General features: G+C 66.9%; 59 protein-coding genes and 1 pseudogene (1 of these 60 running past the window's edge). 30 read left to right on the plus strand and 30 right to left on the minus strand.

Annotation, left to right across the window (positions count from 1 at the left end; all coding sequences use genetic code 11):
- The coding region (locus tag WEG36_07345) for an FtsX-like permease family protein (GenBank protein ID MEX1257415.1) at positions 1–1663 on the plus strand (1663 nt) is incomplete at its 5' end.
- Positions 1664–1780: 117 nt separating this feature from the next.
- Here the strand turns inward: WEG36_07345 and WEG36_07350 are convergent.
- The 3 genes from WEG36_07350 to WEG36_07360 all read right to left on the minus strand — a co-directional run bounded on the left by WEG36_07350 (position 1781) and on the right by WEG36_07360 (position 3592).
- On the minus strand, positions 1781–2698 hold the full coding sequence (locus tag WEG36_07350) for a hypothetical protein (GenBank protein ID MEX1257416.1): 918 nt from the start codon (positions 2696–2698) through the stop codon (positions 1781–1783).
- 229 nt (positions 2699–2927) lie between these two features.
- Positions 2928–3134: a DUF2892 domain-containing protein gene (locus WEG36_07355; GenBank protein MEX1257417.1), complete on the minus strand. Its 207-nt coding sequence runs from the start codon at positions 3132–3134 to the stop codon at positions 2928–2930.
- Positions 3135–3226: 92 nt separating this feature from the next.
- Positions 3227–3592 carry an FtsX-like permease family protein gene (locus tag WEG36_07360; GenBank protein ID MEX1257418.1) on the minus strand — a complete coding sequence of 122 codons (366 nt, stop codon included), beginning with the start codon at positions 3590–3592 and terminating at the stop codon, positions 3227–3229.
- A 155-nt stretch (positions 3593–3747) separates the two neighbouring features.
- Here WEG36_07360 and WEG36_07365 point away from each other — a divergent pair, with 155 nt between their 5' ends.
- From WEG36_07365 to WEG36_07380, 4 genes are all read left to right on the plus strand, one after another.
- Entirely contained in the window at positions 3748–4167 is a 420-nt protein-coding gene (locus WEG36_07365) for a hypothetical protein (GenBank protein MEX1257419.1), read from the plus strand.
- Between the two features lie 159 nt (positions 4168–4326).
- Positions 4327–4593: a hypothetical protein gene (locus WEG36_07370; GenBank protein ID MEX1257420.1), complete on the plus strand. Its 267-nt coding sequence runs from the start codon at positions 4327–4329 to the stop codon at positions 4591–4593.
- The gene (locus WEG36_07375; GenBank protein ID MEX1257421.1) at positions 4584–4808 is read left to right on the plus strand and encodes a hypothetical protein; all 225 of its coding nucleotides are present in this window, start codon (positions 4584–4586) and stop codon (positions 4806–4808) included. Before WEG36_07370 ends, WEG36_07375 begins: the two co-directional genes overlap by 10 nt.
- Before the next feature lie 24 nt (positions 4809–4832).
- Positions 4833–5393 (plus strand): hypothetical protein, encoded by a 561-nt coding sequence (locus tag WEG36_07380; protein ID MEX1257422.1) that lies wholly within the window; start codon positions 4833–4835, stop codon positions 5391–5393.
- A gap of 43 nt (positions 5394–5436) precedes the next feature.
- Here the strand turns inward: WEG36_07380 and WEG36_07385 are convergent, their stop codons facing one another.
- The 5 genes from WEG36_07385 to WEG36_07405 all read right to left on the minus strand — a co-directional run bounded on the left by WEG36_07385 (position 5437) and on the right by WEG36_07405 (position 12224).
- Complete coding sequence (locus WEG36_07385) at positions 5437–8172, minus strand: ABC transporter permease (GenBank protein MEX1257423.1); 2736 nt, start codon at positions 8170–8172, stop codon at positions 5437–5439.
- On the minus strand, positions 8172–10874 hold the full coding sequence (locus tag WEG36_07390) for an ABC transporter permease (protein MEX1257424.1): 2703 nt from the start codon (positions 10872–10874) through the stop codon (positions 8172–8174). The genes WEG36_07385 and WEG36_07390 overlap by 1 nt, the downstream gene beginning before the upstream one ends.
- Positions 10874–11215: a PadR family transcriptional regulator gene (locus WEG36_07395; protein ID MEX1257425.1), complete on the minus strand. Its 342-nt coding sequence runs from the start codon at positions 11213–11215 to the stop codon at positions 10874–10876. Before WEG36_07395 ends, WEG36_07390 begins: the two co-directional genes overlap by 1 nt.
- Positions 11216–11312: 97 nt before the next feature.
- Positions 11313–11543 carry a hypothetical protein gene (locus tag WEG36_07400; GenBank protein MEX1257426.1) on the minus strand — a complete coding sequence of 77 codons (231 nt, stop codon included), beginning with the start codon at positions 11541–11543 and terminating at the stop codon, positions 11313–11315.
- A gap of 54 nt (positions 11544–11597) precedes the next feature.
- Entirely contained in the window at positions 11598–12224 is a 627-nt protein-coding gene (locus WEG36_07405) for a hypothetical protein (protein ID MEX1257427.1), read from the minus strand.
- A 390-nt stretch (positions 12225–12614) separates the two neighbouring features.
- On the opposite strand from WEG36_07405, the gene WEG36_07410 reads away from it, so the two are divergent.
- Positions 12615–13538: a hypothetical protein gene (locus tag WEG36_07410; protein MEX1257428.1), complete on the plus strand. Its 924-nt coding sequence runs from the start codon at positions 12615–12617 to the stop codon at positions 13536–13538.
- A gap of 404 nt (positions 13539–13942) precedes the next feature.
- Here the strand turns inward: WEG36_07410 and WEG36_07415 are convergent, their stop codons facing one another.
- The 8 genes from WEG36_07415 to WEG36_07450 form a co-directional block, all read right to left on the minus strand.
- The gene (locus tag WEG36_07415) at positions 13943–14155 is read right to left on the minus strand and encodes a hypothetical protein (protein ID MEX1257429.1); all 213 of its coding nucleotides are present in this window, start codon (positions 14153–14155) and stop codon (positions 13943–13945) included.
- A 1016-nt stretch (positions 14156–15171) separates the two neighbouring features.
- Positions 15172–15471, minus strand: a complete 300-nt coding sequence (locus WEG36_07420) for a hypothetical protein (GenBank protein MEX1257430.1) — start codon at positions 15469–15471, stop codon at positions 15172–15174.
- 395 nt (positions 15472–15866) lie between these two features.
- A complete protein-coding gene (locus tag WEG36_07425; GenBank protein ID MEX1257431.1) occupies positions 15867–16667 on the minus strand; it encodes a metal ABC transporter permease in 801 nt (266 codons plus the stop codon).
- Positions 16668–16696: 29 nt separating this feature from the next.
- Complete coding sequence (locus WEG36_07430; GenBank protein ID MEX1257432.1) at positions 16697–17620, minus strand: metal ABC transporter substrate-binding protein; 924 nt, start codon at positions 17618–17620, stop codon at positions 16697–16699.
- A gap of 17 nt (positions 17621–17637) precedes the next feature.
- Positions 17638–18843: a hypothetical protein gene (locus WEG36_07435; GenBank protein ID MEX1257433.1), complete on the minus strand. Its 1206-nt coding sequence runs from the start codon at positions 18841–18843 to the stop codon at positions 17638–17640.
- A gap of 203 nt (positions 18844–19046) precedes the next feature.
- Positions 19047–20192, minus strand: coding sequence for a mechanosensitive ion channel family protein (locus WEG36_07440; protein MEX1257434.1), 1146 nt, complete (start codon positions 20190–20192; stop codon positions 19047–19049).
- 85 nt (positions 20193–20277) lie between these two features.
- On the minus strand, positions 20278–21216 hold the full coding sequence (locus tag WEG36_07445; GenBank protein MEX1257435.1) for a hypothetical protein: 939 nt from the start codon (positions 21214–21216) through the stop codon (positions 20278–20280).
- 27 nt (positions 21217–21243) lie between these two features.
- Entirely contained in the window at positions 21244–22398 is a 1155-nt protein-coding gene (locus tag WEG36_07450) for a lipid A deacylase LpxR family protein (GenBank protein MEX1257436.1), read from the minus strand.
- 96 nt (positions 22399–22494) lie between these two features.
- On the opposite strand from WEG36_07450, the gene WEG36_07455 reads away from it, so the two are divergent.
- From WEG36_07455 to WEG36_07465, 3 genes are all read left to right on the plus strand, one after another.
- Positions 22495–23244 (plus strand): class I SAM-dependent methyltransferase, encoded by a 750-nt coding sequence (locus tag WEG36_07455; protein MEX1257437.1) that lies wholly within the window; start codon positions 22495–22497, stop codon positions 23242–23244.
- A 129-nt stretch (positions 23245–23373) separates the two neighbouring features.
- Positions 23374–23664 (plus strand): AbrB/MazE/SpoVT family DNA-binding domain-containing protein, encoded by a 291-nt coding sequence (locus tag WEG36_07460; protein ID MEX1257438.1) that lies wholly within the window; start codon positions 23374–23376, stop codon positions 23662–23664.
- A gap of 6 nt (positions 23665–23670) precedes the next feature.
- Positions 23671–24027: a DNA-binding protein gene (locus tag WEG36_07465; GenBank protein ID MEX1257439.1), complete on the plus strand. Its 357-nt coding sequence runs from the start codon at positions 23671–23673 to the stop codon at positions 24025–24027.
- Positions 24028–24258: 231 nt separating this feature from the next.
- Here the strand turns inward: WEG36_07465 and WEG36_07470 are convergent, their stop codons facing one another.
- From WEG36_07470 to WEG36_07485, 4 genes are all read right to left on the minus strand, one after another.
- The gene (locus tag WEG36_07470; protein ID MEX1257440.1) at positions 24259–25992 is read right to left on the minus strand and encodes an AAA family ATPase; all 1734 of its coding nucleotides are present in this window, start codon (positions 25990–25992) and stop codon (positions 24259–24261) included.
- 448 nt (positions 25993–26440) lie between these two features.
- Positions 26441–27094 (minus strand): BON domain-containing protein, encoded by a 654-nt coding sequence (locus tag WEG36_07475; GenBank protein ID MEX1257441.1) that lies wholly within the window; start codon positions 27092–27094, stop codon positions 26441–26443.
- 48 nt (positions 27095–27142) lie between these two features.
- On the minus strand, positions 27143–27607 hold the full coding sequence (locus WEG36_07480) for an Hsp20/alpha crystallin family protein (GenBank protein MEX1257442.1): 465 nt from the start codon (positions 27605–27607) through the stop codon (positions 27143–27145).
- 232 nt (positions 27608–27839) lie between these two features.
- The gene (locus WEG36_07485; GenBank protein MEX1257443.1) at positions 27840–27965 is read right to left on the minus strand and encodes a hypothetical protein; all 126 of its coding nucleotides are present in this window, start codon (positions 27963–27965) and stop codon (positions 27840–27842) included.
- 152 nt (positions 27966–28117) lie between these two features.
- Between WEG36_07485 and WEG36_07490 the strand changes: the two genes are divergently transcribed.
- Together WEG36_07490 and WEG36_07495 are read left to right on the plus strand one after the other, a co-directional pair.
- Positions 28118–29101, plus strand: coding sequence for a ribose-phosphate pyrophosphokinase (locus WEG36_07490; GenBank protein MEX1257444.1), 984 nt, complete (start codon positions 28118–28120; stop codon positions 29099–29101).
- A gap of 13 nt (positions 29102–29114) precedes the next feature.
- Positions 29115–29819 carry a phosphoribosyltransferase gene (locus tag WEG36_07495; GenBank protein MEX1257445.1) on the plus strand — a complete coding sequence of 235 codons (705 nt, stop codon included), beginning with the start codon at positions 29115–29117 and terminating at the stop codon, positions 29817–29819.
- On the opposite strand, the gene WEG36_07500 is transcribed toward WEG36_07495, so the two are convergent.
- Positions 29816–30439: a hypothetical protein gene (locus WEG36_07500; GenBank protein MEX1257446.1), complete on the minus strand. Its 624-nt coding sequence runs from the start codon at positions 30437–30439 to the stop codon at positions 29816–29818. The two genes, WEG36_07495 and WEG36_07500, sit on opposite strands and share 4 nt — an antisense overlap.
- A gap of 159 nt (positions 30440–30598) precedes the next feature.
- Between WEG36_07500 and WEG36_07505 the strand changes: the two genes are divergently transcribed.
- The gene (locus WEG36_07505; GenBank protein ID MEX1257447.1) at positions 30599–31612 is read left to right on the plus strand and encodes a hypothetical protein; all 1014 of its coding nucleotides are present in this window, start codon (positions 30599–30601) and stop codon (positions 31610–31612) included.
- A gap of 15 nt (positions 31613–31627) precedes the next feature.
- Here the strand turns inward: WEG36_07505 and WEG36_07510 are convergent, their stop codons facing one another.
- The gene (locus WEG36_07510; GenBank protein MEX1257448.1) at positions 31628–32737 is read right to left on the minus strand and encodes a CapA family protein; all 1110 of its coding nucleotides are present in this window, start codon (positions 32735–32737) and stop codon (positions 31628–31630) included.
- A gap of 779 nt (positions 32738–33516) precedes the next feature.
- Here WEG36_07510 and WEG36_07515 point away from each other — a divergent pair.
- Positions 33517–33768 (plus strand): hypothetical protein, encoded by a 252-nt coding sequence (locus WEG36_07515; GenBank protein ID MEX1257449.1) that lies wholly within the window; start codon positions 33517–33519, stop codon positions 33766–33768.
- A 108-nt stretch (positions 33769–33876) separates the two neighbouring features.
- On the opposite strand, the gene udp is transcribed toward WEG36_07515, so the two are convergent.
- A complete protein-coding gene (gene udp, locus WEG36_07520) occupies positions 33877–34656 on the minus strand; it encodes a uridine phosphorylase (GenBank protein ID MEX1257450.1) in 780 nt (259 codons plus the stop codon).
- A 235-nt stretch (positions 34657–34891) separates the two neighbouring features.
- Between udp and WEG36_07525 the strand changes: the two genes are divergently transcribed.
- Together WEG36_07525 and WEG36_07530 are read left to right on the plus strand one after the other, a co-directional pair.
- Positions 34892–36019 (plus strand): phosphopantetheine-binding protein, encoded by a 1128-nt coding sequence (locus WEG36_07525; GenBank protein MEX1257451.1) that lies wholly within the window; start codon positions 34892–34894, stop codon positions 36017–36019.
- Between the two features lie 808 nt (positions 36020–36827).
- The gene (locus WEG36_07530) at positions 36828–37028 is read left to right on the plus strand and encodes a hypothetical protein (protein MEX1257452.1); all 201 of its coding nucleotides are present in this window, start codon (positions 36828–36830) and stop codon (positions 37026–37028) included.
- On the opposite strand, the gene WEG36_07535 is transcribed toward WEG36_07530, so the two are convergent.
- Both WEG36_07535 and WEG36_07540 read right to left on the minus strand, forming a co-directional pair.
- The gene (locus WEG36_07535; GenBank protein ID MEX1257453.1) at positions 37012–37446 is read right to left on the minus strand and encodes an archease; all 435 of its coding nucleotides are present in this window, start codon (positions 37444–37446) and stop codon (positions 37012–37014) included. The genes WEG36_07530 and WEG36_07535 overlap by 17 nt on opposite strands.
- A gap of 25 nt (positions 37447–37471) precedes the next feature.
- A complete protein-coding gene (locus WEG36_07540) occupies positions 37472–38968 on the minus strand; it encodes an RtcB family protein (protein MEX1257454.1) in 1497 nt (498 codons plus the stop codon).
- Between the two features lie 433 nt (positions 38969–39401).
- On the opposite strand from WEG36_07540, the gene WEG36_07545 reads away from it, so the two are divergent.
- The 9 genes from WEG36_07545 to WEG36_07585 all read left to right on the plus strand — a co-directional run bounded on the left by WEG36_07545 (position 39402) and on the right by WEG36_07585 (position 46020).
- Positions 39402–39605, plus strand: a complete 204-nt coding sequence (locus tag WEG36_07545) for a dodecin family protein (GenBank protein ID MEX1257455.1) — start codon at positions 39402–39404, stop codon at positions 39603–39605.
- 5 nt (positions 39606–39610) lie between these two features.
- Positions 39611–41230, plus strand: a complete 1620-nt coding sequence (gene groL, locus WEG36_07550; GenBank protein ID MEX1257456.1) for a chaperonin GroEL — start codon at positions 39611–39613, stop codon at positions 41228–41230.
- Complete coding sequence (locus WEG36_07555; protein MEX1257457.1) at positions 41230–41538, plus strand: hypothetical protein; 309 nt, start codon at positions 41230–41232, stop codon at positions 41536–41538. The genes groL and WEG36_07555 overlap by 1 nt, the downstream gene beginning before the upstream one ends.
- 32 nt (positions 41539–41570) lie before the next feature.
- A complete protein-coding gene (locus WEG36_07560; GenBank protein MEX1257458.1) occupies positions 41571–42125 on the plus strand; it encodes a CBS domain-containing protein in 555 nt (184 codons plus the stop codon).
- Positions 42126–42175: 50 nt separating this feature from the next.
- On the plus strand, positions 42176–43921 hold the full coding sequence (gene polX / locus WEG36_07565; protein ID MEX1257459.1) for a DNA polymerase/3'-5' exonuclease PolX: 1746 nt from the start codon (positions 42176–42178) through the stop codon (positions 43919–43921).
- 13 nt (positions 43922–43934) lie between these two features.
- Positions 43935–44477 (plus strand): cold shock domain-containing protein, encoded by a 543-nt coding sequence (locus WEG36_07570; protein MEX1257460.1) that lies wholly within the window; start codon positions 43935–43937, stop codon positions 44475–44477.
- Between the two features lie 51 nt (positions 44478–44528).
- Positions 44529–44966, plus strand: a complete 438-nt coding sequence (locus WEG36_07575; protein ID MEX1257461.1) for a CBS domain-containing protein — start codon at positions 44529–44531, stop codon at positions 44964–44966.
- A gap of 149 nt (positions 44967–45115) precedes the next feature.
- Positions 45116–45241, plus strand: coding sequence for a hypothetical protein (locus WEG36_07580; protein ID MEX1257462.1), 126 nt, complete (start codon positions 45116–45118; stop codon positions 45239–45241).
- An 83-nt stretch (positions 45242–45324) separates the two neighbouring features.
- Positions 45325–46020 (plus strand): chitin deacetylase family protein, encoded by a 696-nt coding sequence (locus WEG36_07585; GenBank protein ID MEX1257463.1) that lies wholly within the window; start codon positions 45325–45327, stop codon positions 46018–46020.
- Positions 46021–46065: 45 nt separating this feature from the next.
- Here WEG36_07585 and WEG36_07590 read toward each other — a convergent pair whose 3' ends face one another.
- From WEG36_07590 to WEG36_07605, 4 genes are read right to left on the minus strand one after another with little or no spacing between them, the layout of a single operon-like run.
- Complete coding sequence (locus WEG36_07590) at positions 46066–47235, minus strand: acyltransferase family protein (GenBank protein MEX1257464.1); 1170 nt, start codon at positions 47233–47235, stop codon at positions 46066–46068.
- Between the two features lie 26 nt (positions 47236–47261).
- A complete protein-coding gene (locus WEG36_07595; protein MEX1257465.1) occupies positions 47262–47699 on the minus strand; it encodes a cytochrome c in 438 nt (145 codons plus the stop codon).
- Between the two features lie 16 nt (positions 47700–47715).
- Positions 47716–49035, minus strand: coding sequence for a ferric reductase-like transmembrane domain-containing protein (locus WEG36_07600; protein ID MEX1257466.1), 1320 nt, complete (start codon positions 49033–49035; stop codon positions 47716–47718).
- Between the two features lie 41 nt (positions 49036–49076).
- A complete protein-coding gene (locus tag WEG36_07605) occupies positions 49077–49817 on the minus strand; it encodes a hypothetical protein (GenBank protein MEX1257467.1) in 741 nt (246 codons plus the stop codon).
- 377 nt (positions 49818–50194) lie between these two features.
- Here WEG36_07605 and ftsH point away from each other — a divergent pair, with 377 nt between their 5' ends.
- The 4 genes and pseudogenes from ftsH (at position 50195) to WEG36_07625 (ending at position 53043) form a co-directional block, all read left to right on the plus strand.
- Positions 50195–52054: an ATP-dependent zinc metalloprotease FtsH gene (gene ftsH / locus WEG36_07610; GenBank protein ID MEX1257468.1), complete on the plus strand. Its 1860-nt coding sequence runs from the start codon at positions 50195–50197 to the stop codon at positions 52052–52054.
- The gene (locus WEG36_07615; GenBank protein ID MEX1257469.1) at positions 52018–52182 is read left to right on the plus strand and encodes a hypothetical protein; all 165 of its coding nucleotides are present in this window, start codon (positions 52018–52020) and stop codon (positions 52180–52182) included. The genes ftsH and WEG36_07615 overlap by 37 nt, the downstream gene beginning before the upstream one ends.
- A pseudogene (gene dcd / locus WEG36_07620) lies at positions 52178–52330 on the plus strand (dCTP deaminase). The gene WEG36_07615 and the pseudogene dcd overlap by 5 nt, the downstream one beginning before the upstream one ends.
- Positions 52331–52590: 260 nt before the next feature.
- Positions 52591–53043, plus strand: coding sequence for a hypothetical protein (locus WEG36_07625; GenBank protein MEX1257470.1), 453 nt, complete (start codon positions 52591–52593; stop codon positions 53041–53043).
- A 256-nt stretch (positions 53044–53299) separates the two neighbouring features.
- Here the strand turns inward: WEG36_07625 and WEG36_07630 are convergent, their stop codons facing one another.
- Positions 53300–53719, minus strand: a complete 420-nt coding sequence (locus tag WEG36_07630; protein ID MEX1257471.1) for a PIN domain-containing protein — start codon at positions 53717–53719, stop codon at positions 53300–53302.
- A 210-nt stretch (positions 53720–53929) separates the two neighbouring features.
- Between WEG36_07630 and WEG36_07635 the strand changes: the two genes are divergently transcribed.
- Complete coding sequence (locus WEG36_07635; GenBank protein MEX1257472.1) at positions 53930–54496, plus strand: dihydrofolate reductase family protein; 567 nt, start codon at positions 53930–53932, stop codon at positions 54494–54496.
- A 95-nt stretch (positions 54497–54591) separates the two neighbouring features.
- Positions 54592–54662, plus strand: partial view of a hypothetical protein gene (locus WEG36_07640; protein MEX1257473.1) — the beginning only. 199 nt of this gene lie beyond the right edge of the window; 71 of the gene's 270 nt are visible here — the first part of the coding sequence; it begins with the start codon at positions 54592–54594; its stop codon lies off the right edge, out of view.

Consider the following 54662-nt stretch of genomic DNA (forward strand, 5'->3'; position numbering starts at 1 on the left):
CGTGACGTTGAAGGAGTCGATGGTCGGGGACATCCGCCCGACGCTCTGGCTCCTGCTGGGCACCGTGGGCTTCGTGCTGCTGATCGCGGTCGCGAATGTCGCGAACCTGTTCCTGGTGCGAACCGAGGAAGGACACCGTGAGCGCGCGCTGCGGGCCGCACTGGGCGCGGACGCCGGCCGCCTTGCCCGTGGCTACCTCTCGGAGACCTTGCTGATCGGCGGGTTGGCGGCCGGGCTCGGGATCGGCATCGCGGCGGTGGCGGTCCGCGTCCTCCGGCTGCGCGCGCCCGTGAATGTGCCACGCCTTTCGGAGGTGGGTCTCGACCCGGCGGTGGTCGGAGTCGCGTTGGCCGCGGCCCTCCTCGCCGCTGTGCTGCTGGCGCTGATCCCGATGCTGCGGCGCCGGGGCGACCTGGGCCTCGATCTGAAGGAGCGGGCGGGTCGAACGACGGCGGGACGGGACCGCCTCCGGGGTCGCAACGTCCTGGTCGCGGCGCAGGTGGCCCTCGCGCTGATCCTCCTGATCGCCTCCGGGCTCCTGTTCCGGACATTCCAGGAGCTGCGGGCGGTGGACCTCGGTTTCTCCGAGCGGGAGGGACTCACGTTCGACATCGGGCTTCCGGGCTTGCGCTACGGAACCCGCGCGCACGCGGCGTCGTTCCACCGAGATCTGCTTGCGCGAATCGGCAGCCTGCCGGGCGTCGAGGTGGCGGCCGCCATCGGCCAGTGCCTTCCCCTGACCGGCCACATGTGCTGGGGCGAGATCATGGAGGCCGAGGGATTCCCGACGCCGGAGGGCCAGGTCCCGCCCGTGATCGGTGCCCGGGTCGCAACGACGGAATACTTCCGCGCCCTGGGCATCCCCGTACGGGGCCGGACCTTCACCTCCGCGGACGAGGCGGAGGGCGGAGAGTGGGTCGCGATCCTGAGCGAGGCCGGCGCGAGCGCCTACTTCCCGGGGACGGACGCGCTGGGCCGGCGGATCCGGTTCGACGGCGAGGGCAGTCCGTGGTACAGGGTGGTCGGAATCGCGTCCGACGTGCGCGGTCGCGTGGCGACGGAGGAATTCACCCGCACGATCTATCTCCCCCTGCGACCTGACGTGGAGGACGGCCCGCCGCCGCACACGGTGGCCTACGTCGTCTCGACCTCCATCCTCCCGGGCGGCATTGCCGGCGGCGTGCGCCGGGCCGTGGCCGATCTCGATCCGACGATTCCGCTAGCGAACGTGAGGACGGTGGAAGAGTTGATCGCGGCCGCGACGGCGCCGACGGCCTTCGCCCTCGTCCTCATCGGCCTGGCCGCGGCCATCGCGCTGCTGCTCGGCGCCGTGGGGGTCTACGCCGTCGTGGCGTACGCGGTGAGCCGGCGTACCGTGGAGATCGGCGTCCGGATGGCCCTCGGCGCGGGGACGGGCGATGTCCGACGGATGGTGGTCCGGCAGGGGGGCGGCGTGGTGCTGGCGGGGGTCGCCGCCGGTCTCGCGGGAGCGCTCCTCCTGACCCGCCTCATGGAGGGCATGCTCTTTGGCGTGAGCGCGTTGGACCCGGCCAGCTACGCGCTCCTGACGGCCCTCATGCTCGGCGTGGCCGCGCCGGCGCTCTACCTGCCCGCCCGGCGGGCGTCACAGGTGAATCCGCTGGAAGCGCTGCGAAGCGAGTAGGACCAGCCGAGCTTGGCGGAGCGTGGAGCGGAGCGCACGGATGAAGATTCCAAGCATAGCGCTCGCCATTGCGGGACGCCTTGCTTCAACGCGACGCGGCAAGTCACGCCGCCGGGGTCAACGGCCGGTCCAGGCCTCCAGATTGGGATAATATTCCGGTTCGGGCACGTCCGCGCCCGGGGCGATCTCGAGTCGGGCCCGCTCATCGACGATCAGGCGACCGCCGACGCGAGCCTCGGAGTCGATGCGGATCACCGGCGTACTTCCATCCCCCCAGCGATTGAATGGCCAAAACCAGAGGTCGAGCCCACGATCCTCGGGCATGAGGAGAATGACGTCCCCTCGGACCTCCGTGCGTCCTGAGAGATAGATGTCCCCCCCTTGGACCTCCACGTTTCCGCCCACTCGCGCATCCTCGAGTCGAACCGGTCCGTTTCGGGCCTGAAGGCTCCCGTCCACGGCCGCCCCGGAGTGCAATCGGATCCCCCCATTCCGGGTCTCGATGCCGGCTCCCACGCTCCCGCCGGACTCAACCGTGACGGCTCCGTTCCGTGTCCGGATCGCGGACTCGACTCGGCCCATCCGTCCCACGACGACCCGGCCGTTCCTGGAGTCGACCGGTCCCCGTACCGCGACGTCCGCACCGAGCTCGATGGCTCCATTCCGTGAGTCGACGGGTCCGGACACCGTCACCCCGTCCGCGACGGTGATCGGACCGTTACGCGTCTCGATCGCACCGTCCACCAAGCTCCGCGGACCCACTTCTATGCGGCCGTTGCGCGTACTCAAGTCCAGAACCCGGGCATCGCTCCCGACGGTAATTCGACCATTTTGCGCGCGGAGTGGTCCGGAAAACGTCGTCCCGCGCTCGACGCGGACCTCCCCGTTTCGGGTGTCCACAGTTCCCGTCGCTGAAATGACCTGGACGGACGCCGCAGGCGGCGTCCGTCCGTCTATGGGGGCCGCGAGCGCGGCAATGAGGGGGAGCGCCAGAAGGAGCGGGGTGGCCGGCTTGTCGAGTCTCATGATCTGCATGGCAGCGTCCTCGGAGTCATCGGGGTCGCGGGGGCGCACCCGACGCAGAGGGAAAATTCGGGTGATGATCTCTCACGGATGACCTTACGCAGGGGCGACTCCCAGCGTTTCACGCGTCCCCCGCGGCGGTGGATGGGGCGGGTGCCGCCAGCGGTGCATCTTCGGCTCGAGCGGCGAGCGGCCGAGGAAGGCGCGGGGAGAATGAAGCCTGCCGACGAGCCGGATGCTCTCAGCCGGGAGCGTCCTTGCAGGTGTTGATCCCGAGCAGCGTCGTGATGGGACAGAACCGGATGAGGCCGGTGACGAGCAGGATTCCGCCCACCACGTATCCGATCGTCGCGCCCGTTCCCCCAAGCGTGAAATAGCTGAGCCCGAGAAGCGCGATCCCAATCAGGATGCGCGCGACGCGCTCCGCACCGCCTACGTTGCACTTCATGGCCACCTCCCTTGTTGGGAACCGAACCGTCGAGTCGACGGCTCCAGCGCCAACTTAGGTCCTTCCGAGGCTGGCGGGGAGTTCGACGCGCCTTAGCGCGGAAGATGGTCTGGACGGTGGGAGGACGGGGTGTTCGAACAACGATGGACCTTGTCCGACTGGCCGCCGTCCGCCCGAAGCGCGTGCGCCGGCTCCACGCCGAGTGCTCGGCGCGTCGGCACAACGCAGGCGAGCAGGCAGACGCCCGCCATGACGAGGGCGTAGACCGCCACGAGGAGCACCCGTCCGAGAGTGATTCCACCGAAAATCCAGTTTGAGAGCACGCCCAGGAGATAGGCGCCCGCGAGAACGCCGAGTCCCACCTGCACGAGCGGACGGCGGAAGATTGCGAGGAGGAGAGACCGAGGCTTCGCCCCCAGCGCGACGCGGATGCCGATTTCCCGAGTCCGCCGCGACACCGCGAACGACAGCCGATCAGGCGGAGGCTGAGTTCCAGCGCGTCCGGGCGACAGCCGACTTCGAGCCGCCCGAGTACGCACCGCCCTAGCGGTCCGGCGATCGCCGCCGCATCGTGCGTCGGTCCGAAGGGATACCCTTAAGCGCGGAGGTCCCAATGAAAGGGAACCGAATCCTGGTCGCCACCCTCGCCGGTGCGATCGTAGCCTTCGTCCTCGGATACCTGATCTGGGGTCTGGCCCTGGCAGGATTCTTCGAATCGAACGCGGGCGCCGCGCTCAACCTTATGAAAGAGCCGTTCAATCTCGGGGCGATCGCCCTGGGTCAGCTCGCCGGAGCGCTCCTGCTCGCGCTCGTAATTCAGAGATGGGGGGAAGGGGGGTCCGCCGGCGGGGGAGCGAAGGTGGGTGCAATCGTCGGATTCCTGATGGCGCTCTCCTACGACCTGACGATGTTCGGGAGCTCGAACCTCATGAACCTGACGGCGACTCTCGTGGATCCCCTGATCAGCGGCGTGCACTTCGCGGTGGTGGGCGGGGTGACGGCGGTCGCCCTGGGGCGGCCCGCACCGGACTAGGCGCGGTTCGCTCCATGCCATGGCTGGATCGGCCAGCGCACCTCGCCCGGCTCAGCGAGTCGGAACGTTAGTGCCGATTCCGGTGCCACTTCGGGCCGAAAAGTCCACCAATCGATGGCGGCGACTGGCCCGAAGGATCATAAGCGGCTATTGTTTGTCATGGACACGAAGATACGGGAGTACTTGCAGGAGATCGGACGGAAGGGTGGCAAGGCGAGCCGTCGCACCCTCGACCCGGAAACGGCCCGCCGCATGGTGGCAGTCCGGGAGGCCCGCCGTGCCTACCGTCGGTTCCATGCCTCTTGTTTCTGGTCCAGCTCTCCGGAGCTGAAAATCGGCATGGACGACGTGGAGTGGGTGGCCCGCCAGCTCATGAAGCACGGAAATCGGGAGGCCTGGCTCGCCGGGAGGGCCCTGTGCCCCTGACACCCTTCCAGGCGGAAATTCTCCGCCTCCTGGCGACGAATCGGCAACCGGACAGCTATCTCGCCGGCGGAGGAGCCCTCCAAGCGGCGCCCAACTCGACCCGGTTCAGCCAGGACCTGGACTTCTTCCACGACTCGGAGCGCCGGGTGGCCGAGGCCTTCGAGGCCGATCGCTCCCTTCTCGAGGGCCGGGGCTTCACGGTCGGCGTCGAGTAGGCCCTCCCGGGGAACGTGCGCGCCATGGTGTCCCGCGGCGACGAGCGCACCCGGATCGACTGGGCCCACGATTCGGCATGGCGCTTCATGCCGGCGGTGCGGAACGAGACGAGTGGCTTCCGGCTTCACGAGGTGGACCTCGCCATCAACAAGCTCTTGGCTTTGGCGGGCCGCGACGAGGCACGAGACTACGTGGACCTGCTCGAGGCCCACGAACGCATTCTTCCCCTTGGGGCCCTGATCTGGGCCGCAGCCGGGAAGGACCCGGGGCTCTCTCCCCACGCGATTCTGGAGCTCCTGAAACGGAGGGGGCGTCCCCGGCAATCGGAGATGGACCGGCTCCACCTGGCCCGCCCGATTGACGCGGCGAAAGCCAAGGATCGGTGGCTTCGTGCGCTCGGAGATGCGGAGACGTTCGTATCGAGTCGCCCCGCCGACGAGCTCGGAGCCCTCTACTTTCACCGGGATACCGGGAGCTTCAGGGCCCCGGACGCAGAGAGCCCGATCGAGGATCAGGGTCTGGTGCTGCACTTCGGTACCCCCGGGGGGGTGCTTCCACTGGTCGCGGGAGGCGACGCGGGATAGGCGGATCGGAGGACCGGTAGGGAAGAACGATGCCCTGGTCCGCCTAGCCCTCCGCCCGCAGCGCGGTCACCGGCTCGACGCCGAGCGCCCGTCGCGTCGGGACGACGCAGGCGAGCAGGCAGACGCCCGCCATCACGAGGGCGTAGACCGCCACAAGGAGCATCTGTCCGAGAGTGATCCCGCCGAACATCCAATGTGAGAGCATGCCCAGGAGATAGGCGCCCGCAAGAACACCGAGCCCCACCTGCACGAGCGGACGGCGGAAGATCGCGAGGAGGAGAGACCGCGGCTTCGCTCCCAGCGCGACGCGGATGCCGATTTCCCGGGTCCGGCGCGACACCGCGAACGACATGACGGCGTAGATCCCGGCGAGGGAGAGCATGAGCGCGGTGAAGGTAAGGAGAACGACCGCGGAAACGCCCCAGGCGTAAATCCCCTCCTCTCCGTTCGCGATGTCCTCGAGGGAAGTGAGGCTCTCCACTCTGAGGGTCGGGTCCACCTCCGCGCCGAGCGTCCTGAGTCGCGTGGAGAATCCCGTGGGATCCGAGCTCAGGTGAATGACGAGGCTCGCCGGGTAGTTCTCTCCCCGAGCGACCGGGTGATAGACCCCTCCCCGTCCATATCCGTTCTCCATGCCGAGATCGCCCACCACCCCGACGATTTCGTACCAGGGGGCATCCGGCCCCGGGGGCGGGGCGCGCTCGATCGCGATGTATCGAAGTCGCAACCCGATCGGATTCCGGCCGCCCAGGACGCGGTCCACGAACGGCTCGTCCACGATGACCACCCGCGCGCCAGAGATCACGTCCTCCGAATCGAACCCGCGGCCAACCAGGATGGGAACGCCGAACGCCTCGAAGTAGTTGGGTTCGATCCGGGCCGTGGAGATCCGGTGTCCGCGCTCGTCGGGCGGGGCGATCGCGCCCTCATCGAGCTCGACCTGATGAGCCGGGTGGTAGGTGAGTGGGAGCCGGTCGACGAGCGTCACGGCCCGGACGGCAGGCTCGGCCAGGAGTCGGCGCTCCAACTCGTCGAGGTTGGAGGCGTAACGGGCCAGGAATGCGGAATCCGACTCGAGCCCGGAGCCTCCGAACGCGTTGTTCGGGTCGAACAGATCGGTCGGAGCGATGGACTCGAGGTCGCGATCGAGCTCGAGGCGGGCCGTCAGGAAGTTTTCCGTTGCGATGTCCACGTGGAGCCGGCTCACGCCGGCCATCTCGTCGAGGGCGAAGTACGTGAAAGCCGGCAAGGGCATCGTGAGAGCCACCTGCGCTACGATGACGAGCGTCCACACGCCCCCGAATCGAAGCCCGCCGCCCCCCGCGGTGGATTCCCTCAAGCTGGCTGCGACGCCCCGGGTGACCTTGAGCGCGGGGAGAATTCCCGCGACCGCGGCGCCCACGACCGTCAGGCCGAGGGCATACAGGACCGTCGTCGGCGAGATTCTCGGCTCGAACCAGAAGGGGAGCGGTCCTTCGGCGCCCTCGATCGCGGTGAGGAACCACTCGTAGCCGTACTTCGCTCCCATGAGGCCGACGACCGTGGCCACGCCACCGAGGACGAGCGCTTCGGAGAAGAGCTGGAGGACGATGCGGCGACGTCCGGCTCCCAACGCACTTCGAACCACGAGCTCGCTTTCGCGCGTGGCCGCCCGGGCGAAGAGCAGGAGCGCGACGTTCGCGCAGAGGAGAACCACGAGCGCGAGGATGAAGAGGTTGAGGAAGAGAAACTCGGGATTGAAGAGGCCCGGCGCCGGCATGTGAACGAGCTCCGGGAAGGGCACGACTCGCGGCGCGAGTCCGGCGTGAGTCTCCGGGTACGCAGCGGCGGCCTGGAATCCGAGGGTTTCGATCTCCGCCTGCGCCAGCTCCAACGAAGCGCCGGGGGCCAGCCGCCCGAACAGGTAGATCGCCGGTCCCTCGCCGGGGGCGAATTCGAGCGGGTCGAACCGCAAGGACGTCCAAATGTTCTGCGAGTGTGGGAACTCGAAGCCCTCCGGCATCACGCCGACGACCGTGGCCTGCGTGCCGCCCAGCCTGATCGTCGTGCCGACCGCGTCCAATCGGCCCCCGAAGCGGTCCTGCCAGAGGTCATGCCCGATCACGACGACCGGTGAGGCGTTCGCCCTCTCGTCATCCTCGAGGAGCGTGCGCCCGTGGAGCGGGGGCGCCCCGACCAGCCGGAAAGCTGACGCACTGACCTCCGTGACGAGCACGGGCTCGCCCGGCCCGTCTCCGGTGACGAGGTTCCGGCCCGCGAGTCGAAAGGCGCCCAACTCTTCCACCGAGCGGAGGTCCTCCTTCCACCTTGCGAAGTCGTGCAGGATGCGAGGCTCTACGCCTCCAGTCTCCGTATCGCGGACCTCGATGCCGACGAGGCGGGCTCCGCCCGCGAAGGGCAGCTCCGGTCGAGACCACTGCATGACGAACTCGAAGAGTCCCGCCCCGAACGCGATCCCCATCGCCATCGCCACGCCGCCCATCAGGGTCAGCCCCGGATACCGCACGAGCATCCGGAATCCGAGCTTGAAGTCGAGCCAGGAGAAGCGGAGGTCGTCGAACCGCTTGAGGCCGCGGGAGGCGCGGGCCGTCTCCCGGTGGCCTTCCGCGTGTCCGAACTCGAGGTGGGCCCGGCGCTGTGCCTCCTCCGGCGACGACCCCTCGCGCACCAGATCCGCCGCCCGCAGCTCGATGTGATGCCGGAACTCTTCGCGCATTTCGGCTTCCACGGTGTCGCGTCGGAAGAGCCCGCGGAGAAGCGAGCGGAGGCGGGCGAGCATTATTCGGCCCGGAGCGCTTCGGAGGGTTCGATCCGGAGGGCGCGCCGGGCGGGGACGACACAGGCCAGCAGGCAGATGGCGAGCGTGAGAGCGACGTATGCCAGCACTCCCACCGCGGAGCTCAGAGAGAACTCGCCGACGGTCCCGAGCCCGTAGGTCGCGATCCCTCCGAGCACGCCCCCCAAAACCACCTGAAAGAGCGGACGCGCGAAGACCGACGCGACCACGCTCTTGGCGTCGGCTCCCAGAGCCACGCGAATGCCGATCTCCCGCGTTCGGCGGGCGACCGTGAAGGAGAAAACGGAGTAAATTCCGGCGAGCGACAGGGAGAGCGCGAGCACGCTGACGGCGGTCGCGATTCGAATCCAGAAGGCGGAGAACCGCTCGTCGGATTCAGTGGTCCGGTCCAGGGTCATGACGCCCGTCAGGGTCAATGCTTGATCCACGTCGAGAGCAAGTTCCTGGAGGCGGGGCCCGAACGCCGGTGCGTCCCCGCGCACATGGGCCACGATGTACGTGGGGGACGCCGGTTCCGGCCCGGACGGGACGTAGATCCCCCCGAACCCGTATCCGGACCGGGTGCCGAGGCTCGGCGCGACCCCCACGATCTCGTACCAAGGCCGGTCGAAGCGAGGCTCCCGCGCGTCCTCGTTCGCGAGGATGCGGACGTGCCGTCCGATCGGACTTCCCCCTCCGAGCACGTTCTCCACGAACGGCTGGTTCACGATGGCGACCTGTGCTCCGGATTCGGCCTCCGTCAGCGTGAACCCTCGACCGACCAGGAGGGGGACTCCCAGCACCTCGAAGTAGTCCGGTTCGATGGCGACCACGCCGACCCTGTGGCCGCGCTCGTCGGGAGGCTCGATCGCGCCTCCGTCCACCTCGATCTGATTCCACGGGTGATACTGGAGCGGCAGCCGACGGGAAAATGTGACGCCCGAAACCTCGGGATCGACGAGGAGCCTCCGCTCCAGCTCGGCCCGCGCGGCGCCGTATCTCGCCGCGAGCTCCGCGGCACCGGCGTCCGCCCTGACCTCGCCCGCCAGGAGCGGGTCGAAGTCGAGCGCGGCCCCGACGTATTCCTCCACCGGGAACGGCAGCGCGGGAGTCACGCGTTCCCCGCCGCGAACCAGCGCCAACGTAACGGCCGGGACGACCACCGAGACGGCGACCTGCACGACAATCACCGCGGTCCATGCCCCCCCGAGCTTGACCCCGCCGCCCCCCGCGCTCGTTTCCTTCAGGCGGCCGCCGATGCCCCCGGTGACCTTGAGCGCGGGCACGACTCCGGCGACGACCGCCGCGAGGACCCCGAGCACGCCGGCATAGACGACGGTTGGGCCCGATAGACCCCCGTGAAACCAGAACGGAAGCGGGAAGTCTTCCAGGATCTCTCCCCACATGACGTCGAAGGTCCATCCGACGCCGACGCCGGCCACCGCCAGCCCGAGGACTGCCGCGAGCGTTCCCAGGACCAGCGCCTCGGTGAAGAGCTGGGTGACGATGCGACGTCGCGTGGCTCCCAGCGCGGTGCGGACCACGATCTCTCCTTCGCGAGCCACCGTGCGAGCGAATACGAGCAGCGCCACGTTCGCGCAGATGAGCGCCAGGAGGGCGAGGGGGAGCAGGTTCGTAGAGAGGGCGAGGAGGACCGCCACGCCGCTTGAGGTTCCCGAAATTATGCTCGTGATCCCGAGCGCATAGCGGTCCACTCCCGCGTTCCGGAAGGAGCGCCCCGGGACCGCGGAAGCGGTCCGGAGCCCGACTGTCGCGAGCTCCGCCTGCGCCTCCTCGACCGTGGCGCCCGCCGCGAGCCGACCGAACACCTCGGCTCCGGGAGCTCGCGCCGGATCGGAGGCCAGCTCCGAAACCCGGAGCGGCATCCACGCCGCGTGCCAGATCGGGAACCCAAACCCGTCCGGCATGACCCCCACGATCGTTCGCGTGCCGCCCAGCACGATATTCCGCCCTACCACGGTGGAATCGCCCGCGAAGCGAGATCGCCAGAGGTCGTACCCGATCACCGCGACGGGCGGCGCCCCTGGCTCCTCGTCCGCGGGGATGAGCGGGCGGCCGAGGAGCGGGGGGACCCTCGCGATGGAGAAAGCCGAGGCGGTCGTCTCCGCCACGAGAACGGGGTCCCCTGCGGTCTGGCCGCCCACGAGGGTTCGGTAGGACTCGATGTAGGCGCCGAGCTTGATCGACTGGACCTGGTCCCGCCACATCGCGAAATCCGCGAGCGTCTCCGGCTCGATCCGACCGTCCTGGCCGTATCGGACGCTCACTCGGACGACCCGGTCACCCTCGTCCAGGGGAAGCCTCGGGCTCACGACCTGGGTGATGATCTCGAACGTCGACGCGCCGACCCCGATCGCGAACGCCAGGGCCAGCCCGGCCGTGACGGTCATCCCCGGGTACCTCCGCAGCATTCGGAGTCCGAGCTTCACGTCGAGCCAGGAGAAGTGGAGGCCGTCGAACCACTTGAGTCCGCGGGACGCGCGCGCTTCGTCGCGCAACCCCTCCGCGTGCCCGAACTCCACATGCGCTCGGCGTCGCGCCTCATCCGGCGACATCCCGTCGCGCATCAAGTCCGCGGCCCGCAGCTCGATGTGCTGCCGGAACTCTTCCTGGACCTCGGATTCCACATCTGAGCGGCGCAAGAGCCCGCGGAGGAGCGAGCGGAAGCGGGCGAGGACCCCCATCACCCCTCCTGCGGCCGCGCCGAGAGCGCCCGCGCGATCGCGTCCGCGAGCGAATTCCAGCTCGCGACCTCCTCACCCAGCTGCCGTCGTCCCGCCTTCGTGAGGCTGTAGTACTTCGCCCTCCGGTTGTTCTCCGAGGTGCCCCACTCGCTCTGGATCAGCCCCTTGTGCTCGAGTCGGTAGAGCGCCGGGTAAAGGGCGCCCTGCTGGATCTGAAGCGCGCCCCCGGAGATCTGCTCGATCCGGAGGAGCACTCCATAGCCGTGCAGCTTCCCGAGGGAAACGGCCTTTAGGATGAGAAGGTCGAGGGTGCCCGGAAGGATGTTGGCCTGGTCCGTCATCGTCTCTCCTATGAAGGTTAGGAGAGACTACCGAGCTTCTCCTAAGCAGTCAAGGGCAGCATGAGACGGGCTCCCGAGAGGCTCGGCGCCCGCCGAATCACTTGACCGGGCTCGCGGCTCCTTTCCTGCCGCGACGAAGCTTGTAGGCCACGGCGGCCACCGGAACCATCGCGACAGTCCCGAGCGCGAGGACCGTGCGCTTCGTGAATATCGCCTGGAGCCCTTTCGCGAAGACGAACGCCTTGGTCCCCTTCACGGGGTGTTTGACCATGAACGTGGTCTTCGGAGCCTTCGCGTATGCGAGGGCGGTTGCGATCTTGCCGATCATGAATCCTCCTCTGGACAAAGTCGGGTCACTTCGCGTTCGACGAACAGGTCGCGTCTAGTCGGCGTCCTGGTCCTGAAATACGAGATCCCCGCCGTGGCTCTCGAGAATCTCGACGACGTTGGTGCGTTCGGCGTCGGTCTCGGCGAGCACGCCGACGATGATCTTTCCTTCCTTGATGAGCGCCTCGAAGCGCCGTGCGCGGTCCTCGCTCATTCCCGCACCCACAAATGCCCCGATGAGGCCCCCGGCGGCCGCACCGGCTCCCCCGCCGGCGAGCATGGCGGCGATTGGTCCCGCCACCGCCAGACCGAGCGGGGGTACGACGAGCGTGGTGCTCGCCGCGGCGAGCGCGGCGCCCACGGCGCCGGTCGCTCCGCCGATCGTGCCACCGGCACCCGCTCCCTCCAGGGTCTTTCGATGTTTCTCGAGCTCGACTTTCTCGACGACGATCGCCTCCGACTCCAACTCACCGTATCGGGGATGCGAATCGATGAACCGTGAACGGCTCTCCGTCGTCATGAAGACGGAGACCTGCCGTCGCGCGTATCCCCGTTTCTCCAACTCTCTCGAGGCGTCGAGGGCCTCGTCGAGGTCGTGGTAAGCCGCGGATACGAATCTGGGCCGGCCGCTCGGCAACAAGTCCATCATTGCCGCCCGGTCCAGCCTTCTTGCCTGTGCCATGACCGTGCCTCTCGTAATCGTCGAAAGTTCGCACTTGAGGAGGTGCCGGACCTTGGCGCACGCGTCAGGGGAGCGCGGTCCGGACGGGCCTCCATCAGGGAAAGAGAAGCACGATCCATGCCCGTGGGCATCAGGCCAGGCGCAAGGCTCGATGCGGGCGCGGAACGCCCGCCGCGAGGTCGGGACGGGAAGAACTCACCCGGGGGGAGGGAATCATTCCCGCCCTGGGCCGGCTGGCCCCTTTCCCACGGGCTCGAGTGCCGCACTGCGAAAGGCGCGAAGAGGGGGGACAGCCGAGCCAGGACCCATGTATGTTTCAACAGTCAGCGCGGCGCCCAGTCTCCGAACGAGTGGTGAGCCCGCGTCCTGAATTGTCCAGGGAGGGATACCATGACGAAGCTCGTCCTCGGGTTTGTGCTGTCAGCCGCTCTTTCGTTTTCCGCGTGTTCATCGTCGGGCCCTGGTTCCGGTGGCACCGTCGGCTCCGGCGCTACGTCGGGGCAAGGGGGCGCGGGCGGCAGTGCGGTGGACACGGGAGGCGGCGCAGACGGCAACGCCTGGCCGGCGGTCACTGACTTCGCGGCGCGCGGACCGTTTCCCATCCAGCGCGAGGCCAACGTCGGTCCGAACGCCGCCTACGACATCGTCCGGCCCGCGATGTTGGGGGCGCAAGGGCGTAAACACCCCATTATCAGCTGGAACAACGGAACGCTTTACGAGATCAGTCGCTACCAAGACTTGCTGGACCATTGGGCGTCACACGGATTTGTCGTGATGGGCGGCCACACCAACACCACCGCGGGCGGCGCGATTCACCAAGGGGCGATTGATTGGCTGGTCGCCGAAAACGCCCGCACCGGGAGCCCCTACTTTGGAATGTTGGAAGTCACCAAGATCGGGGCGGCCGGGCATTCCCAGGGCGGGGGCGCCAGCATCACGGCGGGCGCCAACCTTCCCGGCCCGGCGGGAATCGTCACCACCATGCCGCTGATGCCGATCATGTCTTATCAGCGTCCCCACATTGAGCAACACGCGGCGTCGATGTTGATCGTCAGCGCCACCGAAGACGCGCGGTCCAACGCGGTCGCCGACCAGGCATTCGCCGACATCACCACGGAGTTCGTCGACGCTCAATTCGTGGGCGTTCACGAGGACGCCATGAATCCTGGAATCCACGGCGCGACCGTGGCCTGGTTCCGATATCAGCTGATGGGAGACGCAACCGCGAAGGCCCAATTCTATCCGCCGGCGATCTGTGGCCTGTGCAGCGAGAACGCATGGATGCGCGTCCGCCACAAAAACTCGCCGCCGTAAAGAACCCTCAACAAGAGCCCTCAACACGCGCGGTTGCTGCGTGGGTCATCGAGGAGAGCGGGTCGGCGGAGGCCCTGGACGCCGCTTCTTGCCGGGCTCGGTCTGGCCGAGGTCGTGCTCGAAATGATCCAGGAGTTGGAAGAGCTCGTCGCTGATCCACTCGCGATCGCGTCGGCGCCCCAAGCGGGTCGGGGCAACTACACCCACCGTCCGAGGACGATCTTGCGAGCGACCGAGGGCTACGTCACGACGGCCGCATCCTGGCCGAGTATCGAGTGGATCAGTGAGACCGTGTTCTCCAACCCACTTTCGACGGTAGCCATTAGCGGCCTTTTGGGGCCTCCTGGAAAAGCGCCCCTCGACGAGGGCAAGTCGTCCTCGCCTCCCTGGTACCTCCCGACAAGTCAGTTGTCCGCCACCTGACAGATCACCGGCTGGCCTCCGGGGAGCGACCCGTTTCCTCCCACGGTGTAGGCTCCCGTCACACCGACTGGCACCTCCATCGCGTCTCTGACGATCGTCCCCGTGAAGACGGCGCTTGTGCCGGGGTAGCCGGCTGCCGTCCCGACACCACTGGCAACGAAGTTGCCGTTCTGGTCGGTGTTCCCGGATACCATAAATCCAATTTCCGTTCCCCGTAACGATGATTGCCCCTTCGACGAGCGTGACCGTGAGCTGTGTGACCGTCGCTGCGATCAGAGTGAACAAGGCCGCTCCTCCGGCTCGGGGGCCATTCCCACCGCCCCCGTCTCCGTTGTCACCCCCGAAGGTGTCCGCTTGACCCAGCTTGCCGGCACCGGTCCCTAGGGTTCCGATCATCCCACCTGTGGCGATGGCGTCTCCGCCCTTGCCTCCCGCACCCCCCGCCATGGGCGGCGCACAGCAGTCGCCGCCGTTTCCGCCAAAACCACCGAGCGCCTCGGCGTCCCCGCCGTCCCCCCTCTAGCGCTTCCTTCTCCACCCTTTCCTCCATTCCCGTCCTCCTCGACGGGGGCACCCGTGATCGTCCCCGGCTGGAGGACGATGTAACCGGCGCCCCCTGTCGTCCCACCGAGTCCTCCGGTGGCGATCGCCGGGGCGCCATCCGCGCAGGGAACTATCGCGTGGGTGCCTTCCGCCCTCGCACGGCCACCCATGCCTCCATTCCCTCGGATGACTCTCACACCGGCGCCGAAGGTCAATCCCGCCCCGCCCGGCGTCTCCCGTATTGGGGCACAGCGGCGATTCCACCTTGGCGGGAGCGTTCTTTCCATCCCCGGCCGTGATATTCGCGGCGACGACGATGTCTCCGTCATTGCTCGTCCGAGAGGATTCTCTGGGCCCCGCGACGATGGGCGCGTTCACCGTCGTGGTACCGCCGGCAGGGGCCTGCAACTCGGGCCCGGCACTCGCTCCAGGCGCGGGCGGGCTGGTCTCGACATCGAAGGTGGGCTCGAAGCTCACATTCTGGTAAGAGGTGTCCGTGAGTCGCACCGATCCATCCGACACGATGGCGGGCTGAGCCGAAGGGGCCGATCCAATGGTCGGATCGCCGGCCGCCACGACGGTGATGCCGGGTGCCGCGCCGGCCGGCGGAGGCGCGCAGGCGTTCGTCAGGAGTCCACCGAGGGCAAAGTCTCCCGTGACGCTGGTCTCAATCGACTGGGCAGTTGCCCGTGACAGTTCCGTTGAGGATGGCGTCGCCGCTGATATGGATCACGACCGGTCCCGTAAGGGTCACCGTGACGCCCGCGGGGACGTTCATCGACGTGACCGTGTGGCTGCCGCCCGCCAGCTGAATATTCGCCTGCGGATTGAGCGCAACCTCCGGCGCCGCGGAGACCCCGGCCGATTCACCGGACTCTCCCCCGGTATGGGAGGCCGTGACCACGAAGTAATGGGTCTCAGGCTCGGTGAGGCCGGTGATCTCACTCGGCGACGTGACGTTCTGCACCCGAGTCCCTTCCGGCAAGCCACTGTAATTGCTCTTGGTAACCCCGGTCTGCGTGGCGAAGGAGATCGTGTAGGGCGTGGCGCCGGCTACCGCGCTCCAGGAGATCGTGACAGCCCATCGCCCATGCCGTCGACCTGAACGTTGGTCGGTGAGTTCGGGGGTGACCCGCGTGCCGTCGGCCCGCTGCCTCCTCCGCGGGATGCGAGGGACGCGAGGAGAAGAGTGGCCAAGACGCGACTGCGGACAGGGATGCGTGGCATGGTCCGTCTTCCGAGGTTTCCAGGTCCAGAAGTCGCGAAGGGTATCCGCGGGCGGGGAGCGCGGAACAAAGCTGGGGCGCGATCTTCGACAGGACCAGAAAAAAAATGTGGGCGGGCCGTCGAGGCCGCCCGCGATCAGCGGGGCCGGAGCGCCCGAAAAGTCGCGACGCTCACAAGAGCCAGCCCGCACGCGACAACGATGGCCGAGCCGGTCGGGAGATCCAGCGTGTAGGACGCGGCCAGCCCGAGGAGGCTCGCGGCGGCGGAGACCGCCCAGCCTACGATGAGCGTCGCCCTCCACGACCTGGCCAGCATCAGGCCGCAGGCAGCCGGAACGATGAGATAGGCGAAGGTAAGGAGCACTCCCGCGAGTCGAACGAAGCTCACGACCACGAGCGCAAAGGCCGCGTAAAAGAGAAAGTCCCACATCCGCACGCGCACACCCCGCGCGAGGGCAACCTCGGCGTCGGTCGAGATGAGCGCGAAGCGCTCGTGGAATGCACCGTAGAATCCAGCGAGCAGGGCGAAGAGGATGGCGCGCTGTCCCACCTCTCCGGCGGTGACGTTCAGGATATCGCCGGTGAGAAGATGCTCGAGCTCCTCCCGTCCCCCGGCGACCCGGCTCAATAGGAGAATCACACCAGCCGCCGCCACCACGAAGGTGATCCCAATGATGGCCTCCTGCGGGACCCGGTGTTCGCGGCTTCCGCGAGTCCAGGCGAAAAGGGCCGCGCCGATGAAGGTCACCCCGAGGGAAATCCAGAAGACCGGTCGATCGTGGAAGTCATACCCGATGAGGAGGGCGAAGGAGCTGCCCAGCGTGGCGAGTTGAGCGAGCGCGAGGTCCACGAAGATGACTTCGCGCTTTACGACGTGGAGCCCGAGGTACACGAGAAGGGGAGGGAGGATGAGGCATGCCGCGAGCGGCCACTTCATGACCTCCCAAACGATCTGAAGATCCACCGTCAGTCTGCGGCTCCGAGGGCGCGCGCCAGCGTTTCGACGATGTAGTCCATCAGCCCGAAGTACGAATCCGTGTTCGGGGCCACGCCGGGCTGTTGAGGGAGATCGAGCACCACGGCGTCCGTCTGCCGGGCGACTGTCTCCGCCGTCCTTCGATTCTGGAAGGGTTGTACGAGGATTGCACGCGCACCTTCGGCTCTCATCGTCGCGATCACCTCGGAGAGGTGCGCCGGGGAGGGCGCGATTCCGGGCCGCGGCTCCAGCGTGGCTACGACTTCGAGCCCGAAACGTGTCGCCAGATATCGGAAGTCGTTGTGAAAGGTTACAATCGCCGCTCCGCGGGACGGTGCGAGGCGGTTCTGCCACTCCGTCAGCTTGGTATCGAGGGTGGCCTCGAAGGATCTCAAGTTCGCCTGGACCTGTGCCGCCGACGCGGGATCCACCTGCGCGAGACGTTCCGCGATCAGCCGGGCGACCGTCCGGGCGTTCACCGGGTCGAGGAGGAAGTGGGGATTCCCGAGCGCGTGGACGTCACCCCGCGAACGATCGAGTGTCGCCGGCACGTCGAGGAGAGTGATCCCCTCGCTCGCGGAGATCCTTCCCGGAGCGCCAACCGCGATCTTCGTGTTCCGCGCGCTCTGGAGGAGCGGAGGAAGCCAGCCGAGCTCGAGCTCCGCGCCCCCTTCGAGGAGCACGTCCGCCCGGTTCAGTGTGACGATGAGGCTCGGGCGGGCGTCCACGAAGTGTGGATCCTCGGTCGGCTTTGCGAGCGCCGTGACTTCGACGGACTGGCCCCCGATCGCCTGGGCGAGCGCGGCCAGGTCAGGCGTCGTGGCGACCACCCTGAGTTGCCCCTGGAGAGGTGCGGCTCCGGCCCATGACAGGAGAATCACCGCCGCCGCGAAGTTCGCCACCGTTCTCTTCATCTGCCCTCCGCTTCCCTCTAGAACTGATGCGAGGCGTGCGCGCCGAGGATGAACTCCACCTGTAGCCACACGGAATGGTCGGATCCGACGTCCGGTCTGTGGTCGTAGTTGTACTGGAACCGGAGCTTGGAGAACTCGCTCGGATACCAGGTCAAGCTGGGCGACACGCGCGTGCGCTCACCACGGAATTCCGCCTCGAATGCGGTCTCGTCCCCGTCCACGAAATCCGTGCGAAGTCCGGCCACCCACATCGGCTTGATACCCCAGAGGAGCTGCGCATACACCCCCCGATCCTCGAACGTCTCCGCGGGAAGCATCTCCGACGGTTCGCCGGCCGCGGCGCGTTCATCGGTTTCGTACCGGCGAAGGAGCGCTTCGGACTGGAACGAGATGAAGGGGAAGCCCCGTAAAGCCGTGAGCGACTTCCATTTCCAATAGAGATCGGCGCCGTAGATATGGGTATTGGTGTCCGATCCCGCGTTGTTCGGGCCCACCGCCGCCGACGCCCCGAAGAGCACGGTCTGCGTTGGACTCAGGTCGAGGGAGGCGGCGAGTCGAGGTACAAAAAGGAAGTCGCCGACTCCCTCTACCTCGCGCTCGGAAACCTCCCCTCCATGGATTTCCCCCGATTCCTCCGACCGAAAGCTGAACGTGGTCTCTCCGACGCTGTTCAGGACGCCGATCTGAGCGTCGGCGTAGAAGGGGGTGGGAAGAAGCCAGGAGAGCCGCACCCCCTGGCCGCGAAGCCCATCGGGACCAAAAAGCCGATTCAGAACGAGCGGTTGATCCACGAAAGCCCAGGAGTGCGGGTGCTGCGGATTTTGTCGGCCGAATTCCACGAAGAACTGCCCGGCCTTCACCTGGAGGTTCGCGGGAAGCGCGGTGGTGAGGAGGTACGCTTCTTCCAGCTCGACCCCTGTTTCACCCTCGGCGTCCAGCTTGTAGACGATCGCGCTGAACCCCTGGAAATACGGATCCACCGCACCCCCGAGCGTCAGTTCTACGTTCGGAATCGTGAAGCCCCGCACGCCGGGATCGTGATGCCCGGCCTGGAGCGTCACGACGTCCGCCTCCGTGGACCACCCGAAATCGAGCTGTCCGACGAATCCAACATTCATGTACGAGTTGTCTTGGGCGGCGAGCGATGTGGGAACGCCAATCGCCAACGGTAGTGTGGCCGCGAGGAGGAGGCGGCGGGTCACGACGGGGGCGGGTACGTCCATGTTCGGGTGCATGCGCTCATGATAACCGATTATCACACTCTGGCAAGGGTTCTATGAAGGGCCTAAACGACCGCTTGAGATTGGCCTAAGCGGCGCGCCGCGAACTCGCCTCCACCTTGAGCCGAGAGAAAGGCGCGGACGGCCCTCCCACCGGGGATAGAAGAAGGAAATTCAAAGTCCATCAGGCCGTGATGCCCCCGCGGTCACCCGGGCGGTCCCGAAACCTTCCCTGCGTCTTCCCCGCCTTCGAGGCCGGGTGTGCGGCGCATCCACACGTCCCGTTGTGGGAACGGAATCTCGATCCCTTCGCTGCGGAGCCTCTTGTGGATGTCCATGTACAGCTCGTGCGAGACCAGCCCGCGCTGAGAGGGGTGCTCCACCCAGCACAGCAACTCGAAATCCAGGCTGGAGTCGCCGAAGCCCCGCATCCGCGCCCGCGCTGCCGGATCCCGGCAGACCGATTCGTGGACTTGGGCCACGTCCTCCAACACGGCGACCACGTGGTCGACATCGGATCCGTAGGCCACGCCCACCTTGATCCGGATGCGGACCTTGGTCGACCGGCCTCCGGACTCGTTGACGACCTTGAAGTTCGCCATCTGTGAGTTCGGGACAATGATCTCAATGTCATCGCGGGTGAGTATGCGGGTCGAACGGATTCCCACCCTCGTGACTTCCCCCCGTTCGCCCGTGTCCAGCACGACGTAATCCCCCACCTTGTACGGTGTGTCGGCGATGATGAAAAAGCCGGCGAAGAGGTTTGCAAGGGTGTCCTTGGCCGCGAACCCCACGGCGATCCCGACCACGCCGGCGGAGGCCAGCCATGCGGTTGCGTCGATGTTCCAGATCTGGAGAAGTGCGTACGCCGCGATGGCGACGATCATCACCGTGGCGACCAAATCGAAGACCGGAATTGTGCGCTCCTCCACGATGGGGAAGCGGTGGCGGGCATAGCTCAGGATCGCGAGGCCGATGTGAGACGCCTGTAGCCCGACACGGATGAGCTGCAGCACCAGAAAGCTGACGACGACTTGCGTGAGAACGGTCGTCGCGCGTTCCCCGAACGGGAGGGTCTGCACGGCGGCCATCAAGCTCAGGTAGAGAATGAAGAGCGCCGCCACGAAGGCCCCGAGCCGCACCAACTTCTCGTCCAGGTCCGTTGCGGTCCGCCGCGCGACCTTGAGGCCCCAAAAGAGGACGAAGACTCGTGCGAGCACCGCGAAGCCCCCGCCCCCGAGCACGATCAGCGAGGCGAGCACGAACGGGTGCTCCGCGAAGAGAGCCCAGACTCCGAGCATCCAATCGGGAAGCCAGGTTGGCGGCGGCGCGGTCGGCTGAGAGACGTTCATCCCCCCATATTTTCTCAATCGTGCCGTCGTGGCAACCCGCCGCGCTCGTCGTATCCCTGCCCTTGCCGGCGACTGGGTCCCACCCCTACGGAGTTTGGAGGCGGAGCTGTTCGAGCACGGCGGTGAGACTGCTCGCCACCGCGTATTCGTTGGCGGGATTCGGGTCCGCTTCTCCTTTCACATGGAGGCCCACGGCCTTCATCGTGCCCGGGTCGTACCAGATCGCTCCGGAGTCGCCTTTCCAGGTGAGCTCGAGGTTTCCGGTGTTGGGGGTTTCCGGGACCAGATAAAAGGCGTTTCCCACCCCGTCGAAAGTATTTCCCAACCCTTCGACCCTTCCGCGCGTGATGGCGGTCGTCCGCCCCGATTTCTCGAGGATGTCGCCCAGCGCGGGCTCCCGGACTCCCGCTATGGCCTGACTTCGACCGAAGGGCCGGTTGTCGAAGGTGACCCCATCCTCGACTCGCGCGACGGCCGATCCGGTGAATCGGTCCCACCGAAGCAGCTTGGCGATGACCCTCCCCGGGTCGTCCCGCTTGGCCGGCTGGTAGACGGGGTCGCCGTTGTCGGGAAAAGTGTCCGAGGCGATCACATGGTCGGACGAGAGGAGGCACGGATCCCCGGACTGCTGATCGGTCACGAAAAGTCCGGCGGTGCCCGCCTCGCGGTCATCCCCAATGCTGATTCCCGGACGCAAATGATTCCGCGGGAGCCACCGGCGAGGATCCTTTACATAGTGTCCGGCCACGGAGCCGTCGTGGTTCGCGAATCGCGACACCAGGACGTCCACCTCCACGCCGTTGATCCGGTCCGGGAACGCCTCCCTGGCCTCGAGGTGGATCAGATCCACCTTTTCCCTCACATGGATGCGGACGCCGATGTCGGATGTCGCCTTGCCGCCGCGCCGGATGTATCCGACATCGATTGCGGTGACCTCCGGGCGGCCCAGGTACTTCGAGACGCATTCGTGATACGCCGCGACCGTCGCCTCGTCGATGCCGTTCACCGCAAAAAGCCGATTCATGGAAGGCTCCCCGATCGGTGAGAATGGTCAGCCGCCGAAGCGAACGGTCGCGAACGCGGAACCCCACCAATGGCTCCGCGGCTCACCCGCATCCCGAAACTCCGGTGACCGCGCGGCGATCATCACCCAGGTGAGTCCCACTCGCCGGCCCTTCACCAACATGGATCCCGACACGCCGGCCTCACCCTCCAGGATCCACGGCTCCGCTTCGACGGTCACCGTGCTCGTGCTGAACTGTCCCTCCAGAAGGGACTGGTGGCGCACCGCGCGTCCCCGCAACGCACCGAAGGCGAAGAGCTCACGATCCTCCCCACGATCCTCCTCAGCATCTCCCACCGCCTCGTTCTGCGAATTCAGAGGGTTCGAGGCCCATTGCCAAAACCTCGATTGGTACCAACCCGCCCGGAGGGAGAGACCGCCTTCGGCCGCGACGTAGTAGCCGAGCTGTCCCAGGGTGTGCCAGGCCCACTCCATGCGAGCACCGTCGGACTGGAAGCGGTCGTTGAAGAGGCGGGGGAGTCGCTGGTATTTGAAGGTGTACATCGCCGTGGGCTCCCCCCCCTCCGAGATCTGGTGCCTCCATCCGCGAGGGACGTCCGCGCCGATTCTCTCGTGGATCCAGGTCTGAACCTCCTCGGCGATGTCCAGCCCGAGCATCCCCAGGGTGAGATCGGAGGAGATCGCCCACCGTTCGTTGCGGTCCACCCGGATGCGCCGGGACGAGAGGAAGAGCAGGGAGCCGTACGGACGATCGTCGAAGATGGGGTCCGGATTCGCGAGCTCGTCCGGTGTAAACGCGGTCGTGCCGAAGGTCCAGGAATATTCCGAGATTCCCGTCCGGTCGTCGAGCCAGTTGGATGTCCACGCGAGCCCGGGAATCGTGCGGTCCATCGCCTCGCGGAGGAGCGGCACCAGGGCCGTCACGCGCCAGGGATTGAACACCGCGTCCACGTCGTATCCAAGCTCTCCCGCGAAGCCGAATCCCACTCCCATCGTGTAGTTCCGGTCCTCGTTTCGCGCCGGGAGGAGAAAGTCCTGTTCCGTGATCAGCGTGAATCCGGAGAAGACCTTCTGCGGGTCCACGCCCGAAGCGCCCCCGACCACGGGTTGCGCAGCGACTTCCTGGGAGAAGGGCCCGGCCAGAAGGCCCATGAGCAGGACGCCTTGGAGGAGTCTTCGCATCTTCCGCCTTCCAATAACATCCGGTCGTCCCGAGAGCAACGATTCTTTCGAAGTCCGGGGCTTCCCGGTGCCCCGACCCCCGAGCGAGCTTCCGGGGTGACCCCCTTCAAGATCTACGAGGAGCTGGCGCCCTGGTGGCCCCTCCTCTCCGCTCCCGGCGACTACGCCGAAGAGGCCGAGTTCTACCGGAATACGCTGCAGGCCAAGGCCTCCCTCGAAGTCCGCGATGTCCTCGAGCTCGGGTGCGGCGGCGGAAACAACGCTTCACACATGAAGAGCCATTTCCAACTGACGCTCGTGGACATCGCACCGGGAATGGTCGCCGTCAGCCGCGCCCTGAATCCGGAGTGCGAGCATATCGAGGGGGACATGAGGACGGTTCGGCTCGACCGGACCTTCGATGCCGTCTTCGTGCACGACGCGGTCGTGTACATGGTCACGGAGGTGGATCTGCGCCGGGTGATGGAAACCGCCTACGTCCACACGAAGCCGGGCGGCGCCGTTCTCTTCGCGCCCGATCATGTGCGCGAGACCTTTCGCCCCGCGACCGACCACGGGGGCGAGGACGGGGAAGGGCGGAGTCTCCGCTTTCTCGAGTGGAGCTGGGATCCGGATCCGGCGGACACCGAGGTCCAGGTCGAATACGTGCTCGTGCTACGAGAAGGCGAGTCCCTCCGCGTGGTGCATGACCGGCACATTGAGGGACTCTTCCCACGGACACTCTGGCTCCAGGCGATGCGAGACGCGGGATTCGAGGCGGAATGTATTCCCTTCGATCACTCCGAGCTCGAGCCGGGTACCTACGAGGTGTTCTTAGGGCGGCGGCCCCTTTCTGCGGGTGCATGAAAGCGTTTCAGCTGAAACGCGTGGGCGGGACGATGAGGGATTGGGCCAGGGTCCTGGCCCGCAGAGTCCGTTCCCGCAGCTTGGCTTCAATGTCAGAATATCGGATATTCTGACATACGGAGGTGGTCCATGGGAATCTCGGAGTCCGGCAAAATCGGTAAGCGCGGCACCTTCGTCATTCCGGCCTCGCTCCGGAGGGAATTCGGGTTGGACGAGGGGTCCGAGGTAATCGCCGAAGACTCGCCCCAGGGAATCCTGATTCGTCCGGCCGTCACGCTCCTCGTTGAAGTCTACTCGCCTGAGCGCCGGGCAGAGTTCCTGCTCTCCAACGCGGTGGATGGGAAGGACTACCTCGCCGCGCGCGAAGTGGTGACGGAGATGGGCCTCGATCCGGACCGCGTCCCCCGCGACCGGCCGTAATTGCCGTTGGACGGTCTCTTCCTCGACGCCAACGTCCTCTTTTCGGCGGCATACAGGGCGGACGCCGGCGTGACCCGGCTCTGGAGAATCGAAGGGATCACGATTCTCTCGTCCACCTACGCGGTGGAAGAGGCAGGACGGAATCTCGAGGATGCCGAGCAACGAACGAGACTCGGCCGACTCCTTCAAGGGACGACGGTGGTCGCGCAGGCAGTCCTCCCCGAAGCGCTGATCGGAACCACGGGACTCCCCGCGGGCGACGAAGCCATCCTCGCGGGCGCCCTGGCCTCGAACGCAACACATCTCATCACTGGAGATCGGCGGCATTTCGGGCGCTTTTTCGGAAAGTCCCCCTCGGCGTGATCGTTCTTCCTCCCGGACTGGTTCTCGCCTCGCCCGGGGACCGGACCCAAGTCTTTCGAGGTCCCGGGAGTCGTCGTCCTGGGACTATTCACCGACCCCGCCGGGAATCGGATGGGGCTCGTCGAGATGGAGGGGGAGCGCGCCAGGATTCCCTGACCACTATCGGTCCCGCGATCACGCACGTGATGGCGTGCTCCCCCCGGTTTCCCGGGCTCCTGCGTGGAACAGAACCTACACCAGACCCTCCTCCTTAAGGATCGCGCGCGCCCGGAGGAGTGCTTGGTCGGGTTCCCCCTCGAGAGAAAGCTCGCGGGTGAACGAGGCCGTGGAAGGTGACGGTGCCTCCCAATCTCGCGCCATCTTCTCATGGATGCTCCAGTTCGCATCCGAAGTATCGGAAGACCGCTTTGCGAGCCGACTGCGAGCTTCCGCCGGCCCGGCCGAACAGTGCAGGAAGAGGACGGCGACACCGAGACTCCGCGCCGTTTCCAGAAACGAGACCCGGTGGCGCTCCCGCCGGAACGAGCCTTCCACGACGACCCGGCCCCCGCTCCAGAGAATCTCCCGCGCCCGGCGCTCGCACTCGAGGTAGGTTCTCTCGTTCCACTCCGCGGAGTAGATCCCGCCGCCGTACTCCTCTACGCCGGCGCCCTCGGCGCCGGCTGCCGCCGCCAGCTCCTTCCGGACCCGGTCCGTATCAATCCAGTGGAACCCCGATGCGCCGGCGAGAGCCTGCGACACGGTGCTCTTCCCCACACCCGGGAGGCCGTGCACGATGACGAGGGCGGGCCGATCCGAAGGCCGGGACAATCGCAGGAGCGCGCGGAAGAAATGCCGGGTCGCGATTGCCGCGGCTTCGGCTCGCGCGCCGGCGCCAAGAAGCTCGTCCTCGGACTGGAGGCAACGGACCTTCCCCCTCACCACGTCCCGGTACGAGACGTAGTACGGGAGAAGCTCGGACCCTTCCGAATCGTTCGCCGCTGTGAAGTACGCCCGAGAGAACGCAGCGGCGAGATCGGTTCGGCCGATGAACTCCAGCTCCATCACCAGGAAGGCGATGTCCGACACGGGATCGGCCCACCGGAACCGCTCGTTGAACTCGATGCAGTCGATGATCACGAACTCGGCCTCGCCGGAACGGGACGCATCCGCGCTCCCCCGTTCCGAGCGCCCAGGAACTCCCGGGGGAAGCAGATAGACGTGGTCTAAACGGAGGTCGCCGTGGATCTCCCGCGCCACCCCTTCCCGGGCGCGTCGCTCGATCAGGGCGCGCCGTCGCTCCAATTCCCCGGCCATGAGGGTCTTGAGCATCTCGAAGACCGGCACGGAGATCGTCCGACCGATGAACTTCTCGATCTGCTCGAAGTTCTCGCGGTCGTTCCTCCACACGTTCTCCCAACCCGCGCACTCCGAGATCCTGCTCCCGCGCTCGGCGGCGGCGTGGAAGCGCGCGAGCCGCCCGGCCAGGCGCTGGAGCTCGCCCGGTCCGACTCGGTCACTTTTAATCAGCGCGCCCAGCCTCCGGTCCCCGGGGAGGCGAACCATGCGAACTGCCCACTCCAGGACCTGGCCCCCCGGGTCCGCCGTCGGGGACTCGACGACTTCCACGGAGGCTCGCACGACGCCCTCGTCCAATACCACGGGCACGACGCCCTCGTACACCCCCGGAGCCAGGCGCCGGTTGAGCCGGACCTCCTCGTGGCAGAAGCGGCGCCGATCTTCCAGCGAGGTGAAGTCGAGAAAGCCCAGGTTCTTTGGCCTCTTGAGCTTGTATGCCAGGCGGTCAACGAGGAAGACCACGGAGATGTGCGTCTGGACGCACTCGACCGTTGCCGCCGGGCCCGGGTAGGCGCCGGGATCGGACAGCGCTCGAACGAGCTCCTCAAAGGAAAGGACGGCCATGTCGGAGGAATATGGAGCGGAGGGGAGGGCGGACCAGTCCCCGGGCCCGAGGGATCGGGGCAAGACGCCCACCGCCCCCGACGAGCAGATCTTCCTCGATGGACCCCGGAGCCGGACGGCCGAACCCCTCCGGGTCCTCCGGATCGGTGGGGAGTTCATCGCCGGCTTCCGCGCGCTCCACTTCCTGGGCCCCTGCGTCACCGTCTTCGGCTCCGCCCGAGCGGCGGAGGGCGATCCTGATGGGGGTCGAACATTGAACGCCCCTGTTCGACTTCATGCACGGGCGCCTGGTCGCTCCCGGGGCCATCAACGGGCAGGTCCTGGACGTTTTCTTTTTCACCGACTCGCCGGAGGAGGCCGTACGTCACCTCCGCCTTACGGTCATGGCTTCGCTCCAGTCCCCCATGCGAGACAGCTCGCCGCGTCGCACTCCTTCTATGCCCTCCACGATATCGTGCGAGGGCGCTGCCTCGCGGCACGGTTCAGGTGGCGCGCATGCGGATCCCACGGACTATGGCGTAACCGTAATCCGGTTCTCGATCTCCGACACGCCCGGCGCCGCCCAGGCCGCCTGTTGCGCTTCTTCCCGCTCCGCCCACGACCGAACGCTTCCGTGGAGGATCACCTTGCCGTCGCTCGCCTGCACGCGGACCCGGCGGGCGTCGATCTCGGCGCTGCGCCGAAAGGCCGCCTCGATCTTGTCCTTGACGTCCTTCGGTGTGACGCGCGCCATGATCGTGATGTTGTTGGACACGCCGTTGACGCCCATCAGAAAGCGGACCGCGTTCATGGCAGCCTCCTTGTGGAACTGCCACTTGACCTCGCCGTCGAGCGTGACCCATCCGTCGTCGACCAGGACCTTGATGCCTTTGTCCGGCACGGAGTAGTTGGCCTCGAGGGCGCTGACGCAGGCATGAGCGATGTCCTCGTCGGTCCGCCTGGCGCTGCCGGGCAGCTGGACGTCCAGCTCGTCGGCCACCGCCTTGACGCTGTAGACGCGCTTGGCCGCCTTCTCAGCCGCGTACTTCTCCGCGTAGGAAGGGACGTGGCCGCTGAGGGTCACGACGCCGTCCTTGACGCCAACGCCGATGTGGGCCTCGTTGACGCTCGGTTCCCACTTCAGCTCATTCTCCACATCGCGTTTAAGCTCGCTGTCGCTCTTCATTGCTCTTCGTCCTGTGTGAGGGGTGATCGTCGGTGACCGCGACGCGCTTCAGGTGGCCTGCACCGGAATCTTCCGTCCTTTCGCCTCGGGACGCTTCTGGATCCGGACCTTCAGGACTCCCTGGTGAAAGTCCGCCTTGATCTTCTCGGGGTCGGCGGGCGACGGCAGCGTGAAGCTGCGCTCGAACGCGCCGTACTGGCGCTCCGCGATTCGGACACGCTGATCGCCGCGCTCGGTCTCTACCTTCCTCTCGCCCCTGACCGAGAGGATGTTTCCGTCCATCTCGATGTCCACGTCCTTGGGCTCGATCCCGGGAAGCTCGGCGGTGAGGACGTACTCGCCGTTCTGCTCCGCAAAGTCGACGCGAGGAGCCCAGATTGAGCCCTCGCCAGCCGAGGCTGCCCAGGGGAGGTTCCGAGCCAGACGGTGCATCTGGTCCTCCAGGAGATCGAAGTCGGGCCAGGTGGGAAGAAAGCCGCTGTCGCGACGCCGAAGGGTGGGTAGGAGTTGCATTGGATACCTCCGCAGTAACTAGGTGAGTGTCCCGCGCCGCTGGGGCGACAGCCCGCGGTCGCGGTATGGATCAGTGCGAGAGACGTGCCAGGCCACGGCGAGTGAGGGACGCCCATAGAGCTGCTGCAAGAGACCGCTTCGGTGGGGGCGGCGACGTGGGATCGCCATTCGTGGCAGGGACAATGCGTCCCGGGAGTGAGACGAGCCGACCCGTGCGCGAGCGTCGTCCGGTTCAGAGCCCGCTTGGAAGGGCGATCGCGAGCGCCGGAAGTTGTGTGAGCGCGAGGTCGTCCGGATACTCCACGTAACCGCTTATCGCTACGGCGGACACTTTGACCCCCAACCGGGGCCGCCTCACGGGCCATCTCGTCCCAGGCTCAAGGTCGGAAGCTCGCCGGATGTGGTGTCCGGGGCGACCGGGCGGGACGCCGCTCTGGCACTGTCGTTGCGTTGAGGGCGACGCGCCCGTTGCCGCTTCAGCACGAACGAACCTCATTCCGGAATGGCCTCATGCAAAGCGAGATCCGACTCTTCGCCCTCGGAGAGAGCGGGGCGTTCGGAGAACGGATGGGCCGTGCCCTGGGCATTCCCCTTAGCGAGCACGAAATGCGGGACTTCGAGGACGGCGAGCACAAGGGGCGTCCCCTCGAGAACGTCCGCGGTCGCGACGTGTTCGTCGTGTACTCGCTCTACGGAGAGCCGGGCCGGAGCGTGAACGACAAGCTCTGCCGGCTCCTTTTCTTCCTAGGTGCGCTCCGCGACGCCGCGGCCGGCCGTGTGACGGCAGTCGTTCCCTACCTGTGCTACGCACGAAAGGACGCGAAGACGAAGCCCCGGGACCCGGTCACGACGCGGTACGTGGCCTCCCTGTTCGACGCCGTCGGAGCGGACCGCGTGATCACGATGGACGTGCATAACGTGGCGGCCTTTCAGAACGCCTTTCGCGTCAGGACCGAGCACCTGGAGGCCAGCGCGCTCATTCTCGGTCACCTCGAGGGGCACTTCCGTGGAAAGGACATCGCCGTCGTGTCGCCGGACGTGGGCGGGGTCAAGCGAGCGGAGCGCTTCGGCGAAGCTCTCGCTCGCCGTCTCGGGCAACCCGTGTCGCGTGCCTTCATGGACAAGCGGAGGAGTGAGGGCGTGGTCACCGGAGACGTGCTCGTGGGCCCCGTGGAGGGACGGACCACCCTTCTCGTGGACGATCTGATCGGGACCGGAACCACTATCGGGCGAGCGGCCCGCGCATGCCTGGCAGCCGGTGCCCGAGAGGTGTGGGTGGCGGCTACTCACGGCCTGTTCCTCGAAGGTGCGGCGGAGGTCGTGGCCGATCCGAGCATCGCCCGGTTGGTGATAGCAGACACCGTTCCGCCGTTTCGGCTCGATCCGGATCTCGTGCGCCGGAAGGTGGACATCCTCGACTCGGCAGCGATGTTCGCGGAAGCGATCCGGAGAATACACGAGGGGGGATCGATCGTGGAGCTTCTCGAGAGCTGATGGAGAGTCAACCATGAACCACCTGTTCTGGGATCGGCGGGAAGCGGGACGGAGGCTCGGACACCTCTTCGCCCGAAGAACGGACTTGCGGGAGCCCGTGGTCCTGGCGCTGCCGAGGGGAGGCGTCCCCGTCGGGCTCGAGATCGCACGGGCCCTTCGGGCTCCCCTGGACGTCCTCATCGTCCGCAAGCTCGGTCACCCCAGACAGCCGGAGCTCGCCGTGGGAGCCATCGCTTCGGGCGGCGTGAGGGTAATGAACGCGGAGGTGGCGCTGGAGGCCCCGGTTTCCGAGGCCGATCTGGACGCCGTCGTCCGCCGGGAGACCCGTGAGCTCGAGCGGCGGGACCGGGCGTACCGCGGCGAGCGACCTCCGATCGACGTCAGAGGCCGAACGGTCATTCTCGCGGATGACGGCGTTGCGACCGGTTCGTCCATGCTGGCGGCCATCCGTGCGTTACGGCTATCGGAGCCGGTATCCATCGTCGTGGCGGTACCCGTTGCTCCCCAGGACACGGTCACCCGTCTGGAGCGCGAGGCGGACGAAGTCGTGTGCCTCGCCTCTCCGGAGCCATTATACGCGATCAGCGTCTGGTACCAGTCGTTTCCACAGGTCGATGATGTCCAGGTACGCGACATCCTGGATCTCTGGGCGGCGGAGATCGCGGAAGCCGAAGCGACCGAGGCGCGGGAGGAAAGCTCTGGAGTCGAGCGTCCTTAGACGGGGGGCCCCGTCCGTGCGACGAGGTGCTCCACGAACCACTCGCAGGCGAGACGCGCGACCTCATCGAGCGCCCCGGGTTCCTCGAACAGGTGGGTGGCTCCCGCCACGATGACGAGGCGCTTCTTGCCAGGGATCGGAGCGACGGCCTGGCGGTTCAACTCGATGACCTCGGTGTCCCTTCCGCCCACGATGAGAAGGGTCGCGGCCCGGACGTCACGGAGGACCAGCACCGCCAGGTCGGGCCGGCCGCCGCGCGACACGATCGCATGAACTTCATGGGGCCGTCGGGCCGCCGCCACCAGCGCCGCGGCGGCTCCCGTGCTGGCCCCGAACAGGCCGATCGGGAGCCCGGCCGTGTCATCGTCTCCCGCGAGCCAATCGACGACTCGCACCATACGATCCGAGAGCAGGCCGATGTCGAAGCGGAGATGGCCCGTCCTGAGATCGACCGCCTCTTCTTCTTCGGTGAGGAGGTCGATGAGGAGGGTTCCGAGGTCCCCCTCGCGAAGCTGCTCTGCGACGCGTCGGTTCCGGGGGCTCTTCCGGCTGCTCCCACTTCCGTGCGCGAAGGCGACCACGCCTGTTGCCCCGACAGGAACATCGAGGTCTCCATGCATGACGCGTGGCCCGGCATCCAATGGGATCTGTATGTCCCTCCTCGTTTCCGGATGGGGACGACCCAAAACCGTCCTCCCCATTCGCTTTCGCTCCCCTGTCGCCATTTCGAGTCCTCCTGCAACGTCCCTCTCCATACGACCTCGGAACACCCGGATCCCATGGAAGAATCGAGCCAGGACCTCTCCGCCAAGGTCGCCTTCCTGCTTCGGCCGGACAGCTACCTTCCGCAACCTTCGACCGTGGCCTCGGTGGAAACGCACATGGCCTGGGTCTTCCTGGCCGGGGAGTTCGCCTACAAGCTGAAGAAGCCGGTCCGGTACGACTTCTTGGACTACGGCACGGTCGAGGCGCGCCGCTGGAGCTGTGAGGAAGAGCTTCGGCTGAACCGGCGGCTGGCCCCGACGGTCTACCTGGGGGTAGTGCCCCTGACCTTGGGTCAGGACGGGGGGCTGGTCCTGGGGGATAGGGGTCGCGTCGTGGACTGGCTCGTGCACATGCGCCGCCTCCCGGCGGAGCTCTCCCTCGATCGCGTGATCGCCGCGGGACCGGTCCCCGACCGATGCATCGCCGCCGCCGCCTTGAAGATGGCCGGGTTCTACCGGGACGCCGCGCCGGTGCTCCTGTCTCCCGATCGGTATCGGGACCGCTTCCAAGCCGAGATTGTGGAGAACCTGCGCGAGCTCGGGGATCCGTCCTTCGACATGCCGAAGTCCCTCCTCCAAGAGCTGGCGGGAGCGCAGGAGGGCTTCCTCCAAGACCGCGCGGCGATCCTGGACCGTCGGGTCGCCGACGGACGCATCGTCGAGGCCCACGGGGATCTTCGCCCGGAGCACATCTACCTGGAGGCGGACCCGTCGATCATCGACTGCCTCGAGTTCGATCGCGAGCTCCGCTTCCTCGACCCGGCGGACGAGCTCTCGTTCCTCACCGTGGAGTGCGACCGGCTGGGACAGGCTTCCGTGGGCCGGCGATTCCTTCAGACCTACGCACGGGTCGCCGAAGACGATCCTCCCGCGGAGCTCCTACGGTTTTACGGGAGCTTCCGAGCCTTCCTCAGGGCGAGAATCGCGATCCGCCACCTGCGGGACGGCGACGTGCGGGATCCGTCTCGCTGGCCGGCCCGAGCGCTCGAGTACCTTCGGTTCGCCCGCAAGTACCTCCCGGACCAATGACGGATGCCGGCGAGCTCACCAGCCGAGCGCGAAGCGGTCGTCGCGCTCCACGACTTCGTGGCCGAACCGCCGGCACTCACGGCTCATCGTCTCTCGAATCCAGGCCCGATCCACGGCGGACGCGCGCTTCAATTGAAAGCGACGGATCTGGAGGGGGACCATCTCCACCCCGACGAGTGCTCCGGCGCTGGTGTCGAACGTCGGGAAGTACATGAGCACGAGGTCGCCGCGAAACTCGGCATGATCGCGGATTCCCTCGTAGTCGTTCACGAGCTCTCCACATCCGTAAAAGATGGGCCGGTCGTGATGGATCTCGATCGCCTTCGGATGGTGCGAGGAGTGTCCGTGGACCGCGTTGATCGAAGCATGATCGATCAGGTGGTGGGCGAAGCTTCGGTGATGAACGTCGATGTCGTAGCCCCAGTTGGACCCCCAATGAATGGTCGCGATGGCGAGGTCCCCTGGACGCTTCGAGGCCTCCACCCGGCGAGCGATCGCGTCAACGGTCCTTCGGGACAGCTCGGAAAGCAGATTCACGCCCGGTCTGCCGGCCCCGGCACTCCACTCCGGAGGGACGCCGCAGTCGTCCGTGCAGAACGAGAAGACGAGGATCCTCCTCTCGGGCTCGAGGTTCAGAACTGCGGGCGCTCGCGCGGATTCAAGGTCCCGTCCCGCCCCGCACGCGTGGATCTTCGCCGCCTCCAGGGTATCCAGCGTCTCCACGAGCCCGGCCTCGCCCCAGTCGAGCACGTGGTTGTTGGCCATTGAGCAGCAGTCGACCCCCGCCGCACGGAGAACCGGCACGTTGTCCGGATGCATGCGGTAGTTGATCCCCTTGGGGAGCGGTTGCTCGCTCGTGGTGATGCTGGTCTCCAGGTTCACGATCCGCGCGGCCGGACCCATCTGCTCGAGGATCTCCAGCGCATCTCCCCAGACGTACGAGTGGTCGACCGGCGCGGAAACGGGTCCGTTCTTCCGTTCCGCCATCTGCACGTAGTCGAGGGCCGAAATCACGAACGGCTCGTGGAGTCGCGGGGCAGAGGGATGTGGGAGGATCTGGTCCACCCCCCGCCCGGTCATCACGTCGCCGCCAAAGAAGAGCTTGAGTCGGTGGGTATCGGTCATGAGTGGCGCACGAGCGCAACCACTGTGCCAGACGTGAACACCGCGGAACACGTTCGGCGCGTCGTGCGGGTCGCGTCTCGCGGGACTCCGTCGGGCACGGATCCGCTCCACTTCGAACGGACATATTGGCCCGCATTGGGACACCGAATTGGGTCGTCTCGTCCGGTCGCCCGCTTCGGGAGCCACTCCGAAGACCGCTCGGATCCCGGGCGCCGTCTCGAACAACGGGCGTGGCACGGTCGTTGCAAATTCTTCAGGGCGAGCGGGGAGGACATTCGTTCTTCCTCGTCGAAGGCCCGAAGGGAGCAATTCCGGAGGGTCCGTGCGTCGGGAGTTCGGTGCTCGGCGCACCGGTCGTGAGGTCGCTGGACACGACCGAGTCCCACGGCCGAGGGGACACCTGGATCGCGGAAACGCGACGAGGGCAAGGAAGCAGACCCGGTCCGTCGCACGAGGCGGATGCCGAAACGAAATGGGTCCGCTTTTCGCCAGCGGGAGGGGGTCTCAGGAAGGCGCGTGTAACCTTCCCGAGGCCCCCTATCTTATTGAATGGAGCCGACCCGCATCGTTTTCAGGTCCTTTGGGCGAAGGTCGCCTGCCGCACCGGCCGGCGGGATTCGGGCCAGTCCTCGAGTACGGACGATCCACCCTGCCGTCTTCTCCCACTACCACGGCACGGCGAAGCCATCAGGATGAGACTAGGCTGTGGCATGTCGGTTGCAAGGTCCAAGGGGTGCGAGCAGCAAGGCCCGAATTCGACAATCACATGGGAGCAAGAGATGGCCGTCTGTGAAACGTGCGGAAACGATTACCACCGCTCCTTCGAGGTGACCACTGTGCACGGGGTTCACGTATTCGACTCCTTTGAGTGCGCGATCCAGAAGCTGGCGCCGCTGTGCGCGCGCTGTGGGGTGCGAGTCGTGGGGCACGGCGTCGAGGCAGGGCCGGCCATCTACTGCTGCGCCCACTGCGCGCGCAAGTCCGGAACGACGGGAATCGTGGACCACCTGGGAATCCTGGACCATGCGTGAGTCAGCAGACGACGGCTGAGAGGATCCTTGCGGTTTGCATGCGGGTCGCGGGACTCACGCCCGGGTGCCCTCGGCGGAGCCTTGATCGGGACAAGTATCCTGCGGTTGTCAGTGGTCGAACACCTGGCTGCGTATGAGACGCCGCATGGCAGCTACCGCGACGCGAATGACATTGCGCTCTCCGATGGCGAGATCGTCAGGCATTATGTGTTCCTCGTGGGCCCGCCTGGCCACGACACCCGTTACACACCCCCCTCGCAACCCAAATGCTGCGCACATCGTCAGAATGGTGGCCGATTCCATCTCGTAGTTCAGTACGTTTAGCTTGGCAAGCTCGTCGGTCTGACCCCGGAAGCGCCTCAGCACGTGTCCCGCGTAGGAGTCATGCCGTTCCTGCCCGGGATAAAAAGTGTCACTGGATGCCGTAACGCCGACGTGATGCGGGATTCCTTCCGCTTGGGCCGCCTCCACCAGCGCTCCAACGACTTCGTGGTGAGCCACGGCGGGGTACTCGATCGGAGCGTAGTGCGTGGAGGCTCCATCCATCCGAACGGCACCGGTCGTGATGACGATGTCTCCGACGGCAACACCTTGCCGTATGGCCCCGGTTGTTCCGACCCGAAGGAACGTGTCGACTCCGAGCTGGGCGAGCTCGTCGACCGCGATGGAAGCGGAGGGGCCGCCGATGCCCGTCGAGGTAACCAGAACCTGCCGACCCTCCATCCTTCCGCGGAAGCTTCGATATTCCCGCTTCCAGGCCAACTCTCGAGCCCCGTCGTCGAAGGCTCTGGCGATCGTCGGGACACGTCCGGGGTCACCCGGCAGCAGGGCGTGACGGGCTTGCGCGATCGCATCATCGTCCAGATCGAGGTGATAGACGTGCTTCAACGATTTCCCCTGCTGCAGGAGGCGCACTGTTTCTCGTAGAGCTGCAGTGGCCACATTACCCCGCGGCCGCGAGGAATTCCACGTGGAAGTGTGCAAGCGCAGCGTCGCTCAGTCTCGCTCCCCATCGCTCAGGGAAGCCCCGCCGGAACCCGCGCGGACTGATCCTGCAATGTCTGCCCTGAACGAGCGGGACGGGCAACCCTCGGCCGAGTGAACCGGAGACCCCCCGTTGCAGATGGACCCGTATCTCCCGCGAGTTCTCGAGGTCGTGCGTACACTCGCCCTGGAGTGTGGTGGACCCCGGGCCTTTCAGGCCGTGACGCCCGAGGCCTCCCTCGTTCGCGACGTGGGCCTAGACAGCCTGGAGCAGGTGGAGCTCCGGGTCCGCCTCGAGGCGGCCTTCGGGGTCGAGCTCCCGGACGACACGCTCTCCCTGGACACCCCAGCGGGGCTGGCCCGGGCCGTAGGGGATGCCCACGCCGCCGCTCCGGTCGCCCCTCCGGATGTGGTGGCCCCTGTTCCGGGCCCCGGCATCCAGCGGGCCGAGGGGGCCGACACCCTTCACGGGGCCCTCGTGAAATGGGCTGACGCAGAAACGATGCGCCCCCATGCCTATCTCCGGCAGGACGACGGCTCGTTCACGATCCTCACCTATGGAGAGCTCGGGCAGGGTGCTGCCGCCCTGGCCTCGGGAATCCGGAGCCGAGGGATCCAGCGGGGGGAGGCCGTGGCCCTGATGCTTCCCACCGGCGGCGACTTCCTGCGTGCGTTCATGGGCATCCTCCTGGCGGGCGCGGATCTGGATAAGAACATCGCATGTGTGCCGGACGCCGCTGGAGAAGACGTCCTCGAGGTGACGGCGGACGACGTCCGCGTCACCCATCCGAAGGAAGGAAGCGATGGGCTTCCCCACGAGCCGCCGCCGCTTGATTGCGAAGAGAGCGGCGGCGGCGCCGTTGGCCTCTCGGATCCTGCCCGAACGATCCAGCTTGAGATAGCCAACGGCCGCGACGGCGTAGAGCTCGGAGTACCGGCTGTCGCTCTGCTCGACGTGGAGCTGCGCAGCCCGAAGCTCCCCACGCAGCTTCTCGATCTCGTGCCGGAGCCGCTCCACATCGCCCGCACGAGGGTTCCCGCGTTCCGTGGACGTGGGCCGAACGAACCGCACTCTCGGATTCGATCCGTACAGCGTGCTCGGGCGGCCACCTTCGGTCCGTTCTTTCGTCCGGTCGGTTGGTTCCGGGCGCTCGTCGGCGCGGCCCGGCAGCTCCTCGGTCCGGGCGTCGCCCTGCGTTCGAGCCGATCTGGTGAGGTCGTTTGTCGCTGTCACGGCGGCCCGCCTTTCCCCTCGAGATCGGGCTGATTCGTGTCAGAAGAGGACTGCAATTTACCTCTGCCGGGAACCCGGTAACAAACCCGTTCTTCCGCGTCCGGACACCGCCCCCGCAAGTGGCGCGGACACAGGATTAGCAGAATGAGATGGAAATTAGCTTGTTGGGCGCGACGCCGCGCCAGGGAGACAGGGAGTCCGCTCGCGGCACAGAATGGCCCTCGTCAGAGGCACGTCACAGCCCGTCCCTTCGCCGTCGCAGGCGGTGTAGGCGCGGCCCTGCTCGTCCCCTCGACAGTTTCCCACCGGCCCCGAGAGGCGAGCGGCAGGGCCGAAAGTGATGGCATCAGGCGGACAGTGTGGCCCATCTTGGGACGACCGATCGGGACATGTCGTCTCGGCCGGGCCTGGTCCTTTACGGACGCGGCCCCGACCCCCGAGGGGCGGCGTTAGCCTCCCACCTTGCGCCCCAAGTCACGCTCGACGGCTTCGACTGCCGCATCCAGCGCGCTGACCGACGGTGCAGAGGTCGTGCCACTCGCCACCGACGGCTCGCCGTGCGCGCTCGACGCGGTGCGTTTCCTTGCGCCCCGTCCTCCCTCCGGGGAGCCGGTCCACGTCGACCTCACGACGGTGCTTCCACCCGAGCGCTTGTGCATCCGTACTCGCGCCTCCGCGGACCGCGCGCCCCGGGACGTGGCACCGTGGTGGCGCACGAGTCTGGCTTGGACCGCGGCCGAGGAAGAAGTCCTGGACGCCGCGGAAGTCGAGTCGAGACGGCGGTTCGCGGGCGGCTCTCCCTCGAGAGCGTGGCCGAGTTTCTCCAGCGCCCGGAGGAGTTGTGAGCGGTTCGACCGAGTCGCGTGTGTGGGTCGCCGTGAAGGCCGCCTTCCACCAGATCGCGCCAGTCGTGGACTTCGATCGGCTCGACTCCGGCGCCGACCTCCGGGACGAGGCCGACCTCGACTCCGTGGACATCGTGAACCTCGTCGTCCTGCCTTCCTGCTTCGGCTTCGATCCGGCGCTCACACATCGAAGATGACTCGGGCGTACCAGACGCCCGCGTCCCGGAGCTCGGCCACGAGTCCGTGGAGCGTCACCCCTTTGATCTCCGTGTCCGGAGGGCCGCTCGGCGTCCCGCCCCGGGCCCGGCACCGGGCCCGCAGATCCGGCCTCTGGCCCAGGAGCACCACGTGGCAGCGCGCCAGCGCGAAGCCCTCGGCAGCATGGAGGAAGAGCAACTCCCTCAGGACGTTTCTGAGGAGGAGAGACGGCTCCGCGCCCGCGACCTCAAACGTGCGCAGCTCGTGCGCCGGGGGACGAACGTCGCCCAGCATGAGGCGGGTCATCGCCACGGCTGCTCCCGCGATGACCGACTCCAAGGAAGGGCCTTCTATCTCGAGGCCGATGTCGGCCGTGTGGTCGAGGGCCCGGACCCTTGCTTCGGAATCGTCGGTCATGGTGCCAGGCAGGGAGGACGGCCCTCTATCCCTTGAGAACCCCCATGGGATGAAGGCGGACCACTTTGCGACCGATGCCGGCTCCGGCCACCACGTCCACGACCTCGGCCACGTCCTTGTACGCCTCCGGCACCTCTTCGGCGATCGTGGCGAAAGAGGAGGCCCGAACCTCGATTCCCATCTCACGGAACTCCTTCCGAAGGCTTCGCCCGGCCACCATCTTCTTCGCCGCCGTACGGCTCATCCGCCTTCCCGCTCCGTGGCACGTCGAGCCGAACGTCTCCTGGTAGGCGGCCTGGGTTCCCAGGAGCACGTAAGAATAGCGTCCCATGTCTCCCGGGATGAGGACGGGCTGACCGAGCTCGCGGTAGAGGGGAATGAGCTCCGGGTGACCCGGAGGGAAGGCTCGCGTGGCGCCCTTCCGATGCACGCAGAGCCTGCGCAGGGCCCCACCCACCTCGTGCGTCTCCCACTTGGCGTTGTTGTGTCCCACGTCATAGATCTGGGTCATCCCCATCTGCTCCCAGGGGCGTCCCAGAACCCGCTCGAATGCCTCCCGAACCCGGAACGCCATCATTTGGCGGTTCGCGAACGCGTAGTTCGCTGCGGCGTTCATCGCCCCCATGTAACGCTTGGCTTCGGGCGAGTCGAGCGGAGCGCACGCGAGCTGACGATCCGGAAGGTCGATTCCGTAGCGGGCAGCCGCCTCGAGCATCACATCCAGGTAATCGTCGCAGACCTGGTATCCGAGCCCCCGCGAACCGGAGTGGATGAAGACGCACACGGTGCGGTGCTCGAGTCCCAACCGCCGGGCGGCGTCGGCGTCGTGGACCTCGTCCACGTAGCCCACCTCGATGAAGTGGTTTCCCGACCCGACGGTTCCGAGTTGAGCCATGCCCCGCTCGATGGCACGGGGGCTCACCTGGCTCGGGTCCGCCCCGGGCAGGATTCCCCCGGCTTCCGTGCGCTCCAGATCCTCCTCCAATCCGTATCCGTGGCGCACGGCCCAGGCCGCGCCTTCCACGAGGACCTCTTGGACCTCGGCCACCGTCAGGCTGAAGCGTTTATAGTGAGAGCCGACTCCCGCAGGCACATCCCTCATGATCTGGTTCATGAGGTCCGCGAGATGGGGCCGGACCTCCTCCTCCTTCAGGTCGGTCCGAAGGAGCCGGACCCCGCAGTTGATGTCGTAACCGACTCCACCGGGCGAGATGATCCCACCCGCGTCTGGATCGAAGGCCGCCACCCCGCCAATCGCGAACCCGTATCCCCAGTGGATGTCGGGCATGCCGATCGAGCGACCTACGATACCGGGGAGACAGGCCACGTCCGCGACCTGTCGGACGGCCTCCGCCCCCCCTTCGCCCGGGGCCGCCAGGGCCGCCATGAGGGCGTCGTCGGCGAAGATGAGTCCCTCGACCCGCATCTTCCCCTGGCGAGGGATCACCCAGCGCCAGGGATCGACTTGGCGCAGCTCGATCTCGCCGAGAACGATCGAGCGAGGCTCGGCCTTCGGCGTCACGACCACCTTTCCTCGATGGCGCTCCGGAGGGACAAGTCGGGGTGGAGAGTGACGACTTTCGGGGTCATTGGTTCGCGTAGCGTGAGCATGGAGTTTCCTCGAGTTCCGGCCGGTCCTGGCCAAGAGTCCATGACTCTTCACCATTCGGGCACTCGATCGGAAAGCGCAACATCCGTGCCCCAGTCCCAGGAGCGCCGAATGGACGCGCCGGCCGGAGCCTTGAGCCGAACTGTCCCGCGCCCGCTCGTGCATCGGGACGTAGCGTCCCACCGGCCGATCCGAACCCGCCTACCCGACGGGCCCTCCCAGGGCGCGCCCCGGGCCGATCCCCGACCATGCGGGCCGACAGGCACGCCGCGTGCATTCCTATCCCGGTCAGGCTCCCCGGAAAGACCGGGCGCACGAGTAAGACCGACAGAGAACAGGGGGGATCATGTCTGTCGCCAAAGTCACCGAGATCACCGCGAACTCCCCGAAGAGCTTCGAGGATGCGATTCACCAGGGGCTCTCCCGGGCGAGCAAGTCGCTCAAGGGGATCCAGGGGGCGTGGGTGAAGGAGCAGAAGGTGGCGTGGAATGGCTCCGGAATCAGCGAATACCGCGTGACGATGAAGGTGACCTTCATCCTCGAGGACTGACCCGCATGCCGCACAAGGAGATGCTCTTCCGCTCGGAAGCGCGTGAGAAGGTGCTCAAGGGAACCGCGACGCTGGCGGACGCCGTGCGCGGGACGCTCGGACCCAGGGCTCGCTCCGTCCTGATCGAGCGGAAGTGGGGAAGGCCTCTTGTCTGCGACGACGGGGTCACGATCGTGAAGGAGTTGGACCTCGAAGATCCGGTCGAGAACCTGGGGGCTCAGCTCCTGAAGGAGGCTGCCGAGCGCACGGGCGATGTCGTGGGAGACGGTACGACCACGTCCACCCTCATCGCGCACGCGATCTTCGCAGAGGGAGTGCGGAACGTCACCGCTGGAGCGGCAGCCGTCGACGTTAGGCGGGGCCTGGAGAGGGGGCTCCGGCGTGCCGTCGAGGCCCTCGCACACCTTTCGCGCCCCGTTGCCGGTCGGGACGAGAAGGCCCAGGTGGCGTCGATCTCGGCCCACGGGGACACCTTCGTGGGCGGGATGGTCGCGGACGCCGTGGAGAAGGTTGGCGCGGAGGGCGTCATCACGGTCGAAGAGGCGAAGGGGACGGAGACCGTCCTGGACCTGGTGGACGGGATGCAGTTCGACCGGGGTTATCTCTCCCCGTACTTCGTCACGGATCCCGAGAAGATGGAGGCGGTCCTCGAGGAGCCTCTGATCCTCCTCTGCGAGAAAAAGATCGCCGTGATGAAGGATCTCATGCCGCTCCTCGAGCAGGTGGCCCGGGAGGCACGTCCGCTCCTCATCGTCGCGGAGGACGTGGAAGGAGAAGCGCTCGCCACACTCGTCCTGAACAAGATCCGCGGAGTCCTTCCCTCACTCGCGGTGAAGGCCCCGGGGTTCGGGGATCGCAGGAAGGAGATGCTCCAGGACATCGCGGTCCTCACAGGCGGACGCCTCGTGAGCGAGGACATCGGGCTCAAGATCGAAAACCTGAGTATTGGGGATCTCGGCTCCGCGGCGCGGATTGTCGTGGACCGGGACACCACGACGATCATCGGCGGCGGCGGTGTAGCGGGCGAGATCGAGGGTCGCGTGAAGGAGCTCCGGCGCCGGATCGAGGACACGACGTCGGACTACGACAGGGAGAAGCTCCAGGAACGGCTCGCGAAGCTTTCTGGAGGCGTCGCGGTCATCCGGGTCGGGGCCCCTTCCGAATCCGAGATGAAGAGCCGAAAGGAAGCGTTCGAGGACGCGATCAACTCCACAAAGGCGGCCGTCGAGGAGGGGATCGTTCCCGGCGGCGGCCTGGCGCTCCTCAGGGCGATCCCCTCAGTGGAGGCGGAGGCGGCGGCGGCGGAAGGAGACGAGCGAACTGGCATCCTCATCCTCAGGCGGGCACTCGAGGTGCCGGTCCGCCAGATCGCCGAGAACTCGGCGGTGGACGGGGGAGTCGTCGCGGACCGGATGCGGAATGGAGCGGGCAACTGGGGCTTCGATGCCGCCCGGGGCGAATACGTCGACCTGATGGAGGCCGGGATCATCGATCCCACGAAGGTCGTCCGAGTCGCCCTCGAGAACGCCGTGTCGGTGGCCGGCGTGCTGCTATTGGCCGAGGCCACGATGACCGAGGTGCGTGAGCCGGAGCCGGCGCGGTCGCCGGCGGCCGAGACCTACTGATGACGGCCCCGGTGAGAGCTCGGAGTCGGGCTACCACAGCGGGGGTGCAGGTCACTTCTCGATGCGAGCGAGCGCTCACGGGCCTCGCTCTGTGGGCGTTCTTGTCTCTTGTGCTCGGGGCCTGTGGGCTCGCCGTATCGGGCGCCATCCCCACGCTCGGCAATCCGGACGCGTACCAACGTTTCGTGGCCGAGCAACCGGTTCAGTTCACGGGCTTCAAGCTGTTCTACGAGCAGGACGTTCCTCTCATGAGCCCGATCGAGGTGCTCGGCCTCCGCCCGGCCCCCCTGCTCGTCATCTATCAATGATCGCCAAACTCGACTCGATATCGGAGGTTCACATGACCGTTGCACAGGACACCACCGTACGGGACATCCTGCAGAAGGACGTGATCACGATCCCGCCGAACGCCCCGGTTTCCGATCTCATTCGGAGGCTCGAATCCTCGGGGATCACAGGCGTGCCCGTCGTGGATGAGCAAGAAGTGCTCGTGGGGGTCGTCACCTCCCGGGACGTCGTCCGTCTGGCGCGGGACCTCGGAACGATCCCGGAGGCGGCGCGTTGGGGACTCGGCGTCGGCGGTCCGCATCCCGAGGTCGCCTTCTTGGATTCGCCCCTCGAGGGGGAGTTCTTCGCCTACTACGTGACCCCCGGTGGAGGGTTCGTGGACATGCGGGATCGGATCCGGGAGATCCCGGGCGACGCATTCGACGGATACTCGGTCGAGGACATCATGACACGCGACCCGGTCATGATCGGCCCGGACGCCACCCTCGCCGCAGCGGCCCGCCTCCTTCGGGACAAGAACGTCCGCCGAGCTCTCGTCGTTCGCACCGGGAAGCTCGTGGGGATCGTCACCGCCACCGACATCCTGGATGCCGTTGCCGAGAGCTGAGCCTAACCGGGGTCGGTGCGAAAGAGCCGCCTCCGGCCTCCTCAGAGGTCATGATGATCCGAAGGCGAGCCAACAACGAGGACGTCGAGCGGGCCCTGCGTGAGATGGCCCTCTTCCTCGAGATGGAGGAGGTGCCCTTCAAGCCGGCCGCCTACCGGAGGGCCGCATACGCCGTGGCGGCCCTGGACCGTCCGCTTTGGGATCTCTACGAGGAGGGCGGCGCCAGGGCTCTGCGCGCCTTGCCCGGCATCGGAAAGGGCATCGCCGATCGCGTGGCCGGGATGCTCGAGAAGGGGCGGATGGCCGACCTCGACGCGCTCCGCAAGAGGACGCCGGTCGATATCCTCGCCCTCACGGCCATCGAAGGCGTGGGCCCGAAGAGGGCGCGAGCGTTCTGGAAGGCTCTGAACGTTCGCACCGTCGAGGATCTCCAGCACGCCGCTAGCGAAGGGCGCATCCGCACGTTGCCCCACTTCGGCGAGCGCAGCGAGCAGAGAATCGCCGAGGCCATCCAGTTCTACCAGGAAGCCGCCGGCCGCCGGCCACTGGGCGAGGCGCTGGGTGTCGCGCGCCGCATCGAGGGAGCCCTGAGGGGTGTGACGGGCGTCGTCGAGGTCGCGGTCGCGGGCTCGATCCGCCGACACCGCGAGACCGTTGGAGACCTGGACGTGGTCGTGGCCGCCGAGGCGGGGGAAGGAGCATCCGCCGCCTTCCGGTCCCTGCCCGAGGTGCAGTCCGTCCTCGCCCACGGGCCGGCCAAGACGCTGGTGCGTCTGTCGAACGGAGTGGACGCCGACCTGCGCGTCGTGGATCCCGAGAGCTTCGGGGCCGCACTTATGTACTTCACGGGAAGCAAGGCCCACAACGTCGCCCTCCGGAGGATCGCCCGGAGCCAGGGGCTAAAGCTCAACGAATACGGGCTGTTCCGGGGCGCCCGCCGCATCGCCGGCAGGACCGAAGAGGAAATCTACGTCGGGCTGGGGCTCACGTGGGTTCCTCCCGAGATGCGCGAGGACACCGGCGAGGTGGAGCTGGCCAGTAAGAACGCGTTGCCGGCCATCCTGCGAGCAGACGACATACGAGGCGATCTCCAAGTCCACACGGATTGGACCGACGGCTCGGCTTCCATTGGCCGCATGGCCCGCGCGGCTCGGGAGCTCGGACGTGAATACATCGCGATCACGGATCACACCCGTGACCTCACCATGACCGGCGGGCTCGACGAAGACGGCCTCCGAGCACAGGCGAAAGAGATTCGGAAGGTGGACCGCGAGCTGGAGGGGATCCGGGTGCTCGCGGGGGCGGAAGTGAACATTCGTGCCGATGGAACCCTCGATGTGGACGACGACGTCCTCGCCGAGCTGGACTTCGTCGGAGCGGCCATCCACTCGCATTTCGACCAGCCCCGCTCGGTGGTGACACGGCGGATCGTCCGGGCCATCGCAAACCCCCACGTGGACATCCTATTCCACCCCATGGCGCGATCCCTCGGGAGGCGGCGCGCGGTTGCCGCGGACTTCGAGGCGGTGATCGAAGCCTGCATCCGCACGGGTACCGTGCTCGAGATCGACGCGCAGCCCGAACGTCTGGACCTGTCCGATTCCCTGGCCCGCCGCGCGGTCGAGGCGGGTGCCCGGATCGCGATCGACTCGGATGCCCATACGACGGACGAGCTGCGTCATATCGAGTCGTACGGTGTCGGAGTGGCCCGCCGAGGGTGGGTCCAGCCCGAGCACGTGATCAACACGCTCCCGGTAGACGACATGCTGGCGGCGCTCAAGCAGGGACCACCTTGAACTGGAGCTCGAAATGCAAGTGACACCGGAAATCGCGCTCAGGGACGTACCTCGGACCCCCGAGATCGAGGCCGCCATCGTGGACGGGATCGCGATGCTCGAAGAAACGGGTCGAAGGATCACGAGCTGCCGAGTCATGGTCGAGCTTCCCCACCGCCGGCATCGCAGCGGGAACACCTACCACGTGAGGATCGACCTGAGGCTTCCCGGGACGGAGATCCTGGTGAACCGGCCACCCCCGCTCTCCGGTCCCGAGGAGCCCATGGTCGCGATCGCCGACGCTTTCGCGACCGCGCGCGCGCGACTCCTGCATGGCGCCGAGAAGCGTAGGGACAGTCGGAAGCCGCGTGAGGAAGCGCATCCGATGGGAAGGGTGGCTCGGCTGTTTCCATCCGACGGGTACGGCTTCCTCGAGACGCCGGACGGGCGCGAGGTATACTTCCACGAGAACGCGGTCACGGGACGGGGCTTCGGTGAGCTCCAGGTGGGGCAGGAGGTTCAGTTCTCGGAGGGGTCGGGCGACGAGGGCCCGCAGGCGTCGGCCGTGATTCCATAGGGATTCGCGTCCGCGAGCCCCAGAGCGACACCGCAGAGCAAAGGAGGAGAAATGTCCGTTGGAAGAATTTGCACCCGCGTGGTGGCCACGGCGGGTGGCGAGGAGAAGGTGGCGGAGGCCGCGCGCAGGATGGTCGAGCACAACGTAGGGACTCTCGTGGTCGTGGATGCGGATTCGAAGCCCCGCGGGATCCTCACGGACCGGGACATCGTGATTCGCTGCGTGGCCCGGAACCTCTCGCCGGAGGACGCAAGCGTGGGCGAGATCATGACGGCTCCCGTGCGATCCGTGGACGAATCCACGCCAATCGAGCAGGTGCTCGGGACCATGGAGGGGGCGGGAACGCGACGCATGGTGGTGACCGGAAAGGGGGGAACGCTCGCCGGCCTCGTGTCGGTGGACGATATCCTCGAGCTTCTGGGCGACGAGGTCTCGCGTATCGCGGGCATCCTGGCTCGAGAGGCGCCCGTTCTCACGCCCCGAACCTGAGAGCCGGACCTCGTCCGGATCGAATGCCACGGCCGCACCAACCTCCGCGTGGAGGGTGTCGAGAAGGGCGCCCACCCGTGCCTCTTCCCCCTGGGAGAGGCCGAGGGGCACCGAGCACCTCATCCTCGAGGCGTTCGCCCGGATTCCGGATGACGAGGACCACCTGGAGTTGGTGCCCGGCCGAGGCTCGCTTCCTCTCCGGCGGGGATGGGCTGGAGGGCGAAACGCTCCTCCCCGGTTTCCGCTGCCCGGGCGCGCGAATCTTCGAGGGGTAGGCCGGATCGCCCCGGGCGGACCCGGGCCCGAACGAGCAGGGTAACATCACACCACTCTTTCCCGCCCCTCCCATCGGCAACGCATGAACCTGCTTGTCCCGCTTGCCATCGGGCTCACCTTTCTCGGGTCGGCCATCATCGCCCTCCCCGCCCTCGCGGTGGAGTGGGCCCGGCGGAGCACACCCGAGGTGGTCTTCTCCGTGGACACGGCGGAGAAGATCGTGGCGCTCACGATCGACGACGGACCCTCCGCCGCCACCCCTGAGATCTTGGAGGTCCTCGAGAGGTACGGGGCCCGGGCGACCTTCTTCCTCATTGGCGAGGAGGTGGAGCGGCGCACGGGCCTGGTCCGGACGGTTGTCGAACAAGGGCACGAGCTCGGACATCACATGATGCTGGACGCGCCGTCGCGGGAGCTTCCGGACGACGTCTTCGCATTGGACTTCGACGAGATGGACCGCCGGCTCGACAAGCTTGGGGGGAGCAGCCTCTTCCGGCCCGGTTCGGGGTGGTACGACGACCGGATGGTCCGCGCCGCCGCGGAGCGCGGGTACCGCACCGTCCTTGGATCCGTGTACCCTTTCGATGCCCAGATTCCGTGGCCCGGATTCCTCTCCTGGTACGTTCTCCAGAACGCGGGTCCCGGGTCGATTCTCGTCCTCCACGACGGGGCCGAGCGCGGCCCGAGAACCGCCGAGGTGCTGCGCTCCGTCCTTCCGGAGCTGGCCCGACGGGGCTACAGGGTCGTCACAGTCTCGGACCTGCTCGCGCTCGAGTAGCCGTACGCCCCTTCGCGCACCTCCTCGCACCCCCCCCGGGACCGGCTACCGCTCGGCCAACCGGACGGGGCTCGCCCCGGGAAGGGTCTCGCGTAGGCCGAATAGGCCCCGCACGCGCGGGATCCGCCCGACCGCCTCCAGCACCAGGACCGTCCCGGCGAAGGAGAGTCCCAGGATCACGAGGAACTTGCCCGCGATCGGCAGTGGCCACTGCACGACGTAGAAGGCCACGATCACGATCGCGGTCTGGTGGAAAACGTAGAACGGGTAGACGCGATCCCCCCAGTAGCGCAGGGAGGGAGAGGAGAACGCCAGATACTCGCGCGCGGCCCCGGTGAGGAAGACGAGCCACGACCAGGTGGAAAGCGTGAACCCGGTCCAGAACGTGATGTGCCAGAGCGACGGATCCGCGGGGATCCGCTCGTACACGTTTCCCGGCTGCGCGAAGAGGAAAAGGCCGAGCGAGGTGAGCACGGCGGGAAAGAGCGCGCTTCGCCAGTCCCGGCCGATTGCTTGCCCGAGGCGGGGCTCCAGCATGACCGCGAAGCCGAGCACGTAGACGGGAAAGAACCAGGCGTGCGTAGCCCAGTCCCCGACGACCGCGCCCGTGGTCCGCGTAAAGTAGGGACGGAGCAGGATCTGTCCCAGGGCGAGGGGAAGGAAGAGCCAGAGGATGCCGCCGGGCCAGTCGCAAGCGCGCGAAAGCGTCCCGAGCCAACGGCGTCCGCGCGGGCTCTGGAGAAAGCGGAACGCGGGCAGGCCCACCACCGTGTACGCGAACAGGTAGGCCAGAAACCAGAGGTGGCCCCACGAGAGGTTGCCTTCAGGAAAGACGCCGTCGAAGAAATGGGGGTAAAATGCGAAGTAGCTGCCCTCGAACTCCCCGCGCGACACCCGCCGCAGGTACACCTGGGGAGGCACCACCACCAGGATGCCGGCCACCAGCGGCACGAAGAGCTTGAAGAGACGCTCCCGGAGGAAGTGGCCGCTGTCCCGGCTCCGGAGGGCGAACCAGGCGCTCTGCCCCGCGAGCATCATGAAGAGGGGCATGAGCCACGGCCCCATGAACACGGTGAACTGGCCCAGCGCCCGGCTGGGCTCCGCGTTCTCGATGTGCCAGTCGTCGATCGGGCTGAACACCTGGGCCGCGTGGGTCACGAAGACCAGGAGGATGGCGAGCAGCCGCAACCAGTCGATGTCGTCGCGGCGTGCCACTCTGAAATCCGGCGCCGTAAGGGCTTTCACGGCTCCGGAGGCCGGAGGGTCTCCAGGTAGGCGACGAGCGCGACGATTTGCGCCTCCGGGAGGTCGTCAAAGGCGGGTTTCCTGACTCCGGGCCGCGCCGCCTGGGGATCTACGATCCAGAGGCGGATCTCCGCGCCGCTCAGCCGGCCGCCGACTCCGTCCAGGGGGCTCCTCGGGCTCCCCACCCCGGCGATCGAGTGACAGGCCGAGCAACGCTGCTCCTGGTAAACCCGCCTTCCCTCGGCAAGGACAGAGTCGTGGGTCTGGACGGGTTCCTGGATCGGGGGAACCGCCTCGATGCCCGTGGACGGGGTCGCCGCGGCGACAGGTGGGACGCCCGACGCGCGCTCCTGAAGGCCTCCGAACAGGAGCGCGCCGGCGATGACCAGAATCCCGGTCCCCAGCGCGGCTCCTCTCGCCGTTTCTTCTCTCATGGTTCCGCTCCCTCGATCAGACCAGATCGAAAAGCTCTGTATGGATCCGCGACGTGGGAATCCCCAACTCGCGGAGGTATCGGCCAACGGCCCGGTTCATGGGAACCGGACCACAGACGAAGTACTCGAGGTCGCGCCGCTCCGTGGGGAGGTGCCGGTCCAGCATCTCCCGGGTGATCCACCCCCGCTCCCCGGCCCATCCCTCCGGCGGGTCCTCCAGCACGTGGACGACCCGAAGGTCCATGCACTTCTCGAGCTCGGCCACGGCCTCCCCCAGAGGCACCCGGTCCAGCCGGCTGTGCGCCTGGAAGAGTCGGTGCGGGCGCGTGTCTCCCCGGTCCGCGAGGGCCCGGAGCATGCTCACGATCGGCGCGACTCCGATCCCTCCCGCGATGAAGACGTACCCGGCGGCCTCCGGGCAGCGGTCGATGGAGAAGGCCCCGTAGGGGCCGTCCACGTAAGCGGCCTCCCCGGGTCGGATCCGGCCCACCGTACGGGTGAAGTCTCCGAGCTCCTTGATCGTGAACTCGAGGCGCCCTCCGGGGGAGGGGCTGGAGGCGATGGAGAACGGGTGCTCCTTCATGGCGAAGGGGGAGTGGCCCAGGGAGACCCACGCGAACTGGCCCGGGTCGAACGAAAACCCCTCGTGTCCCTCGGGCTCCAGGGCCAGCGTCCACGAGTCCCCGGGCTCCGGTCGCACGTCGGTGACCCGAAAGGGGGAGCGAAGCAGGCGCCAGGGCCCGAGCACCCTCACCCAGACGACGATCCCGACAAGGGAGAAGCCGATCCCGACCCATAGAACGCGAACCGCGGGCGTCCCCGCGTAATACCCGATTCCCCCCATATGCGCGAGGGCGAGGCCCACGGCCCCCGAGGCGAGGAGGAGATGCGCGACCCGCCAGGCCTCGTATGGAATCCGGAGCCGCTTTCGCCAGGCGGAGCTCGCCACGAGGACGAGAAGGAGGAAGAGGGAGGTGGTTCCGGCCGCCATCTCCCACGGCGCGGCGAACGGGTTCATGTAGGAGAGGAGCGCGGGATTGATCGCGATCAGTACTACCGGGTGCGCGAGCAGGACCGCGACCGCCACGTACGCGAGGTAGCGGTGAAAGTAGTAAATCGCGTCGATCCCGAAGGGGGCCGTGGCCCGGCGAAAGCGGGCGGTGAGGAGGAACTGCACGCCCATCATGACGAGTCCCGCGAAGCCGAAGCCGATCGCCACGTCCCACCAGAACCCTCCCCCCGCCGGGGTCGGAGCCAGGAGCAGGACGACGAGCGGCGTGAGCACGACAGCCAGATAGACGGCGAGCCAGAACGCCCCGTGAAGCACGGTTCTCATTCCGTCACCCCGGTCCCGACATCAGAGTCCAGTCCCGACAATCAGAAGAAGGTGAGCGGGGTGGTGAAGTCGAAGCCCCACATCGTGCGGCTCCCCATCGAGCTTCCCTGGAGCGTGGTCGTGGCGGCGTTCGTGGCGTGGAAGGAGACCGAATGCGGGCTCCTCGGGATCCAGAGCTGGAGGCCGGCGCTCCAGGCGATCTTCTCCCCCGCCTCCCGGTCCACCACGGACACGACGTCGGCGGCGAGCGCGACCGAAGGGCGGAGCCGGGCCAGGATGCCCGCCCCCAGGGCGACCCGCGAGTCCCCCGAGCGGTAGGCATCCGAGAAGGCCCGGACGGAGCCGAAGAGCTGAAGCTCGGACACCGGGAGCCGGACGGACACCTCGCCGTCGAAGCTCTCGGCCGCCGTGTTGTAGGCCGCCGCCACGGCCAGGCCGACCGGCGCCCCCTCCACCGGCCTCAAGGGCGCCCACCGGGCGAAGAGCTCCAACTCGTTCGACCTCCCTACCGTGGATCGGCTGGCATACTGGGCCGCGAGCAGCACATCGGTCCGGACCGGATACCCGACCATGGAACTCGTGGACGCGGTCGCGCGGTTCTCACCGCCCCGCCGCACGCGCCACATCCGATGGACGAAGGTGAGGTGAAGCTCATCGCCGATCCAGTCGCCCTGGAGGTTCGGCGTGCGCTCCAGCACGGACTGGGCGCGAGCGCCCTGGGGCGGCGCGAGGAGGATGGAGAGAACGAGGAGGGCCGAAAGGCCGATCACTCGAGCCGTCATGGTGGGCTCCTCAGGTTGGTCGTATTGGGCATGAAAAGGACCGGAGGTTCCGGTCTCGCGAGAGCTCACGTTCAGGCGGAGGTCCGCCGGAGCTCTCGGGATGAGGGGAATGCAGTAACTGTGCCGACCACCGGATCCTGGCGCCGCGGCGGTACTCCGGGGACGGAGAGGGCGACCCGTCCCCCGCCGGGTCCCGATATGAGACAAAACGACCCGTGCATAAAGGGCCGGCGGCGGGGCCCGTGCCTCTGTTTGCGCGCTCCGACGCCACGTGCCGACCTGGCACGGGATCTGCGCTTCCCGCCGTCGTCGGCCCCGAACCAAGTCGGTGCGGCTGGCCGCGACGATCGTCCCAACCTATTCCGGGCGTAGCTTCCATGACCGACTCCGTCCGGGACATTCTCCGCACCGCGGTCCGCGTCGCCCTGATGCTCGGGGTCGCCTGGGCCGTCGTCTTCCTCAGCCGCGGGGGCCTCGAGGGCGTCCGGCCCGAGGCGGTAGCCTACTCGCGCTTCCTGGAAGCACTCGACCGGGAGGAAGTGGCGGAGGTGTCGATCTCGCCCGAGGCCGTCGTCTGGCGCGAGCGGGCTGCTCCCGAAGGCGTCGTCTTCCGCGCTGTGCGGGTTCCCGGGGTCGATGACGCGGAGATCGTGGCCCGCCTCCACGAGACCGGCGCCCTGATCGTGGGGGAGTTCCCTGGAGAGGGGTGGGGCCCGGTGCTCGTGTGGCTCCTCCCCATGGGCGTCCTGCTCCTCTTCTGGGCCTGGTTCCTCCGTGGAATGGCGGGGAGAGGACGCCCGGAGGCGCTAAGCTTCGGCTCCAGCCGGCCGAAGATCTGGGACCAGACCACCGCCCGCGCGACGTTCGATGACGTGGCCGGGGTGGACGAAGCGGTGACGGAGCTCCGCGAAGTCGTGGACTTCCTCCGTAACAAGGAGCGCTATACCCGGATCGGGGCGCGCATCCCCAAGGGAGTCCTCCTCGTGGGTCCCACGGGCACGGGCAAGACTCTTCTCGCCCGTGCCACTGCCGGTGAGGCGGGGGTGCCGTTCTTCACCACCTCCGGCGCCGAGTTCGTCGAGATGTTCGTCGGCGTAGGCGCGGCGCGAGTCCGGGATCTCTTTCGTCAAGCCAGGGAGAGGGCTCCGTGCATCGTGTTCATCGACGAGATCGACGGGCTCGGGAAGACCCGGGCGGGACCGGGCTCACCCGTGAGCAACGACGAACGGGAGCAGACGCTGAACCAGCTCCTGATCGAGTTGGACGGGTTCGACGCCTCGGGCGGAGTCATCATGATGGCCGCCACCAACCGTCCGGACCTCCTCGACCCGGCGCTTCAGCGGCCGGGGCGCTTCGATCGTCAGATCTTCGTGGACCGCCCGGACCTGCGGGGCCGGGAGGCGATCCTGGCCATCCACGCGCGCCGAATTCAGCTCGAACCCAACGTGGACCTGAGGGTCGTGGCGGCCCGTACACCCGGGTTCGCCGGGGCTCAGCTCGCGAACGTCGTGAACGAGGCGGCTCTGCTTGCGGTGCGTGGCTATCGAGAGCGCGTCACGATGAAGGACCTGGACGAAGCCATCGACCGGGTCATGGCCGGGCTGGAGCGGACCAGCCGTGCACTCATCGCACGAGAGCACGAGATCGTGGCCCACCACGAAATGGGGCATGCGCTCGTCGGGATGCTCCTTCCCAACGCCGATCCCGTCCACAAGGTCAGCATCGTTCCGCGTGGAGCCACAGCGCTCGGCGTTACCATCCAAACCCCTCTGCACGACCGCTATCTCCTGAGCGAATCGGAACTGCGGGACCGCCTGACCGTGGAGCTCGCCGGGCGCGCCGCCGAGGAGATCGTCTTCGGGGAGGGGAGCACGGGATCCGCCGACGACCTTCAGGGGGCAACGGAGCTCGCCCGCCGGATGGCCACCCAGTTCGGGATGACGGAAGGAGTGGGGCCCGTCTCCCTGGAGGACGGACCGGGCGCTTCCTTCAGCGAGCTTTCCCTGCTTCCTCAACGGTATTCGGAGGCGACCGCGCGTGCGGTCGATCGCGAGGTGCGCCGGCTCGTAGAGGAGGCCTATTCCCGCGCCCTGCTTCTTCTCCGCGAGAAAGAGGACGTCCTTCGTACCCTGGCCAAGGAACTCAAGGAAAGGGAAGTCCTCGAGGGGGAGGAGCTGGCGAGCCGGATGCAGGAGTTGGGATGCTTCGCGCCGGAGGTCTCGGGGTCGCCTCGATAACGGAGGAGATAGATGGGCGCAGGACGATATCGCCGACCCTAGCCTCCGCCGCGATGTTCGCCGGCATCCTCGAGATCTCGGTGGACGCGTCCATCTCCATCGACGACGAGCAGCGGATCATCCTCTAACACGACGCCGCTCCCCGCGAAGATCTATGCGAACGAGGGGATCGCGCAGCTCATCTTCTTCCAGAGCGACGAGGAACCGGAGACGGCGTACGAGGACCGGAAGGGGAAGTACCGGGACCACCAGGGCGTGACCCTGCCCAAGCTCTGAGCGCCTCCGCGTCCCTGAAACGAAAGCCGCGTTTGGGCCGAAGGCCCGCTGTGAGTGAAGCGAGCCCCCCTGTCCCAATTCGTCGTAGCCACCGGGCCGATTTGTCCCCATCGGACGCATTCGCTGTCGGCGCCGGGACGGCCAACTATCTGACCCACAACTCCTTCGCCTCTCCGGTGCCGCAGTTCCTCCGTGGCCCGCCGAATGCACCCTGCGCTCGGTCGTAGTTCACCCATACTGTCGAACCGCAGGAGGATGGCATGGCTTTGAGGATTCGCGAGACTCTGATCTTTGTCGGCGGGCTCGTCGCCCTCGCCGGATGCGGAGACGGTGGGACGGGCCCCAGTGAGGTGGAGCTCAGCGGGACGTGGGCCGCGACGGAGATCGAATTCGCGAGCATCGCGAACCCGAGCCTGAAAGTCGAGATCGTCGCCTTGGGCGCCGCGGCGACGCTGACGCTCCTCGAAAATGGGAACTGGACGCTGATCCTCACCGAGCCGGGCGAATCTCCCCGGAGTTTCGGCGGCACATGGACCGCCACCAGTGAAGTCCTCGACCTCACTCTCACCTTCGGTTTCATCGGGGAGTGGCAATTCGAGATGGCCCTCGCCGGGGATACCTTGACGCTCTCCGGAGCTCACATGGAGTTCGATGTGGACGGGGACGAGCAGGACGAGGCCGCAACGCTGAGGATGGTGTTGGCGAGGGAGTGAAAGCCTGAGTTTGGTCCGGCCGTTCGGGTCCGGCGCCGGGAGGCGGTAGACCAGCCGAGCGTCCGGTGAGGCAAGGGAGGCGGATCCCTCGGGAGCGTGAAGGCGCTCGAGGGCGAGGGGCCTCTGCGCGCAGTAGCGGACGAGCGAGTCAATCCCAAAGTTAGGGCGTGTTCACACTAACGCAGAGCCTCTGCGATGAGTGCGAAGTGGATGAAGGCGGTGGAAATCAGGCCCCGCATCGTCATGGAACTCGGTCTTAGTCCGATGCACGGAGGAGGGCCAGGAGTTCGGAAGGGGAAGCGACGGGGCCCGATGCATTTCGGAAGTCGTCGGAAATCCGAGTGACCAGGTAGTCCACGGCTCCTTCGGCAGCGCTGAGGGCCAGAAGGGCGTCTTCGAAGTCAGTCCAGTGTAGGGCGAGCGCCTTGAGAATGGCATCCTGGTCGATGGGAGCCACTGTGACGAGGTCCAGCAGGTCGACGATTGCGGTCGTGGCACGCTCGGCTCCAAGGTGTTTGGAACAGAGGTAGCAGAGCGTCGTGGCGGAATGGGCAGCAACGATCCCGTGAACGTCGTCGGACTCAAGTAAGGACATGACGCTTGCGGAGTGCGCGAACCACGGCTCTCGCTTGGCCAGGACGTCGAACACGATGTTGGCATCGAGGAATAGCCTCAATTCGTGTACTTGTCCTCGAGATGGGAGAGATACTCGTCGAGTGAGGCCGCGCTGGGGAGAATGCCTGCCAGTCTTCGGACCGCGGGAGAAATCGGCGTGGCGCGTCCCGATATCCGTGAAGGACTTCGTAGCTTCCCCGTCCCACCCCACGTACTCTTCTGCCCTGACCGGCGGGGACGGGCTCTCGTGCTGAAACGTGGGGGCGGAACGATGGCGGACGCTGATTCTTGCGTGACGATCCACATGGTAGCGAGCCTCGACGGCTTCATCGCTCGAAAGGACGGGAGCGTAGACTGGCTAGAAACCTCGGACGAGTTCGAAGACGGGGAGACGCTGGACCCGGAAACTGTCGAGGAGTTTCTCACGGCGATCGACTGCTACGTCATGGGGTCTCGAACCTATGAGACCGCCTTGGATCTTGAGGCGAAGGGGTTCGGTTGGTCCTACGGCGACAAGCCCATCTTCGTCCTCACGAGCCGAGAGTTTTCGAAGACCCGGGATGCGGTCGAGTTCTATTCTGGCGATCTCCGGGCACTGGTGAATGAGCGGCTGAGACCAACCTTCCGTAACATCTGGGTTGTGGGAGGTGGCGCAGTTTCGGGTGCATGTCTTCGCCTCGGCTTGGCCGACGAAGTTCGCTACTCGATCATGCCCATCTTGATCGGTGACGGCATCTCCTTCTTCGAGGGGCTCGACAGAGACGTGGAGCTTCACCTGTTGGAGGTGAAGGCGTACAAGAGTGGCATGCTTGCGCTTCGCCACGAGGTTCGGAAGTAGGGGTAAAGGACTCAGCCGATCCTGGCGACGGACCAAGCGCCCTGTGTGTGCGATGACGGAATTTCACGGTCCTAGTTTCAGCGGTCGGCGGCAGTATGCTCTGGGCCCTGACGTGGGAGCCGTGCCGAGAGACGGGGCTCTTCGGTTGCCTCCTAGAATTGTCCTC

Source organism: Gemmatimonadota bacterium (genome assembly GCA_040882465.1).
Taxonomy (GTDB): Bacteria; Gemmatimonadota; Gemmatimonadetes; order Longimicrobiales; family Gaopeijiaceae; genus JBBEBG01.

What these genes read in the sequence shown, in the direction of transcription:
- WEG36_07350 (MEX1257416.1), bottom strand. Translation starts at nt 2,698, where the DNA reads ATGCAGATCATGAGACTCGACAAGCCGGCCACCCCGCTCCTTCTGGCG.
- WEG36_07355 (MEX1257417.1), bottom strand. Translation starts at nt 3,134, where the DNA reads ATGAAGTGCAACGTAGGCGGTGCGGAGCGCGTCGCGCGCATCCTGATT.
- WEG36_07365 (MEX1257419.1), top strand. Translation starts at nt 3,748, where the DNA reads ATGAAAGGGAACCGAATCCTGGTCGCCACCCTCGCCGGTGCGATCGTA.
- WEG36_07370 (MEX1257420.1), top strand. Translation starts at nt 4,327, where the DNA reads ATGGACACGAAGATACGGGAGTACTTGCAGGAGATCGGACGGAAGGGT.
- WEG36_07380 (MEX1257422.1), top strand. Translation starts at nt 4,833, where the DNA reads ATGGTGTCCCGCGGCGACGAGCGCACCCGGATCGACTGGGCCCACGAT.
- WEG36_07385 (MEX1257423.1), bottom strand. Translation starts at nt 8,172, where the DNA reads ATGCTCGCCCGCCTCCGCTCGCTTCTCCGCGGGCTCTTCCGACGCGAC.
- WEG36_07390 (MEX1257424.1), bottom strand. Translation starts at nt 10,874, where the DNA reads ATGGGGGTCCTCGCCCGCTTCCGCTCGCTCCTCCGCGGGCTCTTGCGC.
- WEG36_07395 (MEX1257425.1), bottom strand. Translation starts at nt 11,215, where the DNA reads ATGACGGACCAGGCCAACATCCTTCCGGGCACCCTCGACCTTCTCATC.
- WEG36_07400 (MEX1257426.1), bottom strand. Translation starts at nt 11,543, where the DNA reads ATGATCGGCAAGATCGCAACCGCCCTCGCATACGCGAAGGCTCCGAAG.
- WEG36_07405 (MEX1257427.1), bottom strand. Translation starts at nt 12,224, where the DNA reads ATGGCACAGGCAAGAAGGCTGGACCGGGCGGCAATGATGGACTTGTTG.
- WEG36_07410 (MEX1257428.1), top strand. Translation starts at nt 12,615, where the DNA reads ATGACGAAGCTCGTCCTCGGGTTTGTGCTGTCAGCCGCTCTTTCGTTT.
- WEG36_07415 (MEX1257429.1), bottom strand. Translation starts at nt 14,155, where the DNA reads ATGGTATCCGGGAACACCGACCAGAACGGCAACTTCGTTGCCAGTGGT.
- WEG36_07425 (MEX1257431.1), bottom strand. Translation starts at nt 16,667, where the DNA reads ATGAAGTGGCCGCTCGCGGCATGCCTCATCCTCCCTCCCCTTCTCGTG.
- WEG36_07430 (MEX1257432.1), bottom strand. Translation starts at nt 17,620, where the DNA reads ATGAAGAGAACGGTGGCGAACTTCGCGGCGGCGGTGATTCTCCTGTCA.
- WEG36_07435 (MEX1257433.1), bottom strand. Translation starts at nt 18,843, where the DNA reads ATGGACGTACCCGCCCCCGTCGTGACCCGCCGCCTCCTCCTCGCGGCC.
- WEG36_07440 (MEX1257434.1), bottom strand. Translation starts at nt 20,192, where the DNA reads ATGAACGTCTCTCAGCCGACCGCGCCGCCGCCAACCTGGCTTCCCGAT.
- WEG36_07445 (MEX1257435.1), bottom strand. Translation starts at nt 21,216, where the DNA reads ATGAATCGGCTTTTTGCGGTGAACGGCATCGACGAGGCGACGGTCGCG.
- WEG36_07450 (MEX1257436.1), bottom strand. Translation starts at nt 22,398, where the DNA reads ATGCGAAGACTCCTCCAAGGCGTCCTGCTCATGGGCCTTCTGGCCGGG.
- WEG36_07460 (MEX1257438.1), top strand. Translation starts at nt 23,374, where the DNA reads ATGGGAATCTCGGAGTCCGGCAAAATCGGTAAGCGCGGCACCTTCGTC.
- WEG36_07475 (MEX1257441.1), bottom strand. Translation starts at nt 27,094, where the DNA reads ATGAAGAGCGACAGCGAGCTTAAACGCGATGTGGAGAATGAGCTGAAG.
- WEG36_07480 (MEX1257442.1), bottom strand. Translation starts at nt 27,607, where the DNA reads ATGCAACTCCTACCCACCCTTCGGCGTCGCGACAGCGGCTTTCTTCCC.
- WEG36_07490 (MEX1257444.1), top strand. Translation starts at nt 28,118, where the DNA reads ATGCAAAGCGAGATCCGACTCTTCGCCCTCGGAGAGAGCGGGGCGTTC.
- WEG36_07495 (MEX1257445.1), top strand. Translation starts at nt 29,115, where the DNA reads ATGAACCACCTGTTCTGGGATCGGCGGGAAGCGGGACGGAGGCTCGGA.
- WEG36_07500 (MEX1257446.1), bottom strand. Translation starts at nt 30,439, where the DNA reads ATGCATGGAGACCTCGATGTTCCTGTCGGGGCAACAGGCGTGGTCGCC.
- WEG36_07505 (MEX1257447.1), top strand. Translation starts at nt 30,599, where the DNA reads ATGGAAGAATCGAGCCAGGACCTCTCCGCCAAGGTCGCCTTCCTGCTT.
- WEG36_07510 (MEX1257448.1), bottom strand. Translation starts at nt 32,737, where the DNA reads ATGACCGATACCCACCGACTCAAGCTCTTCTTTGGCGGCGACGTGATG.
- WEG36_07515 (MEX1257449.1), top strand. Translation starts at nt 33,517, where the DNA reads ATGGCCGTCTGTGAAACGTGCGGAAACGATTACCACCGCTCCTTCGAG.
- WEG36_07525 (MEX1257451.1), top strand. Translation starts at nt 34,892, where the DNA reads ATGGACCCGTATCTCCCGCGAGTTCTCGAGGTCGTGCGTACACTCGCC.
- WEG36_07535 (MEX1257453.1), bottom strand. Translation starts at nt 37,446, where the DNA reads ATGACCGACGATTCCGAAGCAAGGGTCCGGGCCCTCGACCACACGGCC.
- WEG36_07545 (MEX1257455.1), top strand. Translation starts at nt 39,402, where the DNA reads ATGTCTGTCGCCAAAGTCACCGAGATCACCGCGAACTCCCCGAAGAGC.
- groL (MEX1257456.1), top strand. Translation starts at nt 39,611, where the DNA reads ATGCCGCACAAGGAGATGCTCTTCCGCTCGGAAGCGCGTGAGAAGGTG.
- WEG36_07555 (MEX1257457.1), top strand. Translation starts at nt 41,230, where the DNA reads ATGACGGCCCCGGTGAGAGCTCGGAGTCGGGCTACCACAGCGGGGGTG.
- WEG36_07560 (MEX1257458.1), top strand. Translation starts at nt 41,571, where the DNA reads ATGACCGTTGCACAGGACACCACCGTACGGGACATCCTGCAGAAGGAC.
- polX (MEX1257459.1), top strand. Translation starts at nt 42,176, where the DNA reads ATGATGATCCGAAGGCGAGCCAACAACGAGGACGTCGAGCGGGCCCTG.
- WEG36_07570 (MEX1257460.1), top strand. Translation starts at nt 43,935, where the DNA reads ATGCAAGTGACACCGGAAATCGCGCTCAGGGACGTACCTCGGACCCCC.
- WEG36_07575 (MEX1257461.1), top strand. Translation starts at nt 44,529, where the DNA reads ATGTCCGTTGGAAGAATTTGCACCCGCGTGGTGGCCACGGCGGGTGGC.
- WEG36_07580 (MEX1257462.1), top strand. Translation starts at nt 45,116, where the DNA reads ATGACGAGGACCACCTGGAGTTGGTGCCCGGCCGAGGCTCGCTTCCTC.
- WEG36_07585 (MEX1257463.1), top strand. Translation starts at nt 45,325, where the DNA reads ATGAACCTGCTTGTCCCGCTTGCCATCGGGCTCACCTTTCTCGGGTCG.
- WEG36_07595 (MEX1257465.1), bottom strand. Translation starts at nt 47,699, where the DNA reads ATGAGAGAAGAAACGGCGAGAGGAGCCGCGCTGGGGACCGGGATTCTG.
- WEG36_07600 (MEX1257466.1), bottom strand. Translation starts at nt 49,035, where the DNA reads ATGAGAACCGTGCTTCACGGGGCGTTCTGGCTCGCCGTCTATCTGGCT.
- WEG36_07605 (MEX1257467.1), bottom strand. Translation starts at nt 49,817, where the DNA reads ATGACGGCTCGAGTGATCGGCCTTTCGGCCCTCCTCGTTCTCTCCATC.
- ftsH (MEX1257468.1), top strand. Translation starts at nt 50,195, where the DNA reads ATGACCGACTCCGTCCGGGACATTCTCCGCACCGCGGTCCGCGTCGCC.
- WEG36_07615 (MEX1257469.1), top strand. Translation starts at nt 52,018, where the DNA reads ATGCTTCGCGCCGGAGGTCTCGGGGTCGCCTCGATAACGGAGGAGATA.
- WEG36_07625 (MEX1257470.1), top strand. Translation starts at nt 52,591, where the DNA reads ATGGCTTTGAGGATTCGCGAGACTCTGATCTTTGTCGGCGGGCTCGTC.
- WEG36_07635 (MEX1257472.1), top strand. Translation starts at nt 53,930, where the DNA reads ATGGCGGACGCTGATTCTTGCGTGACGATCCACATGGTAGCGAGCCTC.